The sequence below is a fragment of the Enterobacter cloacae complex sp. IR5450 genome (assembly GCF_049238665.1).
Lineage (GTDB): Bacteria > Pseudomonadota > Gammaproteobacteria > Enterobacterales > Enterobacteriaceae > Enterobacter > Enterobacter hormaechei_C.
Genome location: NZ_JBMKIC010000003.1, coordinates 221,317 through 269,763, shown reverse-complemented (window position 1 = coordinate 269,763; position 48,447 = coordinate 221,317). Strand labels below are relative to the sequence as shown.

Below are 48,447 nucleotides of genomic sequence, written 5' to 3'. Positions count from 1 at the left end.
CCGTCCGACGGGTGACACCACCGGCTACCTGGCAAACCCGAAGGAGGTGTGAGATGGGAAGTGGATGGCATGAATGGCCGCTGATGATCTTCACGGTCTTTGGGCAGTGCGTGGCGGGCGGGTTTATCGTTCTTGCGCTGGCGCTGTTAAAAGGGAACCTCAATACTGAACAGCAGCAGCGTTTAGTGTTAAGCATGTTTGGCCTGTGGGTGTTGATGGGCATTGGGTTTATCGCCTCTACGCTGCACCTGGGCTCACCGATGCGCGCGTTTAACTCCCTGAACCGCGTAGGTGCCTCTTCGCTGAGTAACGAGATTGCCAGCGGCGCAATCTTCTTTGCCGTTGGCGGGCTGGGGTGGTTACTGGCAGCGGTGAAAAAGCTGCCGTCAGGGTTACGCGCGTTGTGGCTCATCGTCACTATGGTACTGGGCGTTGTCTTCGTCTGGATGATGGTCAGGGTGTACAACACCATTGATACGGTTCCAACCTGGTACAGCGTCTGGACGCCGATGAGCTTCTTCCTGACCATGTTTATTGGCGGGCCCCTGCTGGGTTATCTGCTGCTGCGCGTGGCTGGCATTAATGGTTGGGCGATGCGCCTGCTGCCCGCGGTCTCGCTGCTGGCGCTGGTAATCAGTACCGTTGTCGCGCTCATGCAGGGAGCGGAGCTGGCGACCATTCACAGCTCTATCCAGCAGGCTTCGGCGCTGGTGCCGGATTACGGTTCGCTGATGGCCTGGCGTGTGGTGCTGCTGACGGCTGCGCTGGTGTGCTGGATTGCCCCTCAGCTTAAAGGTTACTCGCCTGCGCTGCCGTTACTGTCCCTGGCCTTTGTGCTGGTGCTGGCAGGGGAGTTAATTGGTCGCGGCGTATTTTACGGTCTGCATATGACGGTCGGTCTGGCTATCGCCAACTAATTTTAGATTTTGTTATAAAAAGCCGGGACATAGCGCCCGGCTTTTCTTTTTTCATTCATGAAATTTTTCGACTGATGTTTCGTTGTAAAAATTCCCGGAAATAAATAAAAACAAATAGATAATTAATATAAGTAGCAGGCTTTGCATTAGCAGGATGAGTTTTTTAAATCGACAAGGTGCATAACGTGCGTGACGCCTGAATCGGTGGATTGACTTTGTTTTTGCCAGTGGCATGATGCGCACGAAATCTGAACTTCCTCACGGTTTTTAATCCATGACCACCTATACCCGCCCGGTGCTTTTGTTGCTCTGTGGCCTGCTTTTGCTGACCCTGGCGATCGCGGTGTTAAACACACTCGTCCCGCTATGGCTCGCCCATGAAAACTTACCGACCTGGCAGGTGGGTATGGTTAGCTCGTCCTTTTTTACGGGCAATCTGCTGGGCACCTTATTAACGGGCAGCCTTATTAAGCGCTTTGGTTTTAACCGCAGTTATTATCTGGCGTCGCTGATCTTTGCCGTCGGCTGCGCCGGTTTAGGCCTTATGGTCGGCTTCTGGAGCTGGATGGTCTGGCGCTTTATTGCGGGCGTCGGCTGCGCCATGATCTGGGTGGTGGTTGAAAGTGCGCTGATGTGCAGCGGCACGTCCCGTAATCGCGGGCGTCTGCTGGCGGCCTATATGATGGTTTACTACGTCGGTACCGTTCTGGGACAGCTGATGGTCAGCAAACTGCCAACCGACCTGATGAGCGTGCTGCCGTGGGTGACGGGCATGGTGCTGGCGGCGATCCTGCCGCTGCTCTTTACCCGTATTGTGAATCAAAACAGCGAACATCAGGAAGCCACCCACGTCTGGCCGATGCTGAGACTGCGCCAGGCGCGTCTGGGGGTTAACGGCTGCATTATTTCCGGGATTGTGCTGGGCTCGCTCTATGGCCTGATGCCGCTCTATCTTAACCATCAGGGCGTCAGTGATTCCGGGATCGGTTTCTGGATGGCGGTGATGGTCAGCGCGGGGATTGTCGGCCAGTGGCCGATTGGCCGCCTGGCGGACCGCTTTGGTCGTCTGCTGGTGCTGCGCGTTCAGGTCTTCGTGGTCATCATGGGCTGTCTCGCCATGCTCAGCAACGCCGCGATGGCGCCCGCGCTGTTCATTCTGGGGGCTGCGGGCTTTACGCTCTATCCGGTCGCGATGGCGTGGGCCTGTGAGAAAGTTGAGCATCACCAGCTGGTGGCGATGAACCAGGCTTTGTTGCTGAGTTACACCATCGGCAGTTTACTGGGGCCGACTTTTACCGCTATGCTCATGCAAAATTATTCTGATAATCTGCTGTTTATCATGATCGCCAGCGTGTCGTTTATTTATCTGCTAATGCTGCTGCGCAAAGTGGGCGAACATCCAACGCCAGTGGCCCATGCCTGATTTATTAAAAGCCTGTCGATGACAGGCTTTTTTGTCCCTGTCACATATAAGACTTTTACTTATTGTGAGTTTTTACTGCCTGGCGATAATTCCAATGAGTTCTCCCACTAAAAGGCAGCCATCATGTCTACTCGTCGTTTTTCCACTACCGCACTTGCCGTAGTGTTGGCTTTAACGTTTGCAACGGCTCCGGCCATGGCTAATCCTGGAAACGGGAATGGCGGTGGTCACGGAAACGGTGGCGGACAAGGTAGTAGCGGCAATCATGGTAACGGGAACTCTGGTAACCATGGTAATAAGCACAATAACGGTCAGGATAACCCTGGGAAATCGGATAAGAGCTTTAAAAACAGCAAAGATGTCGGTAATGATGTGGATGCTCGCGTAAGCTTCGATCATGCCCGCCATCTGGCCCTGAATTACGGCTTAACGGGCTACGACTCTCTGCCTCCGGGTATTGCGAAAAACCTGGCGCGCGGTAAGCCACTGCCTCCGGGCATTGCGAAGAAAACCGTGCCAGCCGATATGCTGGGTCAGCTTCCTTCCTATCCGGGCTATGAATGGCGCGTGGTAGGTGACGACCTGGTCTTAATTGCGCTGAGTACAGCGATTGTGACTTCCGTTATTAACGGCGTCTTTAAATAGAATATAAAAAGGCCCGGTTTTCACCGGGCCTTTTCGTTAATACATGACCTTGTGGCCATACTGCTCAAGAATACCTTTGACGCGCTCCATCGTCTCTTTTTTCGGCGGCTTCACGCCATCGAGCTTGTACTCTTCACCCATCGCCACCCATTTATGTTTACCCAGCTCGTGATAGGGCAGGAGTTCGATTTTCTCCACGTTACCCATATCCCGGGTAAATTCACCCAGACGATGTGCAGAGTCATCATCATCTGACCAGCCCGGCACCACCACGTAGCGGATCCAGGTCTTGACGCCTTTGTTGGCAATGTATTTGGCAAATTCCAGGGTACGGTGGTTCGAGACGCCAACCAGATTCTGGTGGATCTCATCGTTCATCTGCTTGAGATCGAGCATGACCAGATCGGTCACTTCAAGCAGTTCATCAATAACTGGATCGTAACGGCGCACAAAGCCGTTGGTGTCGAGGCAGGTATGAATGCCTTCTTTGTGGCAGGCGCGGAACCAGTCGCGCACAAATTCAGCCTGAAGAATGGCTTCACCGCCGGATGCCGTCACGCCACCGCCGGACGCGTTCATAAAGTGGCGATAGGTCACCACCTCTTTCATCAGATCTTCTACGGTGACTTCTTTACCTCCATGGGTGTCCCAGGTGTCACGGTTATGGCAGTACAGGCAGCGCATCAGGCAGCCCTGGAAGAAAGTGATAAAGCGGATCCCCGGGCCATCGACGGTGCCACAGGATTCAAAGGAGTGAATACGACCAATAATTGACATTGCGGTGATATCTCCGAATTTGGCCCATCCGGGGGCCTATGTAGATGCACAGCTCAAAGGCTATGTCGAGTCTGTTTTGGCTGTTATCCATTAAGTATAGATAGCGGACAAAAGAGACTGATGAAGCGAGGGTGTTAAAAAGGCCCCACTTGCGTGGAGCCTTTATTGTACGCTTTTTAACGCGTGATTTCAGTCAATTCCACTTACATGGACTGAGTGAAAGTACGGGTAATAACGTCCTGCTGCTGTTCTTTCGTCAGGGAGTTAAAACGTACTGCGTAGCCAGATACGCGGATGGTCAGCTGAGGATATTTCTCAGGGTGTTCCATCGCATCGAGCAGCATTTCACGGTTCATCACGTTCACGTTCAGGTGCTGACCACCTTCGATGGACGCTTCGTGGTGGAAGTAACCATCCATCAGACCGGCGAGGTTAGTTTTACGCACTTCGTCGTCTTTACCCAGCGCGTTTGGCACGATAGAGAAGGTGTAAGAGATACCATCTTTCGCGTAAGCAAACGGCAGTTTAGCAACGGAGGTCAGAGAAGCTACCGCACCTTTCTGGTCACGACCGTGCATTGGGTTAGCACCTGGGCCGAATGGCGCGCCAGCACGACGACCGTCTGGGGTGTTACCGGTTTTCTTACCATACACAACGTTAGAGGTGATGGTCAGAACAGACTGAGTCGGGATAGCGTTACGATAGGTAGTGAGTTTCTGAATTTTCTTCATGAAACGTTCTACCAGGTCAACCGCCATGTCATCAACGCGAGCGTCGTTGTTACCAAACTGCGGATATTCGCCTTCGATTTCGAAGTCGATAGCCAGACCATCTTCGTCACGAATTGGTTTAACTTTCGCATATTTGATTGCAGACAGGGAGTCAGCCGCAACGGACAGACCTGCGATACCACATGCCATGGTGCGAATGACGTCACGGTCATGCAGCGCCATCAGAGAGGCTTCGTAGCTGTACTTGTCGTGCATGTAGTGGATAACATTCAGCGCGGTCACGTACTGTTTAGCCAGCCAGTCCATGAAGTGATCCATGCGGTCCATGACTTCGTCATAGTTCAGCACGTCGCCTTTGATCGGTTCAGACTTAGGACCAACCTGCATTTTCAGTTTTTCATCAACGCCGCCGTTGATTGCGTACAGCATGGTTTTCGCCAGGTTTGCACGCGCACCGAAGAACTGCATTTGCTTACCAACAACCATTGGACTTACGCAGCAAGCAATAGCGTAGTCATCGTTGTTGAAGTCAGGACGCATCAGGTCATCGTTCTCATATTGCAGAGAAGAGGTGTCGATGGACACTTTAGCGGCGAATTTCTTGAAGTTCAGAGGCAGTTTTTCAGACCACAGAACGGTGATGTTCGGCTCCGGAGAAGGACCCATGGTGTACAGGGTGTTCAGGAAGCGGAAGCTGTTTTTGGTTACCAGAGTACGGCCATCTACGCCCATACCGCCGATAGATTCGGTTGCCCAGATTGGGTCACCAGAGAACAGCTCATCATATTCTGGGGTACGCAGGAAGCGAACCATACGCAGTTTCATGACCAGGTGGTCAATCATTTCCTGAGCGTCTTGTTCGGTGATTTTGCCTGCTTTCAGGTCACGTTCGATGTACGCATCCAGGAAGGTGGATACGCGGCCGAAGGACATTGCTGCACCGTTCTGAGACTTAACTGCGGCCAGGTAGCCGAAGTAGGTCCACTGGATAGCTTCCTGAGCGTTGGTAGCAGGACCAGAGATATCACAGCCGTATTTAGCCGCCATCTCTTTGATCTGACCCAGCGCACGGTGCTGTTCAGCGATCTCTTCACGCAGACGGATAGTCGCTTCCAGGTTTACGCCGTTTTCCAGGTCAGACTGGAGAGAGACGAACTGCGCGTATTTGTCTTTCATCAGGAAGTCGATACCGTACAGTGCAACGCGACGGTAGTCACCGATGATACGGCCACGGCCATAGGCATCTGGCAGACCGGTCAGAACGCCAGATTTACGACAGTTCAGAATGTCTTTGGTGTAAACATCGAATACGCCCTGGTTATGGGTTTTGCGGTATTCGGTGAAGATTTTTTTCAGCATTGGGTCCAGCTCGCGATTATACGCTTTGCAGGAACCTTCAACCATTTTGATACCACCGAACGGGATGATTGCGCGTTTCAGTGGTGCTTCAGTTTGCAGACCAACGATTTTCTCAAGGGCTTTATTAATGTAGCCAGCATCGTGAGAAGTGATGGTAGAAGCAACGGAGGTGTCAAAATCAACTGGTGCGTGAGTGCGGTTTTCCAGTTTAACGCCTTCCATTACGCTGTCCCACAGCTTGGTGGTTGCGTCAGTCGCACCAGCCAGGAAGGATTCGTCACCTTCATACGGGGTATAGTTTTTCTGAATAAAGTCACGGACGTTGACTTCATTCTGCCAGTCACCTTTCGTAAAACCTTCCCAGGCTGTGGCTAACTTTTCATTAAGCTCGGACATGTAACACCTACCTTCTTAAGTGGATTTTTTATTTACTGCCTGAGACAACCATTAATGATGATCGCCGCCACGCAGGTAAATGACCCAGTATGTCAACCCAACTAACAGACCCCCACCGATAATGTTCCCGATAGTGACGGGGATCAGGTTATCAGTAATGAAGTTCATAATCGTCAGGTGTGAAAAACTTTCCGGGGTTGAACCTACAGCAGTCCAGAACTCCGGGCTTGCAAAGTTGCGGATAACAATCCCCATCGGGATCATGAACATATTCGCAATACTGTGCTCAAAGCCGCTGGCAACAAACATCGCAACCGGCAGAACCATAATCATGGCTTTATCCATCAGGCTACGACCAGAGTAGCTCATCCAGACCGCCAGGCAGACCATCAGGTTTGCAAGGATGCCGAGAGCAACGGCTTCGATAAATGTATGGTGCATTTTGTGGTCGGCGGTTTGCAGGACGTTAAGCCCCCAGCCGCCGTTGGCGGTCATATACTCGCCAGAGAGCCACATCAACAGAACAAAGAGCAGACAGCCAATCAGGTTGCCAACGTAAACGTTGAGCCAGTTGCGCCCCAGTTGACCCCAGGTAATTCTTCCGCTGGCTTTTGCCACAACAATCAGCACCGTTGAGGTGAAGAGGTCGGCGCCGCAGATGACGCAGAGAATCAGGCCCAGTGAAAAGCAAATACCACCAATCAGTTTCGCTATGCCGAAAGGCATCCCGGCAGTGCCGGTGGTGGCTGTGATATAGAAGACGAAAGCGATGGAGATGAACACCCCAGCCGTAATGGCCAGAAAGAACGTCGTCATCGGATGTTTCGTGGCTTTGTAGACACCCGCTTCTTCGGCAACTTTCGCCATCGCAGCGGGGAGTAATAGATCAAAAGGGTTGTCAGCTTTCACACTAACTCTCTCTTTATTAAGTCGGCGACGAGATACTAACAAAGCATTATAGAAGAGAAATTGATATAGATCATATCTCGCCTGGCTTATAGGCCCGCAGTGTGTATGGTTTTACAGCAAAAGCGGAGTAAGTGTTTGATTATCCGTATAAAAATAAATTTTAAAAGTTATGAAAAGAGTTGAATTTTTTCCGTCAGCCTCCCATGGAACAGTTAATTAAAATGGAGTTCTTATTATAATTAGTAACAGTAAAGCTCAGGTAAGCGTTTTTATATTTACCCGTGGTTAACTTAATTATTACAATTAAACGTCATTGCGGAAAAATAAAAAAAAGGGGCAATGAAATTGCCCCGTAATATAGCTCAGGCGATTCAATACGCCTACAGCCATTAATGTTATATGCGCTTATTTTGACCAGTAAGCGGCTTTTGCCTTCTGCAATTTTTCATACGCTTTCAGCAGTGACTGATGCGCCGGGAAGGCTTTCAGATCGCTGTCAACCGCTTGCAGGCCGTAGAATGGTTCTTCACCGCTCAGCGCCGCGCTGGCAGCTTCAACGGCATCCGCACCGTACATACGCACAAAGGCGTTCAGATACTGCAATGGCTCGCGGTCGTCTTCCTGAGAAAGCAGGAGCAGCGTTTGCAGGCAACGGTAATAATTAGTGCGCTCGGCGGAGAAGACGGACTGGTTAAACTCCATCGTCCACTCGGTCCAGGCCAAAGCCTGATCCAGATCGCCGCCCGCCAGCGCCAGCATCGCTTTCAGCTCGCCGATGCGCAGGGTGTACCAGCCGTTATCTTTTCCGGTCGCCAGACCCAGCAGTTCGCGTACGCGGGTGAAATCATCGTGTCCTTCTTCGTCCAGCTGGGCGATCAGGTTCAGATAATCTTCTTTATCCCACTCGCTGCCTGGCAGGGCCAGCAGGGTTTCACGCAGATGCGCGCCCATGCTGTTGTTTGCCAGCCACAGATCTTCTGCCGGATAAATGTCCGACATACCTGGCACAATAATACGGCACGCGTAAACGCCGAGATGTTCATAGTCGGCAATGTAGACTTCCTGATCTTCCGCGTGGAAGATCGCCATCAGGGTGGCGAACTCTTCTTCCGTCGTACCGGCAAAGCTCCAGTCCACGAACGGATAGTCCGCGTCCTGTTTGAACATATCCCAAGAGATCAAACCGCTGGAGTCGATGAAGTGCGTTTCGAGGTTGGTGTGCTCGGCGACCTCTTCGTCATCAAAGGTCGGCGGCGTAAACACGTCGAGATCTTTCAGGCTACGACCTTGCAGCAGTTCGGTCACGGTACGCTCCAGCGCCACGCCGAAGTCAGGGTGCGCGCCGAAGGAGGCGAAGCAGGTGCCGTTGGCCGGGTTGAACAGCACTACGCAGATAACCGGATATTTGCCGCCCAGAGAGCCGTCATAAGCAAAGATTGGGAAACCTTCTGCTTCCAGTTTGGCGATGGATTCCACCACGCCCGGGTAGCGCGCCAGCACGTCAGCCGGGATCTCCGGCAGGCTGATGGATTCAGCAATAATGCGGTTTTTGATGTGACGCTCGAAAACTTCAGACAACCCCTGCACGCGCGCTTCGTTGCGGGTATTACCGGCAGACATGCCGTTGGACACATACAGGTTGCCGACGATGTTCATCGGGATATAAACGGTCTGCTCGTCAGACTGACGGGTGAACGGCAGGGTGCAGATCCCACGATCCTCATTGCCGGATTGCAGGTCGATCAGCATGCTGCCGGTCAGCTCGTTTTCCGGATCGTAGAACGCGCTCAGGCGGGCATCGAGAATGCCTTCCGGCAGTTCATCGTTTTCGGTCAGCGGGAACCATTTTTCGTTCGGGTAGTGAACGAACGGACCGTTGGCGATAGTTTCGCCCAGCCAGAAGTCGGCGAAGAAGTAGTTGGTGGACAGACGCTCAAAATACTCACCCAGCGCAGAGGCCAGCGCCGCTTTTTTGGTCGCGCCTTTACCGTTGGTAAAGCACAGCGCACAGTCTTTGTCGCGAATATGCACGGACCAGACGTGAGGCACCGGATTCAGCCAGGAGGCTTCTTCGATATTAAAGCCCAGGTCGGTCAGTTTCTGCTGGAAGCGAGCGATGGAATCTTCCAGAGCGGCGTCTTTGCCGGGGATAAACGTTTGAGTCATGGCGTTCACTTTTATCGTACGTAAAGCGCGCAATGATACGGGTTTTGCGTGACGGGTGCTATCTCCGGCGAAAATAAATGGCTGGGCTATGCTTATAAGCAGTAACCTACTGTTAAGGCATAGAAAAATGAAAGCATTTGATCTCCAGCGGATGGCGTTTGATAAAGTCCCGCCTGAGTTTTTAGGCGAAGTGGCGTTGCGTAGCCTTTACACCTTTGTACTCGTCTTCCTGTTTCTGAAAATCACCGGACGTCGCGGCGTGCGGCAGATGTCGCTGTTTGAAGTACTGATTATCCTGACGCTGGGGTCGGCGGCAGGGGACGTTGCCTTTTATGACGATGTGCCGATGGTGCCGGTCTTTATCGTCTTTGTGACGCTTGCACTGCTGTACCGGCTGGTCATGTGGCTGATGTCGAAAAGTGAGAAACTTGAAGATCTGCTCGAAGGGAAGCCGGTGGTGATTGTCGAAGATGGTCAACTGGCCTGGGAGAATGTGCAAAGCGCCAATATGACGGAGTTTGAGTTCTTTATGGAACTCCGTCTGAGCAGTGTTGAGCAACTGGGGCAGGTGCGTCTGGCGATTATGGAAACGAATGGTCAAATCAGCGTTTATTACTATCCCGACGATGAGGTGAAGCCCGGTCTGTGCATCCTGCCGGATATGCTTATCGAACGATACAAAACTGTACCTGAAGCGGGGGAGTATGCCTGCATAAAATGTAGTCATGTGGTGGTCATGCAGGCGGGCGATCATCAATTATGCCCCCGCTGTACGAATCCAGAATGGACGAAGGTTAGCCGGGCTAAACGCATCACCTGACAGCGATTTTGTCGGTTTTGTGACAACGGTACGGCAGATTGTATTGTGTGACGAGTGACACATTTCTTCGGCCATCAGTTTTAGACATTGCGGCGCGTGTCACTGAATGATAAAACCGATATCCACAGTTATAACTTATGGCTTTTAGCGTGGTGAGGGGAAATGGCTCAAGTCTTTAATTTCAGTTCAGGTCCGGCAATGTTACCGACAGATGTGCTCAAACAGGCTCAACAGGAGCTGTGTGACTGGAACGGTCTGGGTACGTCGGTGATGGAAGTCAGCCACCGGGGTAAAGCGTTTATTCAGGTGGCGGAAGAGGCAGAAAAGGATTTTCGCGATCTGCTGAATATTCCCTCGAACTACAAAGTATTGTTCTGTCACGGCGGTGGACGCGGCCAGTTTGCGGGTATCCCGCTCAATCTGCTGGGCGACAAAACCACCGCTGATTACGTTGATGCGGGCTACTGGGCGGCCAGTGCGGTAAAAGAAGCGCATAAATATTGCACGCCGAATGTCATCGATGCCAAAGTGACCGTTGACGGTCTGCGCGCCGTGAAGCCGATGAGTGAGTGGCAGCTTTCTGACAACGCCGCGTATCTTCACTACTGCCCGAACGAAACCATCGACGGTATTGCCATTCACGAAGAGCCAGACTTTGGCGAAAATGTCATTGTGACGGCGGACCTCTCTTCAACCATTCTGTCCACCCCGCTGGATGTCAGCCGCTACGGCGTCATCTACGCGGGTGCCCAGAAAAACATCGGTCCTGCGGGCCTGACAATCGTTATCGTGCGTGAAGACCTGCTGGGGAAAGCCCATAAGTCTTGCCCGTCAATTCTGGATTACACCGTCCTGAACGACAACGATTCCATGTTCAACACCCCACCAACGTTTGCCTGGTATCTCTCCGGCCTGGTCTTCAAATGGCTGAAGCAAAAAGGCGGTGTGGCGCAGATGGATAAGATCAATCAGCAAAAGGCTGAACTGCTGTACGGCGTGATCGACAAGAGCGATTTCTACCGTAACGATGTCGCCAAAACTAACCGTTCGCGCATGAACGTGCCGTTCCAGCTGGCGGACAGCAACCTGGATAACGTGTTCCTGGAAGAGTCCTTCGCGGCGGGTCTGCATGCGCTGAAAGGCCATCGTGTGGTAGGCGGGATGCGCGCCTCTATCTATAACGCCATGCCGCTGGAAGGCGTTAAAGCCCTGACTGATTTCATGATCGACTTCGAACGTCGTCACGGTTAATTGGCTGTTTTTCACCCCCGCAGCGTTCCTGCGGGGTTTTTATTATGTTGAGTTGAGAGTTGAGTTTCATGGAATCCCTGACGTTACAACCTATCGCGCGGGTAGATGGCACCATTAATCTGCCTGGTTCAAAAAGTGTCTCGAACCGCGCTCTGCTGCTGGCAGCTCTGGCAAACGGCACCACCGTCCTCACTAATCTGCTGGACAGCGATGACGTGCGCCATATGCTCAATGCACTGAAAGCGTTGGGCGTTCAGTACGCGCTGTCTGACGATCGTACCCGTTGTGAAGTCACTGGTAACGGCGGCGCGTTACATTCTGCTGAAGCGCTGGAGCTTTTCCTGGGTAACGCCGGTACCGCGATGCGTCCTCTGGCCGCTGCGCTGTGTCTGGGGAGTAACGATATTGTGCTGACCGGTGAGCCGCGAATGAAAGAGCGTCCGATCGGCCATCTGGTGGATGCCCTGCGCCAGGGCGGCGCGCAGATTGATTATCTTGAGCAGGAAAATTACCCGCCCCTGCGTCTGCGCGGGGGATTCACTGGCGGCAATGTTGAGGTTGACGGTAGCGTTTCCAGTCAGTTCCTGACTGCGCTGCTGATGACCGCACCGCTGGCACCACAGGACACCGTCATCAGCATTAAAGGCGACCTGGTTTCTAAGCCGTACATTGATATCACCCTGCACCTGATGAACACCTTTGGTGTTGAGGTGGAAAACCAGTCTTATCAGCGCTTCGTGGTGCGCGGAGCGCAGCAGTATCAGTCCCCGGGCCACTACCTGGTTGAAGGCGATGCTTCCTCCGCCTCCTATTTCCTTGCCGCAGGTGCGATTAAAGGCGGTACGGTAAAAGTGACGGGCATTGGCCGCAACAGCGTGCAGGGCGATATCCGTTTTGCTGACGTACTGGAAAAAATGGGCGCGGTGGTGACCTGGGGCGATGACTTCATCTCCTGTACCCACGGTGAGCTGAACGCCATTGATATGGATATGAACCATATTCCGGATGCGGCGATGACCATTGCTACCGCTGCGCTGTTTGCGAAAGGCACCACCACGCTGCGAAACATTTACAACTGGCGTGTGAAAGAGACGGACCGCCTGTTCGCGATGGCAACCGAGCTGCGTAAAGTGGGGGCCGAGGTAGAAGAGGGCGAAGACTACATTCGCGTCACGCCGCCGGCAAAACTGCAATTTGCAGAAATTGGCACCTACAACGATCACCGCATGGCGATGTGTTTCTCGCTGGTGGCGTTGTCAGATACGCCAGTCACTATCCTTGATCCGAAGTGTACGGCAAAAACGTTCCCGGACTACTTCGAACAGCTGACGCGCATTAGCACCCTGGCCTGATGATCGTATGCCGCATCACCTGATGCGGCATTTCCTTACGCTTTCTGACACTCATCCTCTTTCATTTCTTCTACACTCTGCTTCAATCATTCCGTAATTTGCACGCAAAGGTAACAGTTGCGCACATTGGCGCGTATAATGCGCGGCGTTCATGTAAACGGTATGCCTTAATTAAGGAGAAAAAGATGACGGCAATTGCCCCGGTAATCACCATTGATGGGCCAAGTGGCGCAGGGAAAGGTACTCTGTGCAAAGCGATGGCGGAAGCATTGCAATGGCATCTTTTAGATTCGGGAGCAATCTATCGCGTGCTGGCGCTGGCTGCGCTGCATCATCATGTGGATGTTGCGTCTGAAGAAGCGCTGGTACCGCTGGCTGCGCATCTGGATGTGCGCTTTGTCTCGACCGATGGCAACCTTGAAGTGATCCTGGAAGGGGAAGATGTCAGCGGTGAAATCCGTACCCAGGAAGTGGCCAATGCGGCCTCTCAGGTGGCGGCTTTCCCACGCGTTCGTGAAGCGCTGTTACGTCGCCAGCGCGGTTTCCGTGAAGCGCCGGGGCTGATCGCCGACGGCCGCGACATGGGAACCGTGGTATTCCCTGATGCGCCAGTGAAAATTTTCCTTGACGCCTCTTCAGAAGAACGTGCCCATCGCCGCATGCTTCAGTTGCAGGAAAAGGGGTTTAGTGTTAACTTTGATCGCCTTTTATCCGAGATAAAAGAGCGCGATGACCGCGATCGTAACCGCGCCGTCGCACCACTTGTTCCCGCGCAAGACGCATTAGTGCTGGATTCAACCAGTTTAACTATTGAGCAAGTGATTGAAAAAGCGCTACAATATGCGCGCCAAAAACTGGCACTCGCGTAATCGCGACCGATTTAGCAGTACCCCCGCTGCAATGGATTGACGGCGGGTATGTGAAACAACCCCATCCGGCACGGAGCCAGGTGGACGTTAATATTAACCTGAAGATTAAACATGACTGAATCTTTTGCTCAACTGTTTGAAGAATCCTTAAAAGAAATCGAAACCCGTCCGGGTTCCATCGTTCGTGGCGTTGTTGTTGCTATCGACAAAGACGTTGTACTGGTTGACGCCGGTCTGAAATCTGAGTCTGCCATCCCGGCTGAGCAGTTCAAAAACGCCCAGGGCGAGCTGGAAATCCAGGTAGGTGACGAAGTTGACGTTGCTCTGGACGCAGTAGAAGACGGCTTCGGCGAAACCCTGCTGTCTCGTGAGAAAGCTAAACGTCACGAAGCATGGATCACGCTGGAAAAAGCTTACGAAGAAGCTGAAACTGTGGTCGGTGTTATCAACGGCAAAGTTAAAGGTGGCTTCACTGTTGAGCTGAATGGTATTCGTGCGTTCCTGCCAGGTTCTCTGGTAGACGTTCGTCCAGTCCGTGACACCCTGCACCTCGAAGGCAAAGAGCTTGAGTTCAAAGTAATCAAGCTGGACCAGAAGCGTAACAACGTTGTTGTTTCCCGTCGTGCCGTTATCGAATCCGAAAACAGCGCAGAACGCGATCAGCTGCTGGAAAACCTGCAGGAAGGCATGGAAGTCAAAGGTATCGTTAAGAACCTCACTGACTACGGTGCATTCGTTGACCTGGGCGGCGTTGATGGCCTGCTGCACATCACCGACATGGCGTGGAAACGCGTTAAGCACCCAAGCGAAATCGTGAACGTGGGCGACGAAATCACTGTTAAAGTGCTGAAGTTCGACCGCGAGCGTACTCGTGTATCCCTCGGCCTGAAACAGCTGGGCGAAGATCCATGGGTAGCTATCGCTAAGCGTTACCCAGAAGGTACTAAACTGACTGGTCGCGTAACCAACCTGACTGACTACGGCTGCTTCGTTGAAATCGAAGAAGGCGTTGAAGGTCTGGTGCACGTTTCCGAAATGGACTGGACCAACAAAAACATCCACCCATCCAAAGTTGTTAACGTTGGTGATGTAGTGGAAGTGATGGTTCTGGATATCGACGAAGAACGTCGTCGTATCTCCCTGGGCCTGAAGCAGTGCAAAAACAACCCATGGCAGCAGTTCGCGGAAACCCACAACAAGGGTGACCGTGTTGAAGGTAAAATCAAGTCTATCACTGACTTCGGTATCTTCATCGGCCTGGACGGCGGCATCGATGGCCTGGTTCACCTGTCTGACATCTCCTGGAACGTTGCAGGCGAAGAAGCAGTTCGTGAATACAAAAAAGGCGACGAAATCGCAGCAGTTGTTCTGCAAGTTGACGCAGAGCGTGAGCGTATCTCCCTGGGCGTTAAACAGCTTGCAGAAGATCCGTTCAACAACTGGGTTGCACTGAACAAGAAAGGCGCAATCGTAAACGGTAAAGTGACTGCTGTTGACGCTAAAGGCGCAACCGTAGAACTGGCTGACGGCGTTGAAGGTTACCTGCGCGCTTCCGAAGCTTCACGTGACCGCGTTGAAGATGCAACTCTGGTTCTGAGCGTTGGTGACGACGTTGAAGCTAAGTTCACCGGTGTTGACCGTAAGAACCGTGCAATCAGCCTGTCTGTTCGTGCTAAAGACGAAGCTGATGAGAAAGATGCAATCGCAACTGTGAACAAACAGGAAGATGCAAACTTCTCTAACAACGCAATGGCTGAAGCTTTCAAAGCAGCTAAAGGCGAGTAAGTTCAGGTTCGCACCATCATTTGAGCTGTAACGCATTTACAGCGCGAAGGATGGAGAGCAGACTTGACAGATTGCAGGATTCGTCCTGTAATCAATAACAAAGGGCGGCTACGGCCGCCCTTGTTTAATAAGCTGTTCAGCTAATGGGTTTGAAAGGAACCGGAGGAATCATGACCAAGTCAGAATTGATTGAAAGACTTGCCAGTCAGCAACCGCATATCCCTGCCAAGGCTGTGGAAGATGCCGTTAAAGAGATGCTGGAGCATATGGCTACCACTCTTGCCCAGGGCGAGCGCATTGAAATCCGCGGTTTCGGTAGTTTTTCCCTGCACTATCGTGCACCACGTACCGGGCGTAACCCGAAGACTGGCGATAAAGTGGAGCTGGAAGGAAAGTATGTTCCGCACTTTAAGCCGGGTAAAGAACTGCGCGATCGCGCCAATATTTACGGTAACTGAGTTTAATCATCAGGGTTAAACTGAGTTTAAAGAAAGCACCTTAGGGTGCTTTTTTTGTATCCCGCCCCTGCATTTCTGAATACGCGCCGCATTTAAATTTTCTCTTTACTGTAAACGCTAAAAAACGTTGCAGCGTCCGCTGTAAATCACGCCTTTTCTGTCTGACGACGCATCAGTCCCGCCGCATAATCGCCTGAAACATGGAGGTGAAGATGGGGATCCACGTTATCAGTATGTGCGCCATTCTGGCCATAATCCCGCTCTATTGGTTACCCGTTTTGCCAGATTTGCATATTGTCTGGTTGCTGATTGCCGCAGGAATTGCGTTATCAGTACAGCAGAGAAAATGGCTCAGGTTTTCAGGCCTCGCATTGCTTTTTATGTGCTGGGGGATCCTGGCCGCTCAGGAAAGCGTGTGGCCGATGAACCATTTAACGAAAGTTCCGCAGCAGGCCGAGGTGGTCATTACCGCAACGGACGGCGCAACGATGCATCAGGGAAGGATTATCAGCCTCAATGGAGAACGTGTGTGGGCTGCCATGGGCGTGGCGCTGTATGGCAACTATCTGCCGCAAAACGTCTGCGTGGGTCAACGCTGGGCAATGACCCTGCGGCTCAGGGCGGTACACGGAGAACTCAACGATGGCGGCTATGATTCACAGAAAAATGCCTTTGCCCGACATCAGACGCTGAGTGGACGGTTTACCCATGCGGCGCTCGTTGACGAAGGCTGTAGCCTGCGTGCGCAGTACCTGACATCACTACAGAGTACGCTTTCAGCATATCAGTGGGGACCCGTGATACTGGGGCTGGGAATGGGGGAGCGGCTGTCGGTCTCGCGGGAGATAAAAAACCTGATGCGTGAGACCGGAACGATGCATCTGATGGCAATCTCGGGATTGCATATTGCGCTGGCCGCTTCTGTCATCTGGTTTCTGGCGCGAGGCATCCAGTTCTTCCTGCCGGGCCGCTGGATTATCTGGCAAATCCCCTTGCTGGCAGGGCTGATTTTTGCCGCGTTTTACGCATGGCTAACAGGCTTACAGCCGCCTGCGCTGCGCACGGCTATCGCGCTTGTGGTACTGGCGGCATTAAAAATGAGTGGTCGCCAGTGGTCGCCCTGGCAGGTATGGCTTACCTGCGTGGCGGCGATCTTGGTTTTCGATCCACTGGCGGTCCTGTCACAAAGCCTGGCGCTATCAGCGTTTGCGGTCGCCGCGCTTATTTTTTGGTATCAGTGGTTGCCTCTCCCGCTCTGGCAACGTGGCCGGTGCCTGCGGCCGCTGGTTACGCTGTTGTATTTGCAGGTCGGTATGCTGCTGCTTCTGTTGCCGCTTCAGGTGCTGATTTTCCATGGTTTCAGTCTCTCCTCGCTGGCGGCGAATCTGTTTGCCGTTCCTCTGGTCACGTTTATCTCAGTTCCGCTGATCCTGCTCGGCATGTTTCTGCATCTGTTTCCGGTGGCGACGCTGGAAAGTATCGTCTGGCTGGCTGCCGATAAATCTCTGGCAGGGCTTTTCTGGCTATTGATGCGTTTACCGAATGGCTGGCAGGACGTTGATGAACGCTGGCAATACCTGACGTTACTGCCATGGCTGCTGATCATTGGCTGGCGATTCAGGGCCTTCAGCGCAGTACCCGCAGTCTGTCTGGCAGGCAGCGTGGTGCTGGCATTTCCCCTCTGGCACAGGGCCAAAACAGACAGCTGGTCCCTGCATATGCTGGATGTAGGGCAGGGGCTGGCGATGGTCATTGAGCGTCACGGGAAGGCCATTCTGTATGACACTGGGTTGGCATGGCCCGGTGGGGACAGCGGGCAGCAGCTGATTATCCCCTGGCTACGCTGGCATCATCTGAGGCCGGAAGGGGTGATCCTGAGCTATGAACATCTCGACCACGCGGGGGGACTGGCATCGCTAAAAGCTGCCTGGCCCGCAATGTGGATCAGAAGCCCCTTATCCTGGGCCGGGCATCTTCCTTGCTTTCGTGGAGAGCGATGGCAGTGGCAGGGTTTAACGTTCTCCGTGCACTGGCCACCCGAAAATACCTCGGCAAAAGGTAACAACCGCTCCTGCGTGGTAAAAATCGATGACGGCGAACAAAGCGTTTTACTGACCGGAGATATTGAAGGGCAGGCAGAACTGGCAATGCTGAGCCACCGCTGGCGTCAACTAGCGTCTACACTGATTCAGGTGCCGCATCATGGAAGTAACACGTCATCTTCAACACCGCTGCTACAGCGCGTGGAGGGACAGGTTTCGCTGGCCTCGATGGCCCGCTATAACGCGTGGCGTTTCCCTTCCATCAAAGTAGTCAGGCGCTATCGAACTGAGGGATATCTCTGGCTTGATACTCCGCAGTCCGGACAGATATCTGTGACGTTTTCGCACCAAAGTCGGCAAATTCGCCGCTTACGTGAACACTATTTACCGCGTTGGTATCATCAGTGGTTTGGCGCGCCCGTAGATAACGGGTAGAATATGCGGCTATTTCAACAAATGCTGGTTTTTTGAATGCATAACGACAAAGATCTCTCCACGTGGCAAACGTTCCGCCGGCTCTGGCCGATGATTGCTCCTTTCAAAGCAGGCTTGATCGTGGCGGGCGTAGCGTTAATCCTCAACGCAGCCAGCGATACGTTTATGTTATCGCTTCTCAAACCGTTACTGGATGACGGTTTCGGTAAAACGGATCGTTCAGTGCTGCTATGGATGCCGCTGGTGGTTATTGGGCTGATGATCTTACGCGGAATCTCCAGCTATGTATCCAGCTACTGCATCTCCTGGGTATCCGGTAAAGTGGTGATGACCATGCGCCGTCGGTTATTCAGCCATATGATGGGGATGCCGGTCTCATTCTTTGACAAGCAGTCAACCGGTACCCTGCTGTCGCGTATTACCTACGATTCAGAGCAGGTTGCGTCGTCCTCTTCCAGCGCACTGATTACCGTTGTGCGTGAAGGCGCATCCATCATCGGCCTGTTCGCGATGATGTTCTATTACAGCTGGCAACTGTCGCTGATCCTTATTGTGCTGGCGCCGATTGTCTCCATCGCGATCCGCGTGGTATCAAAGCGTTTTCGCAACATCAGTAAAAATATGCAGAATACGATGGGGCAGGTGACTACCAGCGCCGAGCAGATGCTGAAAGGCCATAAGGAAGTGTTGATCTTCGGCGGTCAGGAAGTCGAAACCAAACGCTTTGACAAGGTCAGCAACAGAATGCGTCTGCAAGGGATGAAAATGGTATCGGCCTCGTCGATTTCCGATCCGATCATTCAGCTGATTGCCTCTCTGGCCCTGGCCTTCGTCCTGTATGCCGCAAGCTTCCCGAGCGTCATGGAAACCCTGACTGCGGGTACCATTACCGTGGTGTTCTCATCCATGATTGCGCTGATGCGTCCGCTGAAATCGCTGACTAACGTCAACGCCCAGTTCCAGCGCGGGATGGCAGCCTGTCAGACGCTGTTCAGCATCCTCGATTCCGAACAGGAAAAAGATGAAGGTACACGCGTGATCGAGCGCGCTAAAGGCGACCTGGAATTCCGTAACGTGACCTTTACCTATCCAGGCCGTGAAGTGCCGGCGCTGCGTGATATCAGCCTGTCCATCCCGGCGGGTAAAACCGTCGCGCTGGTCGGTCGTTCCGGTTCGGGCAAGTCGACCATTGCCAGCCTGATTACCCGTTTCTACGATATCGACCAGGGCGAGATCCTGCTTGATGGTCACGACCTGCGGGAATATACCCTCCAGTCGCTGCGTAACCAGGTCGCGCTGGTCTCGCAGAACGTGCATCTGTTCAACGATACGGTGGCGAACAACATTGCGTATGCCCGTACCGAAGAGTACAGCCGTGAAGAGATCGAGAATGCGGCGCGTATGGCCTATGCGATGGACTTCATTAACAAAATGGATAACGGTCTGGATACGATCATTGGCGAAAACGGGGTGCTGCTCTCCGGTGGTCAGCGTCAGCGTATCGCGATTGCCCGTGCGCTGCTGCGCAACAGTCCGATTCTGATCCTCGATGAAGCAACGTCCGCACTGGATACGGAATCTGAACGCGCTATCCAGTCTGCTCTGGATGAATTACAGAAAAACCGTACCTCGCTGGTTATCGCGCACCGTCTGTCGACCATCGAACAGGCTGACGAAATCGTGGTGGTGGAAGATGGCGTGATCGTTGAACGCGGCAGCCATGCGGACCTGCTGGAACAGCGTGGTGTTTACGCGCAGCTTCATAAAATGCAGTTCGGTCAATGATTGCACGCATCTGGTCGGGTGAATCCCCTCTGTGGGTGCTGCTTCTCCCGCTCTCCTGGCTGTATGGCCTGGTGAGCGGTGCTATTCGTCTGCTTTACCGCCTTGGGATCAAGCGCGCCTGGCGCGCACCGGTACCGGTAGTGGTGGTCGGCAACCTGACGGCGGGTGGAAACGGAAAAACCCCGGTGGTGATCTGGCTGGTAGAGCAGCTCCAGAGGCGCGGTATCCGCCCGGGAGTTGTCTCACGCGGTTACGGTGGTAAAGCGGCGCAGTATCCACTGGTGCTGAGCCCAGCTACGACAACCGCTGAAGCCGGTGATGAGCCGGTACTGATTTACCAGCGTACCGGCGCGCCGGTTGCGGTATCGCCGGTGCGCAGTGATGCCGTGAAGGCACTGCTTGCGGAGCATGATGTACAAATCATCATTACCGATGATGGTTTGCAGCATTACGCGCTGGCGCGTGACAAAGAGATCGTGGTCATTGACGGTGTGCGGCGTTTTGGCAACGGCTGGTGGCTTCCAGCCGGTCCAATGCGCGAGCGTGCGTCGCGCCTGAAAACCGTCGATGCCGTGATTGTGAACGGTGGTGAAGCCAGAGCGGGCGAAATCCCGATGCTTCTTCGTCCCGGACAGGCCGTAAATATGCTGACCGGCGAGCGTAAAGACGTCGCGCAGCTGGATCGTCTGGTTGCGATGGCCGGTATAGGTCATCCGCCGCGTTTCTTCGCAACGCTGGAGCAGTGCGGCGCGCGGCTGGAAAAACGGGTGCCGCTGGCCGATCACCAGGCGTTAGTTGCCGAAGAGGTTGAAAGGCTGGCAGCGCCGGGCCAGACGCTGATCATGACGGAAAAAGACGCTGTAAAATGCCGGGCCTTTGCGAAAGAAAACTGGTGGTATCTGCCGGTTGACGCTGAACTCAGCGGCGAACAGCCGGAACATTTGTTCAAGGAACTGCTCGCGTTAGTGCAGTAACTTCTACGCGGTTCCGGTGGCGCTTTGACTGACAGGAAAACGCATGTCTCTACCGCAACTCTCACTTGCAGCCGCACGAAACCTGCATCTTGCCGCCCAGGGGCTTCTGAAAAAGCCCCGCCGCCGCGCGCAGCCAGCTGATATCCTCTCTACCGTGCAACGCATGTCGTTGCTGCAAATCGACACCATTAACATCGTGGCGCGTAGCCCGTATCTGGTCCTGTTTAGCCGCCTGGGAAACTATCCTCCGCAGTGGCTGGATAATGCGCTGAGTCAGGGCGAACTGATGGAATACTGGGCGCATGAAGCCTGTTTTCTCCCACGCAGCGATTTTGCACTGGTGCGTCACCGCATGCTCGCCCCGGACAAAATGGGCTGGAAATACCGCCAGGAGTGGATGGTGGAACACGCGGATGAAATAGAACAACTGATTGCCCATATTCAGAAAAACGGTCCGGTACGCTCCGCGGATTTTGAACACCCGCGAAAAGGCGCCAGCGGATGGTGGGAGTGGAAACCGCACAAACGCCATCTTGAAGGGCTGTTTACGTCGGGCAAAGTGATGGTGGTCGAGCGCCGCAACTTTCAGCGCGTCTATGACCTCACGCACCGCGTTATGCCTCACTGGGACGATACGCGTGACCTGCTGTCTCAGGAGGTAGCCGAAGCCATCATGCTCGGGAACAGCGCCCGCAGCCTTGGCATCTTCCTCCCGCAGTGGCTGGCGGATTATTATCGTCTGCGTCAGCCGCGGCTAAAACCACTGCTCGAAACGTGGCAGCGCGAACAGCGCGTCATGCCGGTCTCGGTAGAGTCGTTAGGTGAAATGTGGCTGCATGCGGATTTGTTCCCTCTGCTGGCGCAGGCGCAGGAGGGCAAACTCCAGGCGACCCACAGTGCCGTGCTGTCGCCGTTCGACCCCGTTGTCTGGGACAGAAAGCGGGCCGAACAGCTGTTTGATTTCAGCTACCGTCTGGAATGCTACACCCCGGCGCCCAGGCGGCAGTATGGTTATTTTGTTTTGCCGCTGCTGCACAAAGGACAGCTTGTCGGGCGCATGGACGCTAAAATGCACCGTAAAACCGGCATGCTTGAAATTATCGCGCTCTGGCTGGAAGAGGGCATAAAGGTGACGGCTGGCCTGGAAAAAGGGTTAACGACTGCGCTCAGTGAATTTGCGCGCTGGCAGGGGGCGCATGAAATTGTACTCGGTCGCGTGCCTGTGGAGCTGTTTGCGACCTGTCGAGATGGCTGGGAAACAGACACTCCCTGAAAAGGGAATATGATAAGCTTTAGGGATTACCCATACGGAGGAACTATGGATCACCGTTTACTAGAAATTATTGCCTGCCCGGTGTGCAACGGCAAACTGTATTACAGCCAGGATAAACAAGAGCTGATTTGCAAACTGGACAGCCTGGCGTTCCCGCTGCGTGACGGTATTCCGGTCCTGCTGGAAAATGAAGCCCGTTCACTGGTGGCAGAAGAGATCAAACCATGAGTTTTGTTGTCATTATCCCTGCGCGTTATGCTTCAACGCGCCTGCCAGGTAAACCGCTGGTGGATATCAATGGCAAACCGATGATTGTGCATGTCCTTGAACGGGCACGCGAATCGGGCGCCGGACGTGTCATCGTCGCCACCGATCACCCGGATGTCGCGCGAGCGGTTGAGGCCGCGGGTGGGGAAGTGTGCATGACCCGTGCCGATCATCAGTCAGGCACCGAGCGCCTGGCGGAAGTCGTCGAAAAATGCGGTTTCAGCGACGAGACGGTGATTGTGAACGTGCAGGGCGATGAGCCGATGATCCCGGCGGCGATTATCCGTCAGGTGGCCGACAACCTGGCTCGGCGTCAGGTCGGGATGGCAACCCTCGCGGTGCCGATTCACCACGCTGAAGAGGCGTTCAATCCGAATGCGGTGAAAGTGGTCATGGACGCAGAGGGCTACGCGCTCTATTTCTCCCGCGCCACCATTCCGTGGGATCGCGATCGTTTCGCGCAATCGAAAGAGACAATCGGCGAAACCTTCCTGCGCCACATCGGTATTTACGGCTACCGCGCCGGCTTTATTCGTCGCTACGTCGCCTGGGCACCAAGCCCGCTGGAGCATATTGAAATGCTCGAACAGCTTCGCGTGCTGTGGTACGGCGAGAAAATTCACGTTGCGGTTGCCCAGGAAATCCCAGGCACCGGCGTGGATACCCCTGAAGATCTCGAGCGCGTACGCGTCGAAATGCGTTAATTCGCTGGCATCCCCTCGTCTGGGGGGATGCTCTCCCGCCAGGCGATTTTCCTTTTCTTTTTCATTATTGATCTCTACCGGGTGACATCCGGGTTTCGCGCGCTCATTATAAAAGCAGTAGTCTTAATGGGGGTAATCTCATATGGAACAGCTGCGTGCTGAACTCAGCCATCTCCTTGGCGAAAAGCTAAGCCGGGTGGAATGCGTGAATGAAAAGGCCGATACCGCACTCTGGTCGTTGTATGACAGTCAGGGAAACCCCATGCCGCTGATGGCCAGAAGTTTTACCTCGCCGGGCGTCGCCAGACAGCTGGCCTGGAAAATGTCGATGCTGGCGCGGGAAGGGACTGTCCGTATGCCGACGGTCTACGGCGTGATGACCCATGAGGAGCATCCCGGCCCGGATGTTCTGCTTATCGAGCGTTTACGCGGGGTTTCTGTTGAAGCCCCGACGCGTACACCGGAGCGCTGGGAACAGCTGAAAGATCAGATTGTCGAGGCTCTGCTTGCCTGGCATCGGCAGGACAGCCGGGGTCTTGTTGGCGCGGTAGACAGCACCCAGGAAAACCTGTGGCCGCTGTGGTATCGCCAGCGTGTCGAAGTGCTGTGGGGCACGCTGAACCAGTTCAACAACACCGGCTTAACGATGCAGGACAAACGTATTCTGTTCCGCACCCGGGAATGTCTGCCGACGCTGTTTGAGGGTTTTAACGACAACTGCGTGCTGGTTCACGGCAACTTCACGCTACGCAGTATGCTTAAAGACTCGCGCAGCGACCAACTGCTGGCGATGGTCGGGCCGGGGATCATGCTCTGGGCGCCGCGCGAGTACGAACTGTTCAGGCTGAGCGAGGGCGGGGCGGCGGAAGATTTGCTCTGGCACTATCTTCAGCGCGCCCCCGTTGCGGAGGCCTTTCTCTGGCGACGCTGGCTCTATCTTCTCTGGGATGAGGTGGCGCAACTGGTCAACACCGGGCGCTTTAATCGCGCCAGTTTCGATCTGGCCGCAAAATCACTCCTGCCCTGGCTTGCCTGACGAACCCTTAAGCCACTGCCACAAGCGGCCAAGCGTCTCGTAGCCGACGCGGTCGCTGTGCATCAGCCATACCGGGGATGGGATTATCCGTTCCCACGGATTGAGCGGGGCGTCAATAGCCATCTGGTTTGCCGGAGCAGGAAGCGGATGCAGGCCCTGCTTCTCAAAGAAAATCATTGCGCGCGGCAGGTGTGAAGCAGAGGTCACCAGCAGGAACGGTACATCACCGATGGCCTGTTTCACCGCCGCCGCCTCTTCTTCGGTATCTTTTGGGCTATCCAGCGTGATGATGGCGGAACGCGGTACGCCAAGTGATTCAGCCACTCTTGCTCCTGCTTCAGCGGTACTGACCGGGTTGGTTTTTGCCGCAGCGCCCGTGAAGATCATCTTCGATCCAGGATTGGCCAGCCACAGGCGGATCCCCTCGTTCAGGCGCGGCAGGCTGTTGTTGATCAGGTTCGAGCTGGGCGCCCAGTTCGGATCCCAGGTATACCCGCCGCCCAGCACCACGATATAGCCCACCTTCTGATTTCCCTGCCACGTCGGGTAGGTGTTTTCAATCGGACGTAATAAACCGTCAGCGACCGGTTGCAGGCTGAGTAACAGCAGCGCCAGCCAGCCCACGGTAACAAGGGATTTACCGCTTTTCTGAAAGCGGCTAAACCATATCATTGCCAGCCCCAGCGCGATGAGAAGCAACAGCAGGGGAAGGGGAAGCATCATGCCTCCGATATATTTTTTTAGGGTAAAAAGCATCCTTTTTGGTTCCTTTTTTAACCATACAGCAGGCGATTGTCGGTGATATTACACCAGAGTGGTTCATTCTCCGCACGGGTGTGACAAAATAGCGGTTTTGCAGTGAGTGGAACCCTCCCAATGCGGGATCGCAATTTTGATGACATCGCGGAAAAGTTTTCGCGCAACATTTATGGCACCACCAAAGGTCAGCTTCGTCAGACGATCCTCTGGCAGGATCTGGACAAGCTGCTGGCTGAATTCGGTGACCGACCGTTGCGCGTGCTGGATGCCGGCGGTGGGGAAGGTCAGACTGCAATTCTGATGGCGCAGCGGGGACATCACGTCACGCTTTGCGATCTTTCTGCCGAGATGGTTGCGCGCGCCGGGCGAGCGGCAGAAGAGAAAGGTGTGAGCGACAACATGCATTTTATACATTGCGCCGCTCAGGACATTCCGCAGCATTTGGAAACGCAGGTTGATCTGATATTGTTTCATGCTGTGCTCGAATGGATCGCCGAACCCCAGGCGATGTTAAAAACGCTGTGGTCGATGTTGCGCCCGGGCGGTGCGTTATCGCTGATGTTTTACAATGCCAACGGCCTGCTAATGCGAAACGTGCTGGTCGGCAATTTTGGCTACGTACAGCAGGGCATGTATAAAAAGAAACGACGCACGCTTTCACCGGATTTCCCCCGTGAACCGCAGCAGGTCTATGGCTGGCTGGAGGAGATCGGTTGGGAAATTACCGGCAAAACCGGCGTGAGGGTGTTTCATGATTATCTGCGTGATAAACAAAAACAGGATGACTGTTTAGACGCCTTAACAGAAATAGAGACGCGGTACTGCCGCCAGGAGCCTTATCTGAGCCTTGGCCGCTATATACACGTCACCGCGCGCAAGCCGCAGATGCAAGGATAATCTATGAGTGAATTTTCCCAGACAGTCCCCGAACTGGTTGCCTGGGCCAGGAAAAACGATTTCTCCATCTCGCTGCCGGTAGACAGACTCTCATTCCTGCTGGCGGTTGCGACGCTAAACGGCGAACGCCTGGATGGCGAAATGAGTGAAGGCGAACTGGTGGATGCGTTCCGCCACGTCAGTGATGCGTTTGAGCAAACCAGCGAAACCATTAGCGTGCGTGCCAACAACGCAATCAATGATATGGTGCGTCAACGTCTGCTGAACCGCTTTACCAGCGAGCAGGCGGAAGGAAACGCCATCTATCGTCTTACGCCACTGGGCATTGGCATTACCGACTATTACATCCGCCAGCGCGAATTTTCCACGCTGCGTCTCTCCATGCAGCTCTCTATTGTTGCAGGTGAGCTGAAGCGTGCCGCCGACGCGGCTGATGAAAACGGTGACGAAATCCACTGGCATCGCAACGTTTACGCGCCGCTGAAATACTCGGTCGCCGAGATTTTCGACAGTATCGATCTGACTCAACGTCTGATGGACGAACAGCAGCAGCAGGTGAAAGACGATATCGCTCAACTGCTTAATAAAGACTGGCGTGCGGCCATCTCCAGCTGTGAACTCTTGCTGTCAGAAACGTCCGGTACGCTGCGTGAGTTGCAGGATACGCTGGAGGCGGCGGGGGATAAGCTACAGGCCAATCTGCTGCGCATCCAGGACGCGACAATGGCGCACGACGATCTGCATTTTATCGACCGTCTGGTGTTTGATTTGCAGAGCAAGCTTGACCGCATTATCAGCTGGGGCCAGCAGTCAATCGACCTGTGGATCGGTTACGACCGCCACGTGCATAAATTTATCCGTACCGCCATCGATATGGATAAGAATCGCGTCTTTGCTCAACGTCTGCGCCAGTCGGTACAGACCTATTTCGATGCGCCGTGGGCGCTGACCTACGCCAACGCCGATCGTCTGCTGGATATGCGCGACGAAGAGATGGCGCTGCGCGATGAAGAGGTCACCGGTGAACTGCCGCCGGATCTGGAATACGAAGAATTTAACGAAATTCGCGAGCAGCTTGCGGCGATGATCGAAGAACAGCTCGCTGTCTACAAAACCAGACAAGCACCGCTGGATCTTGGCCTCGTGGTACGCGACTATCTGGCGCAGTATCCGCGCGCGCGCCACTTCGATGTTGCCCGCATTGTTGTAGACCAGGCGGTGCGCCTGGGCATCGCACAAGCCGATTTCACCGGACTGCCGCCGAAGTGGCAGCCGATTAACGATTACGGAGCCAAGGTACAGGCGCATGTCATTGACAAATATTGAACAAGTGATGCCAGTTAAGCTGGCACAGGCGCTGGCGAATCCGTTGTTTCCGGCGCTGGACAGCCAGCTGCGTGCCGGTCGTCACATTGGCCTTGACGAGCTGGATAATCACGCCTTTTTGATGGACTTTCAGGAGTACCTGGAAGAGTTTTACGCTCGCTATAACGTTGAGCTGATCCGCGCGCCGGAAGGGTTTTTCTACCTGCGTCCGCGCTCTACCACGCTTATTCCGCGCTCGGTGCTTTCCGAACTGGATATGATGGTCGGCAAAATTCTCTGCTACCTCTATCTCAGCCCGGAACGTCTGGCGAATGAAGGGATCTTCACCCAGCAGGAGCTTTACGATGAGCTGCTGTCGCTGGCGGATGAAAGCAAGCTGCTCAAGCTGGTGAATAACCGCTCAACGGGGTCCGATCTGGACCGTCAGAAATTACAGGAAAAAGTTCGCTCATCCCTTAACCGTCTGCGCCGTCTGGGAATGGTCTGGTTCATGGGTCACGACAGCAGCAAGTTCCGCATCACCGAATCGGTCTTCCGTTTTGGCGCCGACGTGCGTGCGGGTGATGATGCGCGTGAAGCGCAGCTGCGCATGATCCGTGACGGTGAAGCGATGCCGGTGGAAAACCATTTGCAGCTCAATGACGAGCACGAAGAGAATCAGCCGGATAGCGGGGAGGAAGAGTAATGATTGAACGCGGTAAATTTCGCTCACTGACGCTGATTAACTGGAACGGCTTCTTTGCCCGAACCTTCGATCTGGATGAGCTGGTGACAACGCTCTCCGGCGGTAACGGGGCGGGTAAATCCACCACCATGGCGGCCTTCGTGACGGCGCTGATACCTGACCTGACCCTGCTGCACTTCCGTAACACCACTGAAGCGGGCGCCACGAGCGGCTCTCGTGATAAAGGTCTGCACGGTAAGCTGAAAGCGGGCGTTTGTTATTCAGTGCTGGACGTGATCAACTCCCGCCATCAGCGCGTGGTTGTTGGCGTGCGTCTGCAACAGGTTGCCGGCCGCGACCGTAAAGTAGATATCAAACCGTTTGCGATCCAGGGGCTGCCTACCTCCGTACAGCCAACCGCGCTGCTGACGGAAACCCTGAATGAACGTCAGGCGCGCGTCCTGACGCTCCAGGAGCTGAAAGACAAGCTGGAAGCTATCGAAGGCGTGCAGTTTAAGCAGTTTAATTCCATTACCGACTACCACTCTCTGATGTTCGATCTCGGCGTGGTAGCCCGTCGTCTGCGCAGCGCGTCAGATCGTAGTAAATACTACCGTCTGATTGAAGCCTCCCTGTACGGCGGTATCTCCAGCGCCATTACCCGCTCCCTGCGCGACTACCTGTTGCCGGAAAACAGCGGCGTGCGTAAGGCCTTCCAGGATATGGAAGCCGCGCTGCGTGAAAACCGCATGACGCTGGAAGCGATTCGCGTTACGCAGTCTGACCGGGACCTGTTTAAGCACCTGATCAGCGAAGCCACCAACTACGTGGCGGCGGACTATATGCGCCACGCCAACGAGCGCCGTATTCATCTCGATCAGGCGCTGGAGTATCGCCGCGAGCTGTTTACCTCCCGCAAACAGCTGGTGGCCGAGCAGTATAAGCATGTCGAAATGGCGTGCGAACTGGGCGAGCACAATGGTGCGGAAGGGGATCTGGAAGCCGATTACCAGGCGGCCAGCGATCATTTGAATCTGGTGCAGACCGCGCTGCGTCAGCAGGAAAAAATCGAGCGCTACGAAGCCGATCTTGATGAGCTGCAAATTCGTCTTGAAGAGCAAAATGAAGTGGTGGCCGAAGCTGCCGAATTGCAGGAAGAGAACGAAGCCCGCGCGGAAGCCGCCGAGCTGGAAGTGGATGAGCTGAAAAGCCAGCTTGCTGACTACCAACAGGCGCTGGACGTGCAGCAGACGCGTGCGATTCAGTACAACCAGGCGTTGCAGGCGTTGCAGCGTGCCAAAGAGCTGTGCCATCTGCCGGACCTGACCCCGGAAAGCGCTGACGAATGGCTGGATACCTTCCAGGCCAAAGAGCAGGAAGCCACTGAGAAACTGCTTTCTCTCGATCAGAAAATGAGCGTGGCGCAAACGGCGCATAGCCAGTTTGAGCAGGCGTACCAGCTGGTGGTGGCGATTAACGGTCCGCTGGCGCGTAACGAAGCGTGGGACGTTGCCCGTGAGCTGCTGCGCGACGGCGTCAATCAGCGCCATCTGGCCGAGCAGGTGCAGCCGCTGCGCATGCGCCTGAACGAGCTGGAACAGCGTCTGCGTGAACAGCAGGAAGCCGAGCGTCTCCTGGCGGAATTCTGCAAGCGTCAGGGTAAAAATTACGATTTCGACGAGCTTGAGGCCCTGCATCAGGAACTGGAAGCGCGTATTGCGGCCCTGTCCGATACCGTATCGAATGCCAGCGAACAGCGCATGACGTTGCGTCAGGAGCTGGAACAGCTTCAGTCCCGTTCGAAGACGCTCTTACAGCGTGCGCCGATCTGGCTGGCTGCACAAAGCAGCCTGAACCAGCTCAGCGAACAGTGTGGCCAGGAGTTTGCCTCCAGCCAGGACGTCACCGAATACATGCAACAGCTGCTGGAGCGTGAGCGTGAAGCGATTGTTGAGCGTGACGAAGTGGGCGCGCGCAAGCGTGACGTCGATGAAGAAATCGAGCGTTTAAGCCAGCCTGGCGGCTCAGAAGATCCGCGTCTGAATGCCTTAGCCGAGCGTTTCGGCGGCGTGCTGTTGTCTGAAATTTACGACGATGTTGGTCTGGACGATGCGCCGTACTTCTCCGCGCTGTACGGTCCATCCCGTAACGCGATTGTGGTGCCGGATCTGTCGCTGATTTCTGACCAGCTTGCAGGGCTGGAAGACTGCCCGGAAGATCTCTACCTCATCGAAGGAGATCCGCAGTCGTTTGATGACAGCGTATTCAGCGTTGACGAGCTGGAAAAAGCGGTGGTGGTGAAAATCGCCGATCGCCAGTGGCGCTATTCGCGCTTCCCGGAACTGCCGCTGTTTGGCCGCGCCGCGCGTGAAAGCCGCATTGAAAGCCTGCATGCGGAGCGCGAAACGCTTTCTGAACGTTTTGCGACCCTGTCGTTTGATGTACAAAAAACGCAGCGTCTGCATCAGGCGTTCAGCCGCTTTATCGGCAGCCATCTGGGCGTGGCCTTTGAGCCCGATCCGGAAGCCGAAATTCGCAAGCTCAACACCCGCCGCGGTGAGCTGGAGCGTGCGCTGGCTAGCCATGAAAATGACAACCAGCAGAGCCGCGTCCAGTTCGAGCAGGCGAAAGAGGGCGTTGCGGCGCTTAACCGCATTCTGCCACGCCTGAACCTGCTGGCGGACGATACGCTCGCCGACCGCGTGGATGAAATTCAGGAACGACTGGACGAGGCGCAGGAAGCCGCGCGCTTTGTGCAGCAGCACGGCAATCAGCTGGCGAAGCTGGAGCCGATGGTTTCCGTTCTCCAGAGCGACCCGGAACAGTTTGAACAGTTAAAAGAGGATTACGCCTGGTCACAGCAAGTGCAGCGCGAAGCGCGTCAGCAGGCGTTTGCCCTGACGGAAGTGGTGCAACGTCGCGCGCACTTCGGCTACTCCGATTCAGCAGAAATGCTGAGCGGGAACAGCGATCTTAATGAAAAGCTGCGCCAGCGCCTTGAGCAGGCGGAAGCGGAACGTACGCGCGCGCGCGAAGCGATGCGTACTCACGCCGCACAGCTGAGCCAGTACAGTCAGGTGATGGCGTCGTTGAAAAGCTCCTTCGACACCAAGAAAGAGCTGTTAAACGACCTGCATAAAGAGTTGCAGGACATTGGCGTGCGCGCCGGCAGCGGTGCAGAAGAGCGGGCACGTATTCGCCGCGATGAGCTGCATGCTCAGCTCAGCAACAACCGTGCGCGTCGTAATCAGCTGGAAAAAGCGCTGACCTTCTGTGAAGCGGAGATGGACAACCTGACGCGTCGCCTGCGCAAGCTGGAACGTGACTATCACGAGATGCGCGAGCAGGTTGTGACCGCGAAAGCGGGCTGGTGCGCGGTGATGCGCATGGTGAAAGACAACAACGTGGAGCGTCGTCTGCACCGCCGCGAGCTGGCGTATCTGTCGGCCGATGAACTGCGTTCTATGTCGGATAAGGCGCTGGGCGCGCTGCGTCTGGCGGTGGCGGATAACGAACACCTGCGCGACGTGCTGCGCATGTCCGAAGATCCGAAGCGTCCTGAGCGCAAAATCCAGTTCTTCGTGGCGGTGTATCAGCACTTGCGCGAGCGTATCCGTCAGGACATTATCCGTACCGACGATCCGGTTGAAGCGATCGAACAGATGGAGATCGAGCTGGGCCGTCTGACGGAAGAGCTGACCTCCCGCGAGCAAAAGTTGGCAATCAGCTCCCGCAGCGTGGCGAATATTATTCGTAAAACCATTCAGCGCGAGCAGAACCGTATCCGTCAGCTGAACCAGGGCCTGCAAAGCGTGTCGTTTGGCCAGGTCAACAGCGTGAGGCTGAACGTGAACGTGCGTGAGGCGCACTCCACGCTGCTGGACGTGTTGTCTGAACAGCATGAGCAGCACCAGGATCTGTTCAACAGTAACCGCCTGACCTTCTCCGAAGCGCTGGCGAAGCTGTATCAGCGTCTGAATCCGCAGATTGACATGGGCCAGCGTACGCCGCAAACCATCGGCGAGGAGCTGCTGGACTACCGCAACTATCTGGAAATGGAAGTTGAGGTTAACCGTGGCTCAGACGGCTGGCTGCGCGCGGAATCCGGTGCGCTCTCTACCGGTGAAGCCATCGGTACCGGTATGTCGATTCTGGTGATGGTGGTGCAGAGCTGGGAAGATGAAGCGCGTCGTCTGCGCGGCAAAGACATCTCTCCATGTCGTCTGCTGTTCCTCGATGAAGCCGCGCGTCTCGACGCCCGCTCCATCGCCACGCTGTTTGAGCTTTGCGAGCGACTCGATATGCAGCTCATCATCGCGGCGCCGGAAAACATCAGTCCGGAAAAAGGGACAACCTATAAGCTGGTGCGTAAGGTGTTCCAGAACAGTGAACACGTGCACGTCGTGGGCCTGCGTGGTTTCGCCCCGCAGCCACCGGAGTCATTACCGGGCACGGCTGACGCCTCTTAACCTGGGGTGCGACAAATAGCGGCGCTCATGCGCCGCTTTTTTTATTCACTTAACTTGTGTTCAGGGCTGCGTTATCTTTAAACTTCTTTACATAAGGCAAGGCAGCAGCGTGTATGCCTTTCTATACTGAAGGAAAGCTCCAGAATACTGGGCATGTCGTGAAAAACAGGGGGCAAGGGATGTTGCTTAAGAAGAATCGTGGTCGTCAGCTGTCTGCGCTGAGTTTGTGCCTGACAGTGATGTTTGCTCCACTGTTTACCGCTCAGGCCGATGAGCCTGAAATTGTACCGACTGACAGCTCCGCGACGATGGGCGCGCAGCCGACGTCACTGTCACAACCGCTGGATCAGTCTCCGGCAACGGCCATCATGGCCGGCATTAAACCGCTGCCGGAAGGCATCGATACTGGATCATTACGTCAGCAGCTTATGACCGGGCTGCCCTCGGGCTATACTCCCGCTTATATTAACCAGCTCACGCTGCTTTACGCTGCGCGCGATATGAAACCGATGTGGGAAAATCGCGAGGCTGTACGTGCCTTCCAGCAGCAGCTGGCTGAAGTGGCGATTGCAGGTTTTCAGCCGCAGTTCACGACCTGGGTTGAACTCCTGACCGATCCTGCCGTGACCGGACAAGCGCGTGACGTGGTGCTGTCTGATGCCATGATGGGCTACTTACAGTTTGTTGCGGGGATTTCGGTGAACGGCAACCGCTGGTTATACAGCAGTAAGCCGTACAAGCTGGCGACGCCTGCGCTGTCCGTCATTAACCAGTGGCAGCTGTCGCTGGACAACGGCGAACTGCCGCGCTTTATCGCAAGCCTTGCGCCTGCCCATCCGCAGTATGCCACGATGCATCAGTCGCTTCTTGAGCTGGTTGCGGATTCCCGCCCGTGGCCTCAGCTGCGCGGCACCACAACGCTGCGTCCGGGGCAGTGGAGTAGCGATGTGCCTGCGATCCGCGAAATTATGAAACGCTCCGGCATTCTCGACAGCGGCCCTAAAATTGCGCTGCCCGGTGACGAGACGCAAAATGCGGTCGTCAGCCCGTCGGCGCCGGTAAAAGAGAAAACCGCCGTTGCGTTGAGCAATAAGCCCGCCGCTTACGATCGCGAGCTGGTCGCCGCAGTGAAGCAGTTCCAGGCCGCGCAGGGGCTGGGCGCTGACGGCGTGATTGGTCCATCTACTCGCGACTGGCTGAACGTCTCTCCGGCCCAGCGGGCTGGAGTGCTGGCGTTGAATATCCAGCGCTTGCGCTTGCTGCCGGGCACGTTATCCACCGGCATTATGGTCAACATTCCGGCGTACTCCCTGGTCTACTATCAGGACGGTAGTGAAGTGCTGGCGTCCCGCGTGATTGTCGGCCGACCTGACCGTAAAACGCCAATGATGAGCAGCGCGCTGAATAACGTGGTGGTTAACCCGCCGTGGAACGTGCCGCCGACGCTGGCGCGCAAAGATATTCTGCCTAAGGTCTGGAATGACCCGGGTTATCTGGAGCGACATAACTATACGGTGATGCGTGGCTGGAACAGCAAAGAAGCGATTGACCCCTGGATGGTGGACTGGTCAACGATTACGCCTTCGAACCTGCCGTTCCGTTTCCAGCAGGCACCGGGCGCACATAACTCGCTGGGACGTTACAAATTCAATATGCCAAGTTCGGACGCAATCTATCTGCATGATACCCCGAACCATAATTTGTTCCAGAAAGACGCACGCGCGCTCAGCTCGGGCTGTGTCCGCGTGAACAAGGCCTCTGAGCTGGCGAATATGCTGTTGCAGGATGCAGGCTGGAACGATACGCGGATATCAGATGCGCTGAAGCAGGGAGATACGCGTTATGTCAATATCCGCCACAATATTCCGGTCAATCTTTACTATCTGACGGCGTTTGTAGGGGCAGACGGACGTACCCAGTATCGTACAGATATTTACAATTATGATCTGACAGCGCGATCCGGCGCACAAATTTTGCCAAAAGCGGAACAATTAATCAGGTAAATGAAGTAGTTCGGTAAAAATGATTGTCGTAAGTTATGGTGAATATGAGGCGATCTGGCTGCAAGCCGCGTATTTACTGGGGTTGGGCGCCTTGACGTAACAGGTTTTGCCAGTTATGGTGCCCTTCGTGCGCTAAGCATATTGACAATTTCTTTTACCTGTAGACCTGATTATCATGGACAAATTTGACGCTAATCGCCGCAAATTGCTGGCGTTAGGTGGCGTTGCGCTGGGCGCAGCAGCCATCCTTCCGACGCCAGCATTTGCCACCCTCTCGACACCTCGTCCGCGTATTTTAACGCTCAACAATCTGCATACTGGTGAGACGCTTAAAGCGGAATTTTTCGATGGCAGAGGCTATATTCAGGATGAATTAGCAAGACTCAACCATTTTTTCCGTGATTTCCGCGCGAATAAAATCAAAGCCATCGACCCTGGATTATTCGATCAGCTTTACCGCTTGCAGGGACTGCTAGGGACCAAAAGGCCGGTGCAGCTCATCTCTGGCTATCGCTCTCTGGATACCAACAATGAACTGCGTGCCCACAGCCGTGGGGTAGCGAAAAAAAGCTATCACACCAAAGGGCAGGCGATGGATTTCCATATTGAGGGCGTTTCGTTAGCCAATATTCGCAAAGCGGCGTTATCTATGCGCGCAGGTGGTGTAGGATACTACCCACGTAGCAACTTTGTGCATATTGATACCGGGCCGGTTCGGCACTGGTAATAACGAAACACAGGAGCAGTATGAACTATCGTATTATTCCGGTTACCGCGTTCTCACAGAACTGTTCATTGATCTGGTGTGAACAAACTAAACTGGCCGCGCTTGTTGATCCCGGTGGCGACGCTGAGACAATCAAGCAGGAAGTCGCTGCCAGCGGTGTAACGCTGATGCAGATTTTACTCACCCATGGCCATCTCGACCATTTGGGTGCAGCGGCTGAACTGGCTGAATACTACGGTGTGCCGATTATCGGCCCGGAAAAAGAAGATGAGTTCTGGCTACAGGGATTACCTGCTCAAAGCCGTATGTTTGGCCTGGAAGACTGTCAGCCACTGACACCGGACCGCTGGCTGAACGAAGACGATCGCGTTAACGTAGGGAATGTAACTTTACAGGTGTTGCATTGCCCCGGACATACGCCCGGCCATATTGTCTTCTTTGATGACGTGTCGCGTCTGCTGATTTCCGGTGACGTGATTTTCAAAGGGGGCGTAGGACGCAGTGATTTCCCACGCGGCGATCACGGTCAGCTGATTCAGTCGATTAAGCAGAAGTTATTACCGTTAGGTGATGATGTGACGTTTATCCCTGGACACGGACCAATGTCAACGCTGGGGGATGAGCGGTTGCATAACCCGTTCCTTCAGGATGAAATGCCTGTCTGGTAAACCCGGTAAAATAAAAAAGCCTGCACGATGCAGGCTTTTTTTTAGGGATGCAGGTTACAGCACCGCGACAATGGCTTCGCACAGCGGCGCCATGTTGTCAGGCGTCATACCTGCAACGTTCACGCGGCCAGATGCAACGGCATACACGCCAAACTCTTCACGCAGGCGCAGCACCTGCTCTTTGGTCAAGCCGCTGAAGGAGAACATGCCGTTCTGCTTGATGATGAAGCTGAAGTCACGGTCAGCGCCTTTCTCAGCCAGCGTGTTCACAAACAGCAGACGCATGCGCTGAATGCGCTGACGCATATCGTTCAGCTCTTGCTCCCAGATGGCGCGCAGCGCATCGTTGCTCAGGATCGTCGCGACCACAGACGCACCGTGTGCCGGTGGGTTGGAGTAGTTAGCGCGGATCACGGACTTCATCTGGCTGAATGCGCGATCGACGGTTGCTTCGTCAGCAGCCACCAGCGTACAGGCGCCGACACGCTCGTTATACAGACCAAAGTTCTTGGAATAGGAGCTTGCGACTATCAACTCCTGATGCACGGCGGCGAATGCACGCAGACCTTCTGCATCTTCTTCCAGACCACGGGCAAAGCCCTGGTAAGCGAAGTCAAACAGCGGCAGCCAGCCTTTTTCAACGGACAGCTTAGCCAGCTGTTCCCACTGCTCAAGCGTAGGATCGATACCGGTTGGGTTATGGCAGCAGCCGTGGAACAGCACCACATCGCCCGCCTGGGCTTCGCTCAGGCTGGCCAGCAGGCCGTCGAAATCCAGCGCGTGGCTGGCTGCGTCGTAGTAGGCGTATTCACGCACTTCCAGACCCGCAGAATTAAACACGCTCTTATGGTTCGGCCAGCTTGGATTGCTTACCCACACACGCTTCACAGAAGTGTTTTTCGCCAGGAAATCTGCCGCCACGCGCAGTGCGCCGGTACCGCCTGGGGTCTGCGCCGTGCGGGCGCGTTTTTCGCTCACAATGGTGCTGCCTTTGCCGAACAGCAGCTCCTGGGTGCAGCGACCAAATTCAGGGATACCATCAATACCGAGGTAGTTTTTGGTGGTTTCGTTTTCCAGCAGATACTGCTCAGCTTTTTTGACGCTGGTCAGTACCGGAGTTTTGCCGGTTTCATCTTTATATACACCAATACCCAGGTTGATTTTTCCAGGGCGGTCGTCGGCGCGAAACAGATCGGCCAGGCCCAGAATTGGGTCGGCAGGAGCGGCAGTAATGTTCTCAAACATGACGAAGTTCCATTGTGATTACAGAAGTGAAATCCGCTATCAGGTTAACGGTAGATTTACAAAATGCCAACCGTTTGCGACGAAAAGCGTGCGGCTTTTCAAAAGTCGCTATTATTTTCTCTCAGGAATAAAAAAACAGGGCCGAAGCCCTGTTCATTAAGCATATAACAACGAGGTGTGCTGATTAGAACTGGTAAACCAGACCCAGAGCCACGATGTCGTCGTTGTTGATGCCCAGCTTGTTGTCGTCTTTCAGCTGGTTGATCTGATAGTCAACATAGGTAGACATGTTTTTGTTGAAGTAGTATGTCGCACCAACGTCGATGTAGTTGATGTAGTCTTCGTCACCGATACCTTCTACGTCTTTCGCTTTAGATTTGTAGTAAGCGATGGATGGACGCAGACCGAAGTCGAACTGGTACTGAGCGACGACAGAGAAGTCCTGAGACTTGTTAGCGAAACCACGGCTGCCCAGACGCGCTGCGTTACGCATTTCGCCATAAATAGCTGCCAGGTAGATGTTGTTCGCGTCATATTTCAGGCCGGTTGCCCACTGTTCAGCTTTGTCGCCTTTACCCCATTCCAGCGTCTGCTGGTTGTTGGTACGGTCAGCGGCGCCATAAGCACCCACAATGCCGAAGCCTTCGAAATCATAGCTCAGTGAGGTTGCCCAGCCGTCGCCGTTGGAACGTACTGCATCAGTACGCTCGTTTTTGCCCAGGTACTGAACACCAAAGTTCAGACCGTCAACCAGGCCGAAGAAGTTGCTGTTACGGTACGTCGCCAGGCCACCGGTACGGCCAGAGAAGAAGTTATCGCTCGCGCCGGTGTCGCCACCGAACTCAGGGAGCATATCGGTGATGCCGATTGCATCATAGACCAGACCGTAGTTACGACCGTAGTCGAAGGAGCCTGCGTCACCGAATTTCAGACCTGCGAATGCCAGACGGGTTTTGTTGCCGTTCTGTGCATCGCCACCTTCAGAGTTGTTACCCTGGAAGTTGTATTCCCACTGACCGTAGCCAGTCAGCTGATCGTTGATCTGAGTTTCGCCTTTGAAGCCCAGACGTGCGTAAGTGTTGTCGCCATCGTTGCTGTCATTATCGGAAAAGTAATGCAGGCCGACTGCTTTCCCGTAAAGATCTAATTTGTTGCCGTCTTTGTTATAGATTTCAGCAGCGTTTGCTGCACCGGCTACCAGCAGGGCAGGGACTACCACTGCCAGGATATTGCGCTTCATCATTATTTATTACCCTCATTGGTTTTTTTATGACACTCGCCACTGCCGTCAATAAATTCTGTCAATAAATATTTCCGGAACTATTGATGAGAGTTAGGTGTCTTTATGTGTCTGACAGGCATCTTTCCATTCATAGAACCGTTTCGCTACACTGAAAGTGCTACAATCTTCAAAATTCAGTTACCAAAAGAAAATATATGTAACTAAATATGTATTTTTGGGAACTTTGTGAAGCACCTCAAACTTCAGCGCTTTCTGGTGAATTAAACCTCCGCTTTATTCTTATATATATGATTTCCTTATGTTTAATTTAGCTAAAGGCCTTTCGTATAAACAGAAGTTAAACGGCTCATTTTTTCTTATAATCGACAAAAGCCATCCAGATGGCTGTGAGGGTGGTTGTTTTTTGTGCTATTGCGTAAGGATTGTATTAAGCGCCATAAAAATGGAGTTAATTTTTTATCTCAGGGTATTTCGTGGAAACAAAACGTAACAGGTAGAGGTAATCGCGGGGTTGTGGTTTAAAGACGCTTACTTTTGACTGACGAAAACTGACATTGCAGGATAAAATAATGGCCAGCATTTGCTGGCCATTAAGGATTTGGTCGGTTAGAAACTTGCGTTACGCGGTGTGCGTGGGAACGGAATCACATCACGTACGTTCTGAACACCTGTTACGTAAGCAATCAGACGTTCAAAGCCCAGGCCAAAGCCGGAGTGCGGGACGGTGCCGTAGCGACGGAGATCGCGATACCAGCTGTAGTCCGCCGGGTTCAGACCCATCTCCTGCATACGCGCGTCCAGCACATCCAGTCGCTCTTCACGCTGGGAGCCACCGATAATCTCACCGATGCCCGGCGCCAGCACGTCCATCGCGGCAACGGTTTTACCGTCTTCGTTAAGGCGCATATAGAACGCCTTAATGTCTTTCGGATAATTTTTCACCACAACCGGTGCTTTGAAGTGCTTCTCTGCCAGATAACGTTCGTGCTCGGAGGAGAGATCCACGCCCCAGTAAACCGGGTTTTCGAATTTCTCACCGCATTTTTCCAGGATAGCGACCGCGTCGGTGTAATCCACCTGCGCGAAGTCTGCGGAGACGAAGCGCTCAAGACGGGCGATGGCGTCGTTATCGACACGCTCAGCGAAGAATTTCATGTCGTCTGCGCGCTCTTCGAGAACCGCTTTGAACACGTATTTCAGCATCGCTTCTGCCAGGCCTGCCACGTCATTCAGATCGGCAAAGGCCACTTCCGGCTCCAGCATCCAGAATTCCGCCAGGTGACGGCTGGTGTTGGAGTTTTCCGCACGGAAGGTTGGGCCGAAGGTATAGATCTTAGACAGCGCACAGGCGTAGGTTTCGCCGTTCAGCTGGCCAGAAACCGTCAGGAAGGCTTCTTTACCAAAGAAGTCTTTGTCGTAATCCACTTTACCTTCCGGCGTACGCGGCAGGTTTTCCATATCCAGCGTTGAAACGCGGAACATTTCACCTGCGCCTTCGGTATCGGATGCCGTGATCAGCGGAGTAGAAACCCAGAAGTAACCCTGCTCGTCAAAGAAGCGATGCAGCGCCTGCGCCAGCGTATGACGCACGCGGGCAACCGCACCAATCAGGTTGGTGCGCGGACGCAGGTGCGCAACTTCACGCAGATATTCGATGCTGTGACGCTTTGCAGCCATCGGATAGGTGTCCGGATCTTCAACCCAGCCGGTCACTTCCACCGAGGTCGCCTGAATTTCGTAGCTCTGACCCTGGCCCGGAGAGGCCACCACAACACCGGTGACGATCACGGAACAGCCGGTTGTCAGGTGCAGAACGTCATCATTGTAATTGGGCAGAGAATTATTAATGACGGCCTGTACAGGATCAAAGCAGGAACCGTCATAGACGGCGAGGAAGGAGATGCCAGCTTTAGAATCTCGGCGAGTACGCACCCATCCGCGCACGGTGACCTCCTGGTCAACGGCGACACGGCCCTGGAGTACGTCGGCTACAGGCACAACGCTCATAATATTCTCTCTGTTAATAGTCGGAAAAAATAAACACTTGTCCGCCCTTATAGGGGGGATATCTATGTTACCTGCCATCCGCTATCAGACAAGTAAATTTCACCGTCTTGAGAGAAGAAATAAGAAATAAATAAGAGAAGGGGAGCCATGAAGGCTCCCCCGAAGCCGTTAACTGGCTTTTTTAACCTGAGGCAGATCGAAGGCTTTACGTAATGCGCGGACAAACGCTTTGTCATGGCAGATGGTTTTGCCAGGGCTGTCGGAGAGCTTCGCGACCGGCTTACCGTTACATTCCACCAGTTTTATGACGATGTTCAGTGGTTTCACCTGAGGGATATCACAGGTTAACCGCGTACCAATCCCGAAACTCAGGTTCACCCGCGATGAGAAATGGCGATAAAGGTCGACGGCTTTTGCCAGGTCAAGGTTATCGGAGAAGACCAGCACCTTACTCATTGGGTCGATACCCAGCTTTTCGTAATGGGCGATGGCTTTCTCACCCCATTCAACCGGGTCCCCGGAATCATGGCGTAACCCCTGGTAGCGTTCGGCAAACTCAGGGCCAAAGTCGCGCAGGAATGCGTCCATGGTAATGCAGTCGGTAAGGGCAATACCCAGCCGATCCGGGTATTCCTCTAGCCACGCGGCGAGGGCGGCGCGCTGGCTGTTGGCAAGGTCAGGGCTGATCTGCTGGTGCGCCTGGAACCATTCGTGCGCCTGGGTGCCCATCGGCGTTAAATCAAGGCGACGTGCCAGATCGTAGTTACTGGTGCCAACGAACCACGGCTCCTGTTGCAGACGTCTGACAATGGCTTCCTGAACCCCGCGAGAGAAGCGGCGGCGCGTGCCAAAGTCCATCAGACGGAAGCGGGACATATCCAGCCCTTCGGTCAGTCTGGAAAACTCAACGAGTTTATTCTCCAGAGCGGCGACCGCCTGCGTCACACCGGTTTCAGGGGAGCGATAGCGGTGGGCCAGCTCGCTGATCACGGCCAGAAGCGGCACTTCCCACATGATCACCTCGCGCCACGGGCCGGTCAGACGAATGACCAGCTTGCCGTTATCATTGGTGACGGTGACCTGTTCCGGCTTATAGCGGAACTCACGCAGCCAGTTCAGATAGTCCGCTTTAAAGAAAGGCAGGCCTGAAAGCCACTGATATTCGTCATCGGTGAGCGCCAGATGCTGCATGGCCTCGACCTGTTCACGAATGGAATCTGCGTAGATACCCAGCAAGTCGTCACCCCGGCAGCGAAATTCCGCCGCAACATGGACATCATGATAGTGGTGAAACACGGCTTGCTGCATATGCAGCTTGTACGCGTCGGTATCCAGCAACGTATGCAGAACCGGAGAAGCGAATTGAGTCATAGGTGCGCTGTAGCATCCTCTCACGGGAGCGTTTAGTACAATAAACAACTCCGGAGTATACCCTGTTTAGTGATTTATTGAACCCCGATCACAACATAAGCACACTTTATGGTCGAGAGCATTTCGTGCCCCGTGTTATAAAAATGTAGCTAAAAAGGGCGTTGTGCCTGAAAAGATGAACATTCTGCATAGCGCGTTTTACACAACAGGAATATATTGAATCGTTACTCGACAAACGATGCATAAGGTTTTCTATGACACAACAGCCACAAGCTAAATACCGCCACGACTACCGTGCGCCGGAATACCTGATAAGCGATATCGATCTGACTTTCGACCTGGATGCCACAAAAACCGTCGTGACGGCGGTAAGCCAGGTGACGCGCCAGAGCGCGACAGCCGTGCCGCTGCGTCTGGATGGTGAAGACCTGACGCTGGTTTCCCTGCATATTAACGATGAAGCCTGGTCAGACTATAAAGAAGAAGGCAACCAGCTGGTCATCGACAACCTGCCGGAACGCTTTACCCTGCGCATCGTGAATGAAATTAGCCCTGCCGCCAATACCGCGCTGGAAGGGCTTTACCAGTCAGGCGTAGCCCTGTGTACCCAGTGTGAAGCCGAAGGTTTCCGCCACATTACCTGGTATCTTGATCGCCCGGACGTCCTGGCGCGCTTTACCACCAAAATTATTGCCGACAAAACGCTGTACCCGTACCTGCTCTCCAACGGCAACCGGATTGGCGAGGGGGAACTGGAGAATGGCCGTCACTGGGTACAGTGGCAGGATCCGTTCCCTAAACCCTGCTATCTGTTTGCGCTGGTAGCGGGAGATTTCGATGTTCTTCGCGACACCTTTAAAACGCGCTCTGGCCGTGAAGTCGCGCTGGAGCTGTTCGTGGACCGTGGCAACCTTGACCGCGCACCGTGGGCAATGACCTCTCTCATCAACTCCATGAAGTGGGATGAAACGCGCTTTGGTCTCGAATATGACCTCGATATCTATATGATTGTTGCTGTCGATTTCTTCAACATGGGCGCGATGGAGAATAAAGGTCTTAACATCTTTAACTCCAAATACGTGCTGGCGCGTACCGATACCGCCACGGATAAAGATTACCTCGATATCGAACGCGTTATCGGCCACGAATATTTTCACAACTGGACCGGGAACCGCGTCACCTGTCGCGACTGGTTCCAGCTGAGCCTGAAAGAGGGCTTAACCGTCTTCCGCGATCAGGAGTTCAGCTCCGATCTGGGATCGCGGGCGGTGAACCGCATCAACAACGTGCGCACTATGCGTGGTCTGCAATTTGCAGAAGATGCCAGCCCAATGGCCCACCCGATCCGCCCGGATAAAGTCATTGAGATGAATAACTTCTACACCCTGACGGTGTATGAAAAAGGCGCTGAAATTATCCGCATGATCCACACCCTGCTGGGCGAAGAGAATTTCCAGAAAGGGATGCAGCTTTACTTCGAGCGTCACGACGGCAGTGCGGCCACCTGCGACGATTTCGTCCAGGCGATGGAGGACGCCTCTAACGTGGATCTGTCTCATTTCCGCCGCTGGTACAGCCAGACCGGTACGCCGATCGTGACGGTCAAAGACGACTACAACCCGGAAACCGAGCAGTACACGCTGACCATCAGCCAGCGCACGCCGCCAACGGCCGAGCAGGAAGAGAAACATCCGCTGCACATTCCGTTCAGCGTTGAGCTGTACGACAACGAAGGCAACGTGATCCCGTTACAGAAGGGCGGTCACCCGGTGCATAACGTGCTGAACGTGACCCAGGCAGAGCAGACCTTTATCTTCGATAACGTCTATTTCCAGCCCGTTCCCGCCCTGCTGTGCGAATTCTCCGCGCCGGTGAAACTCGAATACAAGTGGAGCGATCAGCAGCTGACGTTCCTGATGCGTCACGCGCGCAACGATTTCTCGCGCTGGGATGCGGCACAAAGTCTGCTGGCGACCTACATCAAGCTGAACGTCAACCGTTACCAGCAGGGCCAGCCGTTGACGCTGCCGGTTCATGTGGCAGACGCGTTCCGTGCCATCCTGCTGGATGAGAACATTGACCCGGCGCTGGCGGCTGAAATTTTAACGCTGCCGTCTGCGACTGAAATCGCCGAGCTGTTTGACATCATTGATCCGATTGCCATCGTCGCCGTGCGTGAAGCGCTGACCCGCACGCTGGCGACCGAACTGGCAGATGAGTTCCTCGCCATTTACAACGCCAACAAGCTGGACGCGTATCGGGTGGAACATGCGGATATCGGTAAACGTTCCCTGCGCAATACCTGCCTGCGCTATCTGGCGTTTGGTGAGGCAGAGCTGGCGAACACGCTGGTCAGCAAGCAGTACCACGAAGCCGATAACATGACGGATGCCCTGGCCGCGCTGGCTGCAAGCGTTGCCGCCGAGCTGCCGTGCCGCGATGCGCTGATGCAGGAGTACGACGACAAGTGGTATCAGGATGGTCTGGTGATGGACAAGTGGTTCATCCTTCAGGCCACCAGTCCGGCAGCCGATGTACTCAGCAAAGTACGTAGCCTGCTGAAGCACCGTTCGTTCACCATGAGCAACCCGAACCGCGTCCGCTCTCTGATTGGTGCCTTCGCCAGCAGCAACCCGGCCGCGTTCCATGCCGAAGACGGCAGCGGTTATCAGTTCATGGTTGAAATGCTGACCGAGCTGAACAGCCGTAACCCGCAGGTGGCGTCTCGTCTGATTGAGCCGCTGATCCGCCTGAAACGTTACGATGCGCAGCGTCAGGCGAAAATGCGCGCCGCGCTTGAGCAGCTGAAAGGGCTGGAAAATCTGTCTGGCGATCTGTACGAGAAGATTGCTAAGGCCTTAGCGTAATAAAAAATTGCCCGGTGGGCAGGTAAAAGCAAAACGGCAACCTCGGTTGCCGTTTTTTAGTTTTTTCTCCCTCTCCCTGTGGGAGAGGGCCGGGGTGCGGGCATCAGGCATTAGCTTTAATCAACACCCGTTCACTTACCCCACGCTTCATCACCCGATCCAGCACTTCGGCTTCCAGCTCCCCCAGTCGGGCCGATCCCACGCGGCGAGGACGCGGAATATCTACCGTCAGATCCAGACCAATTTTACCTTCTTCTATTAACAGCACCCTGTCTGCCATTGCCACGGCTTCACTGACATCATGCGTCACCAGCAGCACCGTAAAGCCGTGAGTCTGCCATAGGGTTTCAATCAGATCCTGCATTTCGATCCGCGTCAGGGCATCAAGCGCGCCGAGCGGTTCATCAAGCAGCAGCAGGCCGGGACGATGAATCAGCGCGCGTGCCTGCGCTACGCGCTGCTTTTGTCCACCCGACAGGGCCGCAGGCCACTCTCCCGCGCGATTCTCCAGCCCTACCGCAGCGAGTGCCTGCCGGGCGTCCTCCCGCCAGATGCCCTTCAGGCCCAGCCCGACGTTATCCATCACCGTTTTCCACGGCAGCAGACGCGCATCCTGAAACATCATGCGCGTATCATCCTGAATCGTGGCCAGCGGCGTAGTGCCTGCCAGAATGTCACCGCTGTTTGGCGCTTCCAGCCCGGCTAAAAGACGCAGCAGGGTACTCTTGCCGCCACCGCTGCGGCCGACAACGGCAACAAACTGTCCGGCAGGAATATGCAGATCCAGTGCATTCAGAATGGTGTTGTCGCCGTAGCGTTTGGTCACGCCGTTCAGCAGTAACGGTGTTCCCTGGTTCAGTCGTGCAGTATTCATGCTTTCGCCTCCTGAGCGGTGTAGGCCGGGTTCCAGCGCAGCCAGCTACGTTCCAGCCACTGGGCGCTGACGTCCGCAAGTTTGCCGAGCAGGGCATAAAGGATAATGGCAACCACCACCACGTCCGTTTGCAGGAACTCGCGGGCGTTCATCGCCAGATAACCAATGCCGGAGTTAGCCGAAATGGTTTCCGCCACGATCAGGGTTAGCCACATCAGGCCGAGCGCAAAACGCACCCCAACCATAATGGAGGGCAGGGCGCCCGGCAGGATCACATGGGTAAACAGGGCAAAACCTGACAGGCCATAGCTGCGGGCCATCTCAACCAGACCGCGATCGATATTGCGGATCCCATGCCAGGTATTGATATAAATCGGGAATAACGTTCCCAGCGCCACGAGGAAAATTTTGGCGCTCTCATCAATGCCAAACCACAAAATAACCAGTGGGATAAGCGCCAGATGCGGCACGTTACGCAGCATCTGAACGGAGGTATCCAGCAGCCGCTCACCCCAGCGGGACAGGCCGCTGATCAGCCCCAGCGTCAGGCCGATGCTTCCGCCAATCGAAAAACCGATTACCGCGCGCCAGGAGCTGATGGCAAGATGTTGCCACAGCTCACCGCTGGCGCTGAGCGACCAGAACGCTTCCACAACGCCCTCCGGAGAGGGCAAAATGCGGCTCGACAGCCAGCCAGTTGAAGACGCCAGTTGCCAGACGAGGACAATGCCGACGGGCAGAAACCACGGCGCGGCGCGCAGTAGCCATTTTTGTGCGGTTGCAGACATGGTGGCTCCTTAGCTTTGCGCGACTTTTCTCGGGATAAACGCGTTCGCCACGGCTTCGCCCTGCAACTGAAGCTGGCGTGGCTGCGGAATTTCCGGGATAGCGACATCCAGGTGCGGGAACAGCAGTTCCCCCACCTTGTACGCCTCCTCCAGATGCGGATAGCCAGACAGGATAAAGCTGTCGATCCCCAGCGCCGCGTATTCATTAATGCGTGCCGCTACGGTTGGACCGTCGCCGACCAGCGCCGTGCCGGCGCCGCCGCGCACCAGACCCACCCCGGCCCACAGGTTCGGGCTGATCTCAAGATTTTCACGCTTGCCGTTGTGCAGGGAGGCCATCCGGTGCTGGCCCACGGAGTCGGTTTTGGCAAACGCCGCCTGTGCTTTGGCGATAGTGTCGTCGTCCAGATGAGCGATCAGACGGTCGGCGGCTTGCCAGGCCTCGTCGTTGGTTTCGCGGACGATCACGTGCAGGCGAATACCAAAGCGTACCGTACGGCCATGCTCTGCGGCTTTAGCGCGTACCTGAGCAATTTTCTCTTTCACCAGCTCCGGTGGCTCGCCCCAGGTCAGATAGAGATCGACCTGCTCAGCCGCCAGCTCCTGCGCCACGTCCGACGATCCGCCAAAATAGAGGGGAGGGCGCGGCTGCTGTAACGGCGGGAAGTAGAGCTGCGCATCGCGAACGTGGATATGTTTCCCTTCGAAGGTGACGGTTTCCCCTTCCAGCAGACGTCGCCAGACGCGGGTGAACTCTGCGGAGACTTCATAGCGTTCGGTATGATCGAGGAAAACGCCATCCCCCGCCAGCTCCTGCGGATCGCTGCCCGTCACAAGGTTGAACAGCGCACGGCCGTTGGAAAGCCTGTCCAGCGTTGCCGCCTGACGCGCCGCGACGGTGGGCGACACCACGCTCGGGCGCAAGGCTACCAGGAATTTCAGGCGCTGGGTGACGGGGATCATTGACGCGGCAACCAGCCACGCATCCTCACATGAACGGCCCGTCGGGATCAGCACCCCGGTAAAACCGATGCGGTCTGCCGCCTGGGCGATCTGCTGTAGGTAGCCGTGATCGACCGGGCGGGCGCCTTCTTCTGTGCCAAGATAGTGTCCATCACCGTGGGTGGGTAAAAACCAGAAAAGATTCAGACTCATGATTTTTTTCCTTCAATGCCAGCGGGTTGCCAGATGCGTTCGCGAATATTCACCTGCTTTGGAACCAGGCGGTTTTGATAAAAGAGGTCTGCCGTTTGCTGCTGGAGAGCGGCAACGTGGGCGTCAACCGGCGCTATGGTGGTGGGAGGACGGTGGTCAAGATAGGTGGCGATCACCGGTTCAGGCAGGCCCATGGTTTTTGCCAGCAGCGTGATGCTCTGCTGACGCTGGCTTTGGGTCAGCGCATCGGCCTGAGAGAAGGTATCCAGCACCTGCTGAATAAATGCGCTATTTTTCTCAGCGTAAGGACGTGCCGCCAGGTAGAACGAACCGGTCTGCTTCAGGGTGGTGCCGTCTTTCAGCACCCGCACACCGCCCTGCAACAGTGCGGCGGAGTAATACGGATCCCAGATAGCCCAGGCATCAACATTTTTTTGCTGAAACGCCGCGCGCGCATCGGCAGGCGTCAGGTAAACGGGCTGGATATCGGTGAATTTAAGGCCGGCCTCCTGCAAAGCGCGCAGCAGCAGGTTGTGCGAGCTGGAACCTTTCTGGAAAGCAACCTTGTGGCCTTTAAGATCGGCGACGCTTTTGAGCTCGCTGTTTTCCGGCACAAGGATCACCTCTGCCTTCGGCTTGGCGGGCTCAACGCCAACGTAAACCAGATCCGCCCCGGCAGCCTGCGCAAAGATCGGCGGGATATCGCCGGTGCTGCCTAAATCAATACTCCCGACGTTCAGCGCCTCCAGCATCTGTGGTCCGGCAGGGAACTCGACCCATGAGAATTTGGTCTCCGGGAAACGCTTCTCCAGCAACGCATGGCTTTTCGCCAGCACCATGCTGACGCTGCCTTTCTGATAACCGATACGCAGGCTCTCCGGCGCTTTCTCCGTCGCCTGAGCCAGCGACGCCACTGCCAGCAGACCTGCCAGCCCGATACGGGTAACTGTTTTAAACATGCGCCACTCCTTGTGATTGATGAAATGCCGCCGCGTGGCGATCCCGACGGT

At 54.8% G+C, this 48,447-nt stretch carries 38 protein-coding genes (1 of these 38 only partly in view); 24 read left to right on the top strand and 14 right to left on the bottom strand.

Annotated elements, in window-relative coordinates:
* Positions 1-53 precede the first annotated feature (53 nt).
* From ACOTYB_RS05080 to ACOTYB_RS05070, 3 genes are all read left to right on the top strand, one after another.
* Positions 54-917 carry a dimethyl sulfoxide reductase anchor subunit family protein gene (locus ACOTYB_RS05080; protein ID WP_220153703.1) on the top strand — a complete coding sequence of 288 codons (864 nt, stop codon included), beginning with the start codon at positions 54-56 and terminating at the stop codon, positions 915-917.
* A 274-nt stretch (positions 918-1,191) separates the two neighbouring features.
* The gene (locus ACOTYB_RS05075) at positions 1,192-2,340 is read left to right on the top strand and encodes an MFS transporter (RefSeq protein WP_003858254.1); all 1,149 of its coding nucleotides are present in this window, start codon (positions 1,192-1,194) and stop codon (positions 2,338-2,340) included.
* A gap of 123 nt (positions 2,341-2,463) precedes the next feature.
* Complete coding sequence (locus ACOTYB_RS05070; protein WP_220153704.1) at positions 2,464-2,985, top strand: anti-virulence regulator CigR family protein; 522 nt, start codon at positions 2,464-2,466, stop codon at positions 2,983-2,985.
* A gap of 36 nt (positions 2,986-3,021) precedes the next feature.
* On the opposite strand, the gene pflA is transcribed toward ACOTYB_RS05070, so the two are convergent.
* From pflA to ycaO, 4 genes are all read right to left on the bottom strand, one after another.
* Positions 3,022-3,762: a pyruvate formate lyase 1-activating protein gene (pflA, locus tag ACOTYB_RS05065; RefSeq protein WP_003858250.1), complete on the bottom strand. Its 741-nt coding sequence runs from the start codon at positions 3,760-3,762 to the stop codon at positions 3,022-3,024.
* Between the two features lie 203 nt (positions 3,763-3,965).
* A complete protein-coding gene (pflB, locus tag ACOTYB_RS05060; protein WP_023315750.1) occupies positions 3,966-6,248 on the bottom strand; it encodes a formate C-acetyltransferase in 2,283 nt (760 codons plus the stop codon).
* A gap of 51 nt (positions 6,249-6,299) precedes the next feature.
* A complete protein-coding gene (focA, locus tag ACOTYB_RS05055; RefSeq protein ID WP_017384832.1) occupies positions 6,300-7,157 on the bottom strand; it encodes a formate transporter FocA in 858 nt (285 codons plus the stop codon).
* A gap of 405 nt (positions 7,158-7,562) precedes the next feature.
* Positions 7,563-9,323 carry a 30S ribosomal protein S12 methylthiotransferase accessory factor YcaO gene (ycaO, locus tag ACOTYB_RS05050; RefSeq protein WP_409248797.1) on the bottom strand — a complete coding sequence of 587 codons (1,761 nt, stop codon included), beginning with the start codon at positions 9,321-9,323 and terminating at the stop codon, positions 7,563-7,565.
* Positions 9,324-9,450: 127 nt separating this feature from the next.
* Here ycaO and ACOTYB_RS05045 point away from each other — a divergent pair, with 127 nt between their 5' ends.
* From ACOTYB_RS05045 to ACOTYB_RS04985, 13 genes are all read left to right on the top strand, one after another.
* A complete protein-coding gene (locus ACOTYB_RS05045; protein WP_003858241.1) occupies positions 9,451-10,143 on the top strand; it encodes a DUF421 domain-containing protein in 693 nt (230 codons plus the stop codon).
* A 162-nt stretch (positions 10,144-10,305) separates the two neighbouring features.
* Positions 10,306-11,394: a 3-phosphoserine/phosphohydroxythreonine transaminase gene (gene serC, locus ACOTYB_RS05040; RefSeq protein ID WP_023315752.1), complete on the top strand. Its 1,089-nt coding sequence runs from the start codon at positions 10,306-10,308 to the stop codon at positions 11,392-11,394.
* A 68-nt stretch (positions 11,395-11,462) separates the two neighbouring features.
* Positions 11,463-12,746: a 3-phosphoshikimate 1-carboxyvinyltransferase gene (aroA, locus tag ACOTYB_RS05035; protein ID WP_003858238.1), complete on the top strand. Its 1,284-nt coding sequence runs from the start codon at positions 11,463-11,465 to the stop codon at positions 12,744-12,746.
* Positions 12,747-12,931: 185 nt separating this feature from the next.
* Entirely contained in the window at positions 12,932-13,615 is a 684-nt protein-coding gene (cmk, locus tag ACOTYB_RS05030; RefSeq protein ID WP_003858236.1) for a (d)CMP kinase, read from the top strand.
* A gap of 111 nt (positions 13,616-13,726) precedes the next feature.
* Complete coding sequence (rpsA, locus tag ACOTYB_RS05025; RefSeq protein WP_003858235.1) at positions 13,727-15,400, top strand: 30S ribosomal protein S1; 1,674 nt, start codon at positions 13,727-13,729, stop codon at positions 15,398-15,400.
* Positions 15,401-15,570: 170 nt separating this feature from the next.
* Positions 15,571-15,858, top strand: coding sequence for an integration host factor subunit beta (gene ihfB, locus ACOTYB_RS05020; RefSeq protein WP_003858233.1), 288 nt, complete (start codon positions 15,571-15,573; stop codon positions 15,856-15,858).
* Between the two features lie 212 nt (positions 15,859-16,070).
* The gene (locus ACOTYB_RS05015; protein WP_220316804.1) at positions 16,071-18,335 is read left to right on the top strand and encodes a ComEC family protein; all 2,265 of its coding nucleotides are present in this window, start codon (positions 16,071-16,073) and stop codon (positions 18,333-18,335) included.
* 36 nt (positions 18,336-18,371) lie between these two features.
* Positions 18,372-20,120: a lipid A ABC transporter ATP-binding protein/permease MsbA gene (gene msbA / locus ACOTYB_RS05010; protein ID WP_003858227.1), complete on the top strand. Its 1,749-nt coding sequence runs from the start codon at positions 18,372-18,374 to the stop codon at positions 20,118-20,120.
* Positions 20,117-21,094, top strand: a complete 978-nt coding sequence (lpxK, locus tag ACOTYB_RS05005) for a tetraacyldisaccharide 4'-kinase (protein WP_047654005.1) — start codon at positions 20,117-20,119, stop codon at positions 21,092-21,094. The genes msbA and lpxK overlap by 4 nt, the downstream gene beginning before the upstream one ends.
* 43 nt (positions 21,095-21,137) lie before the next feature.
* Complete coding sequence (locus tag ACOTYB_RS05000; RefSeq protein ID WP_126524720.1) at positions 21,138-22,367, top strand: winged helix-turn-helix domain-containing protein; 1,230 nt, start codon at positions 21,138-21,140, stop codon at positions 22,365-22,367.
* A gap of 45 nt (positions 22,368-22,412) precedes the next feature.
* Positions 22,413-22,595 carry a protein YcaR gene (gene ycaR / locus ACOTYB_RS04995; RefSeq protein ID WP_003858220.1) on the top strand — a complete coding sequence of 61 codons (183 nt, stop codon included), beginning with the start codon at positions 22,413-22,415 and terminating at the stop codon, positions 22,593-22,595.
* The gene (gene kdsB / locus ACOTYB_RS04990; protein WP_003858218.1) at positions 22,592-23,338 is read left to right on the top strand and encodes a 3-deoxy-manno-octulosonate cytidylyltransferase; all 747 of its coding nucleotides are present in this window, start codon (positions 22,592-22,594) and stop codon (positions 23,336-23,338) included. The genes ycaR and kdsB overlap by 4 nt, the downstream gene beginning before the upstream one ends.
* A 142-nt stretch (positions 23,339-23,480) precedes the next feature.
* Entirely contained in the window at positions 23,481-24,374 is an 894-nt protein-coding gene (locus ACOTYB_RS04985) for a YcbJ family phosphotransferase (RefSeq protein ID WP_003858216.1), read from the top strand.
* Here the strand turns inward: ACOTYB_RS04985 and elyC are convergent.
* Positions 24,351-25,130 carry an envelope biogenesis factor ElyC gene (gene elyC / locus ACOTYB_RS04980; RefSeq protein WP_003858214.1) on the bottom strand — a complete coding sequence of 260 codons (780 nt, stop codon included), beginning with the start codon at positions 25,128-25,130 and terminating at the stop codon, positions 24,351-24,353. The two genes, ACOTYB_RS04985 and elyC, sit on opposite strands and share 24 nt — an antisense overlap.
* A 120-nt stretch (positions 25,131-25,250) precedes the next feature.
* On the opposite strand from elyC, the gene cmoM reads away from it, so the two are divergent.
* The 7 genes from cmoM to ACOTYB_RS04945 all read left to right on the top strand — a co-directional run bounded on the left by cmoM (position 25,251) and on the right by ACOTYB_RS04945 (position 35,887).
* Positions 25,251-26,030 (top strand): tRNA uridine 5-oxyacetic acid(34) methyltransferase CmoM, encoded by a 780-nt coding sequence (gene cmoM / locus ACOTYB_RS04975; protein ID WP_003858212.1) that lies wholly within the window; start codon positions 25,251-25,253, stop codon positions 26,028-26,030.
* A gap of 3 nt (positions 26,031-26,033) precedes the next feature.
* Positions 26,034-27,356 carry a chromosome partition protein MukF gene (mukF, locus tag ACOTYB_RS04970; RefSeq protein ID WP_220153707.1) on the top strand — a complete coding sequence of 441 codons (1,323 nt, stop codon included), beginning with the start codon at positions 26,034-26,036 and terminating at the stop codon, positions 27,354-27,356.
* The gene (gene mukE / locus ACOTYB_RS04965) at positions 27,337-28,041 is read left to right on the top strand and encodes a chromosome partition protein MukE (RefSeq protein ID WP_003858208.1); all 705 of its coding nucleotides are present in this window, start codon (positions 27,337-27,339) and stop codon (positions 28,039-28,041) included. The genes mukF and mukE overlap by 20 nt, the downstream gene beginning before the upstream one ends.
* Positions 28,041-32,489 carry a chromosome partition protein MukB gene (gene mukB / locus ACOTYB_RS04960; protein WP_409248796.1) on the top strand — a complete coding sequence of 1,483 codons (4,449 nt, stop codon included), beginning with the start codon at positions 28,041-28,043 and terminating at the stop codon, positions 32,487-32,489. The genes mukE and mukB overlap by 1 nt, the downstream gene beginning before the upstream one ends.
* A 179-nt stretch (positions 32,490-32,668) precedes the next feature.
* Positions 32,669-34,492, top strand: coding sequence for a L,D-transpeptidase (gene ldtD / locus ACOTYB_RS04955; RefSeq protein WP_003858203.1), 1,824 nt, complete (start codon positions 32,669-32,671; stop codon positions 34,490-34,492).
* Positions 34,493-34,667: 175 nt separating this feature from the next.
* Positions 34,668-35,219 carry a YcbK family protein gene (locus ACOTYB_RS04950; protein WP_003858202.1) on the top strand — a complete coding sequence of 184 codons (552 nt, stop codon included), beginning with the start codon at positions 34,668-34,670 and terminating at the stop codon, positions 35,217-35,219.
* A 20-nt stretch (positions 35,220-35,239) separates the two neighbouring features.
* Positions 35,240-35,887: an MBL fold metallo-hydrolase gene (locus ACOTYB_RS04945; protein WP_220153709.1), complete on the top strand. Its 648-nt coding sequence runs from the start codon at positions 35,240-35,242 to the stop codon at positions 35,885-35,887.
* A 54-nt stretch (positions 35,888-35,941) separates the two neighbouring features.
* On the opposite strand, the gene ACOTYB_RS04940 is transcribed toward ACOTYB_RS04945, so the two are convergent.
* From ACOTYB_RS04940 to pncB, 4 genes are all read right to left on the bottom strand, one after another.
* Entirely contained in the window at positions 35,942-37,132 is a 1,191-nt protein-coding gene (locus tag ACOTYB_RS04940) for an amino acid aminotransferase (RefSeq protein WP_003858198.1), read from the bottom strand.
* 184 nt (positions 37,133-37,316) lie between these two features.
* Positions 37,317-38,375, bottom strand: coding sequence for a porin OmpF (ompF, locus tag ACOTYB_RS04935; RefSeq protein WP_022650730.1), 1,059 nt, complete (start codon positions 38,373-38,375; stop codon positions 37,317-37,319).
* 606 nt (positions 38,376-38,981) lie between these two features.
* Positions 38,982-40,382 (bottom strand): asparagine--tRNA ligase, encoded by a 1,401-nt coding sequence (asnS, locus tag ACOTYB_RS04930; protein ID WP_003858191.1) that lies wholly within the window; start codon positions 40,380-40,382, stop codon positions 38,982-38,984.
* Positions 40,383-40,550: 168 nt separating this feature from the next.
* Positions 40,551-41,753 carry a nicotinate phosphoribosyltransferase gene (gene pncB / locus ACOTYB_RS04925; RefSeq protein WP_220153710.1) on the bottom strand — a complete coding sequence of 401 codons (1,203 nt, stop codon included), beginning with the start codon at positions 41,751-41,753 and terminating at the stop codon, positions 40,551-40,553.
* Between the two features lie 254 nt (positions 41,754-42,007).
* On the opposite strand from pncB, the gene pepN reads away from it, so the two are divergent.
* The gene (pepN, locus tag ACOTYB_RS04920) at positions 42,008-44,620 is read left to right on the top strand and encodes an aminopeptidase N (protein WP_409248794.1); all 2,613 of its coding nucleotides are present in this window, start codon (positions 42,008-42,010) and stop codon (positions 44,618-44,620) included.
* A gap of 103 nt (positions 44,621-44,723) precedes the next feature.
* Here pepN and ssuB read toward each other — a convergent pair whose 3' ends face one another.
* The 5 genes in view from ssuB to ssuE are tightly spaced (at most 9 nt apart) and all read right to left on the bottom strand, a layout consistent with a single transcriptional unit that may run on beyond the window.
* Complete coding sequence (ssuB, locus tag ACOTYB_RS04915) at positions 44,724-45,494, bottom strand: aliphatic sulfonates ABC transporter ATP-binding protein (protein ID WP_421765758.1); 771 nt, start codon at positions 45,492-45,494, stop codon at positions 44,724-44,726.
* Positions 45,491-46,282 carry an aliphatic sulfonate ABC transporter permease SsuC gene (ssuC, locus tag ACOTYB_RS04910; protein ID WP_003858185.1) on the bottom strand — a complete coding sequence of 264 codons (792 nt, stop codon included), beginning with the start codon at positions 46,280-46,282 and terminating at the stop codon, positions 45,491-45,493. Before ssuC ends, ssuB begins: the two co-directional genes overlap by 4 nt.
* A 9-nt stretch (positions 46,283-46,291) precedes the next feature.
* Positions 46,292-47,437, bottom strand: a complete 1,146-nt coding sequence (gene ssuD / locus ACOTYB_RS04905) for an FMNH2-dependent alkanesulfonate monooxygenase (RefSeq protein ID WP_220316806.1) — start codon at positions 47,435-47,437, stop codon at positions 46,292-46,294.
* Complete coding sequence (locus tag ACOTYB_RS04900) at positions 47,434-48,396, bottom strand: sulfonate ABC transporter substrate-binding protein (RefSeq protein WP_059371102.1); 963 nt, start codon at positions 48,394-48,396, stop codon at positions 47,434-47,436. The genes ssuD and ACOTYB_RS04900 overlap by 4 nt, the downstream gene beginning before the upstream one ends.
* Positions 48,389-48,447 carry the 3' end of an NADPH-dependent FMN reductase gene (gene ssuE / locus ACOTYB_RS04895; RefSeq protein WP_003858180.1) on the bottom strand. Its footprint extends 517 nt past the window's final position, so only the last 59 of its 576 coding nucleotides appear in the window; the start codon falls outside the window, past its right edge; it ends in the stop codon at positions 48,389-48,391. The genes ACOTYB_RS04900 and ssuE overlap by 8 nt, the downstream gene beginning before the upstream one ends.

What these genes read in the sequence shown, in the direction of transcription:
- ompF (WP_022650730.1), bottom strand. Translation starts at nt 38,375, where the DNA reads ATGATGAAGCGCAATATCCTGGCAGTGGTAGTCCCTGCCCTGCTGGTA.
- ycaR (WP_003858220.1), top strand. Translation starts at nt 22,413, where the DNA reads ATGGATCACCGTTTACTAGAAATTATTGCCTGCCCGGTGTGCAACGGC.
- ldtD (WP_003858203.1), top strand. Translation starts at nt 32,669, where the DNA reads ATGTTGCTTAAGAAGAATCGTGGTCGTCAGCTGTCTGCGCTGAGTTTG.
- ssuC (WP_003858185.1), bottom strand. Translation starts at nt 46,282, where the DNA reads ATGTCTGCAACCGCACAAAAATGGCTACTGCGCGCCGCGCCGTGGTTT.
- mukF (WP_220153707.1), top strand. Translation starts at nt 26,034, where the DNA reads ATGAGTGAATTTTCCCAGACAGTCCCCGAACTGGTTGCCTGGGCCAGG.
- ACOTYB_RS04945 (WP_220153709.1), top strand. Translation starts at nt 35,240, where the DNA reads ATGAACTATCGTATTATTCCGGTTACCGCGTTCTCACAGAACTGTTCA.
- ACOTYB_RS04985 (WP_003858216.1), top strand. Translation starts at nt 23,481, where the DNA reads ATGGAACAGCTGCGTGCTGAACTCAGCCATCTCCTTGGCGAAAAGCTA.
- ssuB (WP_421765758.1), bottom strand. Translation starts at nt 45,494, where the DNA reads ATGAATACTGCACGACTGAACCAGGGAACACCGTTACTGCTGAACGGC.
- ACOTYB_RS05080 (WP_220153703.1), top strand. Translation starts at nt 54, where the DNA reads ATGGGAAGTGGATGGCATGAATGGCCGCTGATGATCTTCACGGTCTTT.
- ACOTYB_RS04940 (WP_003858198.1), bottom strand. Translation starts at nt 37,132, where the DNA reads ATGTTTGAGAACATTACTGCCGCTCCTGCCGACCCAATTCTGGGCCTG.
- asnS (WP_003858191.1), bottom strand. Translation starts at nt 40,382, where the DNA reads ATGAGCGTTGTGCCTGTAGCCGACGTACTCCAGGGCCGTGTCGCCGTT.
- msbA (WP_003858227.1), top strand. Translation starts at nt 18,372, where the DNA reads ATGCATAACGACAAAGATCTCTCCACGTGGCAAACGTTCCGCCGGCTC.
- ACOTYB_RS04900 (WP_059371102.1), bottom strand. Translation starts at nt 48,396, where the DNA reads ATGTTTAAAACAGTTACCCGTATCGGGCTGGCAGGTCTGCTGGCAGTG.
- ihfB (WP_003858233.1), top strand. Translation starts at nt 15,571, where the DNA reads ATGACCAAGTCAGAATTGATTGAAAGACTTGCCAGTCAGCAACCGCAT.
- pflB (WP_023315750.1), bottom strand. Translation starts at nt 6,248, where the DNA reads ATGTCCGAGCTTAATGAAAAGTTAGCCACAGCCTGGGAAGGTTTTACG.
- cmk (WP_003858236.1), top strand. Translation starts at nt 12,932, where the DNA reads ATGACGGCAATTGCCCCGGTAATCACCATTGATGGGCCAAGTGGCGCA.
- ACOTYB_RS05000 (WP_126524720.1), top strand. Translation starts at nt 21,138, where the DNA reads ATGTCTCTACCGCAACTCTCACTTGCAGCCGCACGAAACCTGCATCTT.
- aroA (WP_003858238.1), top strand. Translation starts at nt 11,463, where the DNA reads ATGGAATCCCTGACGTTACAACCTATCGCGCGGGTAGATGGCACCATT.
- rpsA (WP_003858235.1), top strand. Translation starts at nt 13,727, where the DNA reads ATGACTGAATCTTTTGCTCAACTGTTTGAAGAATCCTTAAAAGAAATC.
- ACOTYB_RS05015 (WP_220316804.1), top strand. Translation starts at nt 16,071, where the DNA reads ATGGGGATCCACGTTATCAGTATGTGCGCCATTCTGGCCATAATCCCG.
- elyC (WP_003858214.1), bottom strand. Translation starts at nt 25,130, where the DNA reads ATGCTTTTTACCCTAAAAAAATATATCGGAGGCATGATGCTTCCCCTT.
- ycaO (WP_409248797.1), bottom strand. Translation starts at nt 9,323, where the DNA reads ATGACTCAAACGTTTATCCCCGGCAAAGACGCCGCTCTGGAAGATTCC.
- ACOTYB_RS04950 (WP_003858202.1), top strand. Translation starts at nt 34,668, where the DNA reads ATGGACAAATTTGACGCTAATCGCCGCAAATTGCTGGCGTTAGGTGGC.
- mukB (WP_409248796.1), top strand. Translation starts at nt 28,041, where the DNA reads ATGATTGAACGCGGTAAATTTCGCTCACTGACGCTGATTAACTGGAAC.
- mukE (WP_003858208.1), top strand. Translation starts at nt 27,337, where the DNA reads ATGTCATTGACAAATATTGAACAAGTGATGCCAGTTAAGCTGGCACAG.
- ssuD (WP_220316806.1), bottom strand. Translation starts at nt 47,437, where the DNA reads ATGAGTCTGAATCTTTTCTGGTTTTTACCCACCCACGGTGATGGACAC.
- ACOTYB_RS05045 (WP_003858241.1), top strand. Translation starts at nt 9,451, where the DNA reads ATGAAAGCATTTGATCTCCAGCGGATGGCGTTTGATAAAGTCCCGCCT.
- kdsB (WP_003858218.1), top strand. Translation starts at nt 22,592, where the DNA reads ATGAGTTTTGTTGTCATTATCCCTGCGCGTTATGCTTCAACGCGCCTG.
- ACOTYB_RS05075 (WP_003858254.1), top strand. Translation starts at nt 1,192, where the DNA reads ATGACCACCTATACCCGCCCGGTGCTTTTGTTGCTCTGTGGCCTGCTT.
- pepN (WP_409248794.1), top strand. Translation starts at nt 42,008, where the DNA reads ATGACACAACAGCCACAAGCTAAATACCGCCACGACTACCGTGCGCCG.
- serC (WP_023315752.1), top strand. Translation starts at nt 10,306, where the DNA reads ATGGCTCAAGTCTTTAATTTCAGTTCAGGTCCGGCAATGTTACCGACA.
- cmoM (WP_003858212.1), top strand. Translation starts at nt 25,251, where the DNA reads ATGCGGGATCGCAATTTTGATGACATCGCGGAAAAGTTTTCGCGCAAC.
- lpxK (WP_047654005.1), top strand. Translation starts at nt 20,117, where the DNA reads ATGATTGCACGCATCTGGTCGGGTGAATCCCCTCTGTGGGTGCTGCTT.
- pncB (WP_220153710.1), bottom strand. Translation starts at nt 41,753, where the DNA reads ATGACTCAATTCGCTTCTCCGGTTCTGCATACGTTGCTGGATACCGAC.
- ACOTYB_RS05070 (WP_220153704.1), top strand. Translation starts at nt 2,464, where the DNA reads ATGTCTACTCGTCGTTTTTCCACTACCGCACTTGCCGTAGTGTTGGCT.
- pflA (WP_003858250.1), bottom strand. Translation starts at nt 3,762, where the DNA reads ATGTCAATTATTGGTCGTATTCACTCCTTTGAATCCTGTGGCACCGTC.